43 protein-coding genes are annotated in these 46,296 nt (G+C 70.8%); 23 read left to right on the forward strand and 20 right to left on the reverse strand.

Translation table 11 applies throughout. The annotated features are described in order from the left end of the window. The first annotated feature begins 243 nt into the window (after positions 1 to 243). Complete coding sequence (locus tag KIP79_RS40000; protein WP_214110240.1) at positions 244 to 1,104, forward strand: maleylpyruvate isomerase family mycothiol-dependent enzyme; 861 nt, start codon at positions 244 to 246, stop codon at positions 1,102 to 1,104. A 152-nt stretch (positions 1,105 to 1,256) separates the two neighbouring features. On the opposite strand, the gene KIP79_RS40005 is transcribed toward KIP79_RS40000, so the two are convergent. Then, entirely contained in the window at positions 1,257 to 1,949 is a 693-nt protein-coding gene (locus KIP79_RS40005; RefSeq protein WP_214110241.1) for a response regulator, read from the reverse strand. Positions 1,950 to 2,075: 126 nt separating this feature from the next. On the opposite strand from KIP79_RS40005, the gene KIP79_RS40010 reads away from it, so the two are divergent. Next, positions 2,076 to 2,282 carry an EF-hand domain-containing protein gene (locus KIP79_RS40010; RefSeq protein ID WP_214110242.1) on the forward strand — a complete coding sequence of 69 codons (207 nt, stop codon included), beginning with the start codon at positions 2,076 to 2,078 and terminating at the stop codon, positions 2,280 to 2,282. A 110-nt stretch (positions 2,283 to 2,392) separates the two neighbouring features. On the opposite strand, the gene KIP79_RS40015 is transcribed toward KIP79_RS40010, so the two are convergent. Together KIP79_RS40015 and KIP79_RS40020 are read right to left on the reverse strand one after the other, a co-directional pair. Then, entirely contained in the window at positions 2,393 to 3,628 is a 1,236-nt protein-coding gene (locus KIP79_RS40015; protein ID WP_214110243.1) for a hypothetical protein, read from the reverse strand. A 43-nt stretch (positions 3,629 to 3,671) separates the two neighbouring features. Continuing rightward, on the reverse strand, positions 3,672 to 4,790 hold the full coding sequence (locus KIP79_RS40020; protein ID WP_214110244.1) for an NAD(P)/FAD-dependent oxidoreductase: 1,119 nt from the start codon (positions 4,788 to 4,790) through the stop codon (positions 3,672 to 3,674). Positions 4,791 to 4,822: 32 nt separating this feature from the next. Here KIP79_RS40020 and KIP79_RS40025 point away from each other — a divergent pair, with 32 nt between their 5' ends. The 6 genes from KIP79_RS40025 (at position 4,823) to KIP79_RS40050 (ending at position 10,497) form a co-directional block, all read left to right on the forward strand. Continuing rightward, positions 4,823 to 5,458 carry a helix-turn-helix domain-containing protein gene (locus KIP79_RS40025; RefSeq protein WP_250214621.1) on the forward strand — a complete coding sequence of 212 codons (636 nt, stop codon included), beginning with the start codon at positions 4,823 to 4,825 and terminating at the stop codon, positions 5,456 to 5,458. Positions 5,459 to 5,536: 78 nt separating this feature from the next. After that, on the forward strand, positions 5,537 to 6,694 hold the full coding sequence (locus KIP79_RS40030; protein ID WP_214110280.1) for a homogentisate 1,2-dioxygenase: 1,158 nt from the start codon (positions 5,537 to 5,539) through the stop codon (positions 6,692 to 6,694). Continuing rightward, positions 6,695 to 7,738, forward strand: a complete 1,044-nt coding sequence (locus KIP79_RS40035; protein WP_214110245.1) for a fumarylacetoacetate hydrolase family protein — start codon at positions 6,695 to 6,697, stop codon at positions 7,736 to 7,738. Between the two features lie 36 nt (positions 7,739 to 7,774). Next, entirely contained in the window at positions 7,775 to 8,926 is a 1,152-nt protein-coding gene (locus KIP79_RS40040) for a L,D-transpeptidase (RefSeq protein ID WP_214110246.1), read from the forward strand. Between the two features lie 63 nt (positions 8,927 to 8,989). Next, entirely contained in the window at positions 8,990 to 9,421 is a 432-nt protein-coding gene (locus KIP79_RS40045) for an NfeD family protein (RefSeq protein ID WP_214110247.1), read from the forward strand. A gap of 2 nt (positions 9,422 to 9,423) precedes the next feature. Further along, the gene (locus tag KIP79_RS40050) at positions 9,424 to 10,497 is read left to right on the forward strand and encodes an SPFH domain-containing protein (protein ID WP_214110248.1); all 1,074 of its coding nucleotides are present in this window, start codon (positions 9,424 to 9,426) and stop codon (positions 10,495 to 10,497) included. A gap of 61 nt (positions 10,498 to 10,558) precedes the next feature. Here KIP79_RS40050 and KIP79_RS40055 read toward each other — a convergent pair whose 3' ends face one another. Next, positions 10,559 to 11,326 carry an alpha/beta fold hydrolase gene (locus KIP79_RS40055; protein ID WP_214110249.1) on the reverse strand — a complete coding sequence of 256 codons (768 nt, stop codon included), beginning with the start codon at positions 11,324 to 11,326 and terminating at the stop codon, positions 10,559 to 10,561. 152 nt (positions 11,327 to 11,478) lie between these two features. On the opposite strand from KIP79_RS40055, the gene KIP79_RS40060 reads away from it, so the two are divergent. From KIP79_RS40060 to KIP79_RS40070, 3 genes are all read left to right on the forward strand, one after another. Further along, complete coding sequence (locus KIP79_RS40060) at positions 11,479 to 11,961, forward strand: hypothetical protein (protein ID WP_214110250.1); 483 nt, start codon at positions 11,479 to 11,481, stop codon at positions 11,959 to 11,961. An 82-nt stretch (positions 11,962 to 12,043) separates the two neighbouring features. Then, a complete protein-coding gene (locus tag KIP79_RS40065) occupies positions 12,044 to 13,756 on the forward strand; it encodes a GTPase family protein (RefSeq protein ID WP_214110251.1) in 1,713 nt (570 codons plus the stop codon). After that, on the forward strand, positions 13,753 to 15,354 hold the full coding sequence (locus KIP79_RS40070; protein WP_214110252.1) for a GTPase family protein: 1,602 nt from the start codon (positions 13,753 to 13,755) through the stop codon (positions 15,352 to 15,354). Before KIP79_RS40065 ends, KIP79_RS40070 begins: the two co-directional genes overlap by 4 nt. 41 nt (positions 15,355 to 15,395) lie before the next feature. Here the strand turns inward: KIP79_RS40070 and KIP79_RS40075 are convergent, their stop codons facing one another. Beyond that, on the reverse strand, positions 15,396 to 16,328 hold the full coding sequence (locus tag KIP79_RS40075; protein WP_214110253.1) for an SDR family oxidoreductase: 933 nt from the start codon (positions 16,326 to 16,328) through the stop codon (positions 15,396 to 15,398). A gap of 144 nt (positions 16,329 to 16,472) precedes the next feature. Between KIP79_RS40075 and KIP79_RS40080 the strand changes: the two genes are divergently transcribed. Continuing rightward, positions 16,473 to 17,069 (forward strand): TetR/AcrR family transcriptional regulator, encoded by a 597-nt coding sequence (locus KIP79_RS40080; RefSeq protein WP_214110254.1) that lies wholly within the window; start codon positions 16,473 to 16,475, stop codon positions 17,067 to 17,069. A gap of 43 nt (positions 17,070 to 17,112) precedes the next feature. Here KIP79_RS40080 and KIP79_RS40085 read toward each other — a convergent pair whose 3' ends face one another. After that, positions 17,113 to 18,735: an efflux RND transporter periplasmic adaptor subunit gene (locus KIP79_RS40085; RefSeq protein WP_214110255.1), complete on the reverse strand. Its 1,623-nt coding sequence runs from the start codon at positions 18,733 to 18,735 to the stop codon at positions 17,113 to 17,115. 120 nt (positions 18,736 to 18,855) lie between these two features. Between KIP79_RS40085 and KIP79_RS40090 the strand changes: the two genes are divergently transcribed. The 6 genes from KIP79_RS40090 to KIP79_RS40115 are packed head-to-tail and all read left to right on the forward strand — an operon-like array spanning position 18,856 to position 24,804. Next, the gene (locus tag KIP79_RS40090) at positions 18,856 to 20,010 is read left to right on the forward strand and encodes an efflux RND transporter periplasmic adaptor subunit (protein ID WP_214110256.1); all 1,155 of its coding nucleotides are present in this window, start codon (positions 18,856 to 18,858) and stop codon (positions 20,008 to 20,010) included. After that, positions 20,007 to 20,738 carry an ABC transporter ATP-binding protein gene (locus KIP79_RS40095; protein WP_214110257.1) on the forward strand — a complete coding sequence of 244 codons (732 nt, stop codon included), beginning with the start codon at positions 20,007 to 20,009 and terminating at the stop codon, positions 20,736 to 20,738. Before KIP79_RS40090 ends, KIP79_RS40095 begins: the two co-directional genes overlap by 4 nt. Continuing rightward, entirely contained in the window at positions 20,735 to 22,009 is a 1,275-nt protein-coding gene (locus KIP79_RS40100) for an ABC transporter permease (RefSeq protein WP_214110258.1), read from the forward strand. Before KIP79_RS40095 ends, KIP79_RS40100 begins: the two co-directional genes overlap by 4 nt. A 44-nt stretch (positions 22,010 to 22,053) precedes the next feature. Beyond that, positions 22,054 to 22,608: a hypothetical protein gene (locus tag KIP79_RS40105; protein WP_214110259.1), complete on the forward strand. Its 555-nt coding sequence runs from the start codon at positions 22,054 to 22,056 to the stop codon at positions 22,606 to 22,608. Beyond that, positions 22,605 to 23,303 carry a response regulator transcription factor gene (locus tag KIP79_RS40110; RefSeq protein WP_214110260.1) on the forward strand — a complete coding sequence of 233 codons (699 nt, stop codon included), beginning with the start codon at positions 22,605 to 22,607 and terminating at the stop codon, positions 23,301 to 23,303. The genes KIP79_RS40105 and KIP79_RS40110 overlap by 4 nt, the downstream gene beginning before the upstream one ends. Positions 23,304 to 23,316: 13 nt before the next feature. Next, positions 23,317 to 24,804: a sensor histidine kinase gene (locus KIP79_RS40115; protein ID WP_214110261.1), complete on the forward strand. Its 1,488-nt coding sequence runs from the start codon at positions 23,317 to 23,319 to the stop codon at positions 24,802 to 24,804. Here the strand turns inward: KIP79_RS40115 and KIP79_RS40120 are convergent, their stop codons facing one another. Together KIP79_RS40120 and lhgD are read right to left on the reverse strand one after the other, a co-directional pair. Further along, entirely contained in the window at positions 24,805 to 25,518 is a 714-nt protein-coding gene (locus KIP79_RS40120; protein ID WP_250214622.1) for a response regulator transcription factor, read from the reverse strand. 65 nt (positions 25,519 to 25,583) lie between these two features. Next, positions 25,584 to 26,744, reverse strand: coding sequence for an L-2-hydroxyglutarate dehydrogenase (gene lhgD / locus KIP79_RS40125; RefSeq protein ID WP_214110263.1), 1,161 nt, complete (start codon positions 26,742 to 26,744; stop codon positions 25,584 to 25,586). Positions 26,745 to 26,878: 134 nt separating this feature from the next. Here lhgD and KIP79_RS40130 point away from each other — a divergent pair, with 134 nt between their 5' ends. Next, on the forward strand, positions 26,879 to 27,241 hold the full coding sequence (locus tag KIP79_RS40130) for a hypothetical protein (protein ID WP_214110264.1): 363 nt from the start codon (positions 26,879 to 26,881) through the stop codon (positions 27,239 to 27,241). A gap of 1 nt (position 27,242) precedes the next feature. On the opposite strand, the gene KIP79_RS40135 is transcribed toward KIP79_RS40130, so the two are convergent. The 3 genes from KIP79_RS40135 to KIP79_RS40145 form a co-directional block, all read right to left on the reverse strand. Further along, complete coding sequence (locus KIP79_RS40135; protein WP_214110265.1) at positions 27,243 to 29,852, reverse strand: SCO7613 C-terminal domain-containing membrane protein; 2,610 nt, start codon at positions 29,850 to 29,852, stop codon at positions 27,243 to 27,245. Between the two features lie 141 nt (positions 29,853 to 29,993). Then, positions 29,994 to 30,284, reverse strand: coding sequence for a Fe-S cluster assembly protein HesB (locus KIP79_RS40140; RefSeq protein ID WP_214110266.1), 291 nt, complete (start codon positions 30,282 to 30,284; stop codon positions 29,994 to 29,996). 83 nt (positions 30,285 to 30,367) lie between these two features. Further along, entirely contained in the window at positions 30,368 to 31,378 is a 1,011-nt protein-coding gene (locus tag KIP79_RS40145) for a hypothetical protein (RefSeq protein WP_250214623.1), read from the reverse strand. Positions 31,379 to 31,474: 96 nt separating this feature from the next. On the opposite strand from KIP79_RS40145, the gene KIP79_RS40150 reads away from it, so the two are divergent. Continuing rightward, the gene (locus tag KIP79_RS40150) at positions 31,475 to 32,446 is read left to right on the forward strand and encodes an aldo/keto reductase (protein ID WP_214110267.1); all 972 of its coding nucleotides are present in this window, start codon (positions 31,475 to 31,477) and stop codon (positions 32,444 to 32,446) included. Positions 32,447 to 32,545: 99 nt separating this feature from the next. Here the strand turns inward: KIP79_RS40150 and thpR are convergent, their stop codons facing one another. The 5 genes from thpR to KIP79_RS40175 form a co-directional block, all read right to left on the reverse strand. Further along, positions 32,546 to 33,079, reverse strand: a complete 534-nt coding sequence (gene thpR / locus KIP79_RS40155) for an RNA 2',3'-cyclic phosphodiesterase (RefSeq protein WP_214110268.1) — start codon at positions 33,077 to 33,079, stop codon at positions 32,546 to 32,548. Next, a complete protein-coding gene (locus KIP79_RS40160; protein ID WP_214110282.1) occupies positions 33,076 to 34,389 on the reverse strand; it encodes an MFS transporter in 1,314 nt (437 codons plus the stop codon). The genes thpR and KIP79_RS40160 overlap by 4 nt, the downstream gene beginning before the upstream one ends. A 47-nt stretch (positions 34,390 to 34,436) precedes the next feature. After that, positions 34,437 to 34,877, reverse strand: a complete 441-nt coding sequence (locus tag KIP79_RS40165) for a MarR family winged helix-turn-helix transcriptional regulator (RefSeq protein WP_250214624.1) — start codon at positions 34,875 to 34,877, stop codon at positions 34,437 to 34,439. Between the two features lie 181 nt (positions 34,878 to 35,058). After that, positions 35,059 to 36,705 carry an endo-1,4-beta-xylanase gene (locus KIP79_RS40170; RefSeq protein WP_214110270.1) on the reverse strand — a complete coding sequence of 549 codons (1,647 nt, stop codon included), beginning with the start codon at positions 36,703 to 36,705 and terminating at the stop codon, positions 35,059 to 35,061. A gap of 228 nt (positions 36,706 to 36,933) precedes the next feature. Next, complete coding sequence (locus tag KIP79_RS40175) at positions 36,934 to 38,523, reverse strand: NCS2 family permease (protein ID WP_214110271.1); 1,590 nt, start codon at positions 38,521 to 38,523, stop codon at positions 36,934 to 36,936. A gap of 102 nt (positions 38,524 to 38,625) precedes the next feature. Here KIP79_RS40175 and KIP79_RS47865 point away from each other — a divergent pair, with 102 nt between their 5' ends. Next, complete coding sequence (locus KIP79_RS47865; protein ID WP_308170143.1) at positions 38,626 to 38,841, forward strand: DUF2530 domain-containing protein; 216 nt, start codon at positions 38,626 to 38,628, stop codon at positions 38,839 to 38,841. On the opposite strand, the gene KIP79_RS40185 is transcribed toward KIP79_RS47865, so the two are convergent. Together KIP79_RS40185 and KIP79_RS40190 are read right to left on the reverse strand one after the other, a co-directional pair. Then, on the reverse strand, positions 38,838 to 41,981 hold the full coding sequence (locus KIP79_RS40185; protein WP_214110273.1) for a sacsin N-terminal ATP-binding-like domain-containing protein: 3,144 nt from the start codon (positions 41,979 to 41,981) through the stop codon (positions 38,838 to 38,840). The genes KIP79_RS47865 and KIP79_RS40185 overlap by 4 nt on opposite strands. A gap of 67 nt (positions 41,982 to 42,048) precedes the next feature. Beyond that, positions 42,049 to 42,825, reverse strand: coding sequence for a DUF3027 domain-containing protein (locus KIP79_RS40190; RefSeq protein WP_214110274.1), 777 nt, complete (start codon positions 42,823 to 42,825; stop codon positions 42,049 to 42,051). Positions 42,826 to 42,912: 87 nt separating this feature from the next. On the opposite strand from KIP79_RS40190, the gene KIP79_RS40195 reads away from it, so the two are divergent. Next, positions 42,913 to 44,304, forward strand: a complete 1,392-nt coding sequence (locus tag KIP79_RS40195; RefSeq protein ID WP_214110275.1) for an MFS transporter — start codon at positions 42,913 to 42,915, stop codon at positions 44,302 to 44,304. A gap of 14 nt (positions 44,305 to 44,318) precedes the next feature. On the opposite strand, the gene KIP79_RS40200 is transcribed toward KIP79_RS40195, so the two are convergent. Continuing rightward, complete coding sequence (locus KIP79_RS40200) at positions 44,319 to 44,717, reverse strand: cold-shock protein (RefSeq protein ID WP_214110276.1); 399 nt, start codon at positions 44,715 to 44,717, stop codon at positions 44,319 to 44,321. Positions 44,718 to 45,051: 334 nt separating this feature from the next. On the opposite strand from KIP79_RS40200, the gene KIP79_RS40205 reads away from it, so the two are divergent. Beyond that, positions 45,052 to 45,669, forward strand: a complete 618-nt coding sequence (locus KIP79_RS40205; RefSeq protein WP_214110277.1) for a TetR/AcrR family transcriptional regulator — start codon at positions 45,052 to 45,054, stop codon at positions 45,667 to 45,669. Here KIP79_RS40205 and KIP79_RS40210 read toward each other — a convergent pair. Beyond that, positions 45,666 to 46,091 (reverse strand): hypothetical protein, encoded by a 426-nt coding sequence (locus tag KIP79_RS40210; protein ID WP_214110278.1) that lies wholly within the window; start codon positions 46,089 to 46,091, stop codon positions 45,666 to 45,668. The two genes, KIP79_RS40205 and KIP79_RS40210, sit on opposite strands and share 4 nt — an antisense overlap. Positions 46,092 to 46,296: the final 205 nt, after the last annotated feature.

Consider the following 46,296-nt stretch of genomic DNA (forward strand, 5'->3'; position numbering starts at 1 on the left):
ACCCACCCACCCTTTTCGACCTTCGGTCGCAGACCCGGCTCCGCCGGGGACGTTGGAACCGCCCTGGGCGGTCGCAGACCCGGCTCCGCCGGGACCGTTGGACACCGCCCTGACGCAATAGAGATTGATTACCGCAGGAGCCCTCGCTGGTAGATCCTGCTGCCGTGGAGAATCGCCTCCCGGCCGGGGGTCGGTGGATTATTCGATTGCTGACCGGCGGAGAATGCTGGGAGGGTTTCGGACATGAGTTCTCGGTTTGAAGACGGCGTTGACTATTCCTGGCTTGGGGATCCGATCAATGCGCGGGAGCTGTTCGGGACGGAGTCGCAGGCGTTGCTTGAGCTGTTGCGTGGTCTGGGGTCTGATGAGTGGGGCAACCTGGCGGTGCCGGGTTGGAGTGTGCATGATCTTGCCGTTCATGTTCTCGGGGACTATTACGGCCGACTCGGTGGCCGTGAACCCCGGGAGGGGCGGCAGGTGCGCGTTTTCAAGGCTGGGGAGACGCTGGAGGAATTCATTCATCGTAGTAATCAGGAATGGGTCGATCTGAACGTTGATGTCAGCTCGGCCACGATTGTCGAGGATCTGGAAGTGGCCGGTGCTCAGGTCGCCCGTCGGTTTCAGGAAGCCGATCTGCAGGCAGCTTCGATAGGAGTCTCCTGGGCGGGGGTTGATCCGGCGCCGATGTGGTTGGACTGTGCGCGGGAATTCACCGAGTTCTGGACCCACCGCCAGCAGATCCGGCATGCGACCGGCCGGGAGACCGACCTTGAGCCACGCGCCTTGTTCACGGTCCTGGACACCTTCATGCGGGCACTGCCTCACACACTGCGTGACACGATCGCTCCGATCGGGACCCAGATGCGGATGGTTGTGGATGGCCCAGGGGGTGGCACGTGGACTGCGACTGCCACCGCGGACCGTTGGTCTCTGGCCCCGGTGCCAGGCGGAAGCCTCGCCGCGACGGTGCGGCTGGACGCGGAGACCGCGTGGCGGCTGTGTACGCGCGGAATCGATCCCGACACCGCTATCGCTCGCGCACGCGTCCACGGTGACCGTCGGCTCGCCGAAGCCGCATGCCAGATCGTGTCCATCGTGTACTGAGGCAGAACTGAGGCAGAACTGAGGAACGGCTGAGGCACGAGCGGCCTTTTGTGCACGCCAGCCAGGGCTCGTGATGTGCTCGCCGCCTTGGCGCGTTCGGGAGAAACAACACCCAGAACGAGGCGGGAGGGAAACGGCGAGTGTCAGGGCGGTCAGGGTTGGAAGCGGTAGCCCATGCCGGGTTCGGTTAGGAGGTGTTTGGGGTGGGCTGGGTCGGGTTCTAGTTTTCTGCGGAGTTGGGCTAGGTACTGGCGGAGGTAGTGGCTTTCTTTTTGGTAGGTGGGGCCCCAGACGTCGGTTAGGAGTTGGCGTTGGCTGACGAGTTTGCCGGGGTTGCGGAGGAGGATTTCCAGGAGGTGCCATTCGGTGGGGGTCAGCCGGATGTTGCCGGAGATGGTTTTGTTGGTGAGGTCGATGGTGTGGGAGCCGAGTTGGATCACGGCGGATTCCGCGGTGGTGGTGGTTCGGCGGGTGACGGCGCGGATTCTGGCGAGGAGTTCGTCGATGCCGAAGGGCTTGGTCAGGTAGTCGTCGGCACCGGCGTCCAGAGCGCCAACTTTGTCGGCACTGCCGCCCCGGCCGGACAGGACGATGATGGGAACGTTGGTCCAGCCGCGTAGTCCGTGGATGACCTCGACGCCGTCCATGTCGGGAAGGCCGAGGTCGAGGACGATCAGGTCGGGGTGCCAGTCGGCGGCGTGCCGGAGAGCGCCGGCGCCGTCGGCGGCCACCGCCACCGCATAGTGGCGAGCCGCCAGATTGATCCGCAACGCCCGCAGCAACTGAGGTTCGTCGTCTACGACCAGGATTCTGGTCGGACGATGCTGCCCGCCCACACTGTCCATGAAGGTGAGGTTACGCTCCGAAGGTGCCGAGCGGGATTCCCGCTCCCCCTGCCCAGGATCGCCATTTGCCCTCGTGTGGCTATTTATCCGACTAAGGTGCTGATCGCGAACCTTGAGGAGGAGTTTATGAGCGAATATGCACCGACCTTCAGCCTGGTCGACAGCGACGGGGATGGCCTGATCTCGGCGGAGGAACTGGTCCGGCTGGCGGACCTGCTCGGGCAGCCGCTGGGCGAGGCCGGCGCCGAGGCGGTCATCGCCAAGGTGGACAGCGACGGCGACGGCCTGATCGACATCGAAGAATTCGGCGCCTGGCTCCAGTCCGCCCGCTGAGCCGGTTCCCTACTCCGAACCCGGTTCCAGTCCGCCCCTGAACCGGTTCCGCGCCAAACCTTGAGAAAACGCCTCCCGTCGTAACTCACCGACGGGAGGCTGTTTCGTTTTCAGGCGGTGATGTACACCTGGCTGAAGACCTTGGCGAGCTTGGTCAGGTCGTCGGTGCCAGGGGTGTAGATCGTGGTCAGGCGGCGCTGCAAGGGAGTGAGCTTCTCCAGCTGGCCCCAGGTGGTGGCGGGGAGGGTGTGGGTCGCCCCCTTGGTGTCCTGCCAGCGGGACCAGACGTTGACGGTGGCGGCGCCGTCCTCCAGGGGAAGCACGACCCGCTGGGCGGTGGCGGATTTGGCCTGGGCCTCGGTGAGGGGGCCGCTGGCGAGGCCGGCGTCTTCGGCGCCCACCTGGGCGAGGGTGTCCCAAGCACGGGCCCTGACCTGGATCCACTGGTTCCGCCGGGCCTCCTGAGCGGTGATCTTCCATTGGGCGTACCCGCCGGACAGACCGCTGTCCAGCGAGAGCTGATCGATCAGACCCGAGGTCAGCAGCGGCTCGATCACCGACGGGGAGAGCAGCGGGTACTGCTTGGCCATGGCCGCCTTGCATCCCGAGTGGCCACCGCAGGCGAACTCGGGCACCACCGTGTGCACGCCGAGCTTCTTCCCGGGCGCGACCGCGCGCAGCGCCGCCGACGCGGCGCCCACGAACTTGGTCAGCTCCGCGGCGTCAGTGAAGGTGTTGTTGTAACCGAGCTGCGAGGTGAACCGGATCCCCGCCACCCCGGGCTGCGCGGCGAGCGCGCCGATGCGCTTCACGGCGGCGGTGAACGCCTGGTCGCCGGCCTTCCAGTCGTCGGCCAGATCGGTGGTGAGCCAGACCCGGAGCCCGGCCTCGGTGGCGGTCTCCACCGCCTGCCCGGCGGGGGTCTGCGCGGCGGCGGCCACCTCGTCCGGCTCGACGGTGCAGGTGGACCCGGGCGGGTCGCATTCCGGCCCGTAGGAGACGTCGTTCTCGTCGAGGTCGGCCGGGCCGGGGTCGTTCTCGTCGTAGGCGTTGTCGTCCCCGCCGGAAGGACACGGCCCGCCGGGGCAGGTGACGTCGACCTGGACCCAGTTGCCGCCGTACGGCTGCGCGTCCTGAAGCGCGGCCGACCCGTCGCCCAGCCAGTGCATGGCGATCTGTAACGCCTCATCGGGTTTGGCCAGCCACCGGCAGACCACGTACGAGGGCGTACCGGCCGGAAGCTGGTCGTTGCAGGATTCCCCCGCGGAGTACGCGGCGGACCCGGGCAACCAGAACGAGATCGCCCCCGCGATCACACCAATGGTCACAATCCGCCGCAAACGCATCTTCACTCCCGAATGTTCGTGATCGCGTCCGAGGGTATCGAGATCATCCCGATCCAGCCAGGCCACTCAGGCCGCTGGTGCGCAATCCTCGCGCCGGATGGCGCTCCCCGAGCCCGAACCGGGGTTCCGGTTCGACCGAGCCGTCGAGCACGTCGGCAAGGTAGGCGGCCAGCGCGGGCCCGTGCTTGAACCCGTGACCGGAATCACCACCGATCACCCATTCGCCGTCCCGCACCTCCGCGATGATCCACTCCGCGTCGGGCGTCACCCCGTACTGGCAGACCTGGCTGAACAGCACGGGCGCGGCGGCCAGGGACGGGAACCGCCGGGCGAGGTAGTCGCGGGAGGCCGACTCACTGCCCGGGAGGACCTGGCGGCTGCCGGTGCGCGGGTCGTACGGATCGCCCTCCACGTCGCTGGTGGCCTTCAGGCCCATGCCGTCGAGGTCGCCGTGCCCGTAGACGGAGCTGCCGTACTCGCAGAAAGCCGGGGCCGAGGCCCACGCGCGCGGCACGTCGAAGTGCAGGGTGTCCTGCCGGGTCACGGTGACCGGCAGGTCGAACATGCCGGGCAGCCAGGCCCCGCAGGCCCACACCACCCGGTCGGCGCGCAGCAGCTCGCCGTCCGCCACCACCCCGCCCTCCGGATGGGGTATGGCTTCCGCCCGGATCAGCGTCACCCCGGCGTCCTGGGCGAGGCGCGCGGTGACCTGGGTGGCCCGGCGGGCGCGCAGCACCCCGGCATGGGGTTCGCGCAGCACGAAGGCCAGCCCGTCCGGCCGGAAGTCGGGGAAGAAGCGCCCGGCATCGGATGGCTCAAGCAGCTCAAAAGGAATGTCCAGATTTTTCAGGACCTGGGCGCTGGCGGTCTCCCAGGCGTGGTCCGTACCCGCGAACCACAGGATGCCGGTTTCCAGGAACAGGTCCTCACCCACCCGCTCCCCCAGCCGCCGCCAGCCGTCCCTGGCCTGCCAGGCCAGCCGCGCGTACCAGTCGTCGGCCCCGTGCGAGCAGCGGAGCAGGCGGGTCTCGCCGCCGCTGGCCTGCCGTACGTGGCCGGGGGCGTACTGCTCGATCAGCGTCACTCGCCACCCGGTCTCGGCCAGGCGCAGGGCCAGCGAGGACCCCCAGATCCCGGCGCCCACCACGATCGTCGATCTCATTGGGCCAGCGTGCCACAAGCCATAATCGAGACATGATGGCGGCCGAGTCGGCGCAGACACTGGAGCGCGGGTTGCGGCTCCTCCGGGTGCTGGCCGACCAGCAGCGCGGGCGCACGCCCACCGAGCTCGCCACCGAACTGGGGCTGAGCCGCCCGGTGGTGTACCGCCTGATCACCACCCTCCAGCAGGAGGGGTTCGCCAGGCGGGACGCGGACGGCAGGGTGCACCTGGGGTTCGGGGTGCTGGTGCTGGCCCAGGCGGTGCAGCCGCTGCTGCGGGCGGCGGCGCTGCCGGCGCTGCGGAAGCTGGCCGAGCGGGCGGGCGCGACCGCGCACCTGACCGTGGCCGAGGGCCCGGAGGGGCTGGCCATCGCGGTGGTGGAGCCGTCCTGGACGGATCTGCACGTGGCCTACCGGGAAGGCGCCCGGCACCCGCTGACCAGGGGCGCGGCCGGACTGGCCATCCTGGCCGCGCGGGAGGGCGGGGCGGCCGTGCAGGTGTCGGAGGGCCAGTTGCAGGAGGGCGCCAGAGGGGTCGCGGCGGCGATCACGCTGCCGTGGCTGGAGGCGTCGGTGGGAGTGGTCACCTTCGGGGCGCTGGATGTCGAGGCCACCGGGGAACTGGTGCTGGCGGCGGCCCGGGAGCTGGCCGACGCGCTGGCCGGCTGATTGACACACACCCGGCAATCAGTCAGTGTCGTACGTATAGAGGACAAAGGCGTCCGATATTCGTACATGGAGGAATCGATGCCGTACTACCAGCGGGTCGGGGAAGTGCCGCGGAAGCGGCACGTACGGTTCCACCGGCCGGACGGCGGGCTGTACGCCGAGGAGCTGATGGGCGAAGAGGGCTTCTCGTCGGATTCGTCGCTGCTCTACCACCGCTACCTGCCCACGGCGATCGTGAAGGCGGAGGCGGTCTCGGGGGGACGGACGGAGCTCGCGCCCAACCTGCCCCTGTCGCCGCGGCACTTCCGCACCCAGGACCTGGGTCCTGCCGGTGACCTGGTGTCGGGGCGGCGGCTGCTGGCGGGCAACAACGACGTCCGCATCGCGTACGCGGCCAGTGACCAGACCAGCGAGCTCTACCGGAACTCGATGGGCGACGAGTGCGTGTACGTCCAGTCCGGGGAGGGCGTGTTCGAGTCGACCTACGGCGCGCTGCGCGTCGGCACGGGCGACTACGTGGTGATCCCGACCGGGACGATCCACCGCTGGGTGCCCACGGGGACGATGACCGCGCTGGTGATCGAGGCCGCCGGGCACATCCGTCCGCCGAAACGGTACCTGTCCCAGTACGGGCAGTTCCTGGAGCACGCGCCGTACTGCGAGCGCGACCTGCGGGTCCCCGACGAGCCGCTGATCACGTCCGGGGAGGACGTGCCCGTGCTGGTCCGCACGCGGGGCGGGCTGACCCGGCTGACCTACCGGAACCACCCGTTCGACGTGGTCGGCTGGGACGGCTGCCTCTACCCGTACGCGTTCAACATCGACGACTTCGAGCCGATCGTGAAACGCACCCACGCCCCGCCGCCGGTGCACCAGACCTTCGAGGGCCCCGGGTTCGTGATCTGCTCGTTCTGTCCCCGGCCACTGGACTTCCATCCGGAGGCGGTGCCGATCCCGTACAACCACCACAACGTGGACTCCGACGAGTTCATGTTCTACGTCGGTGGCGACTACAGCGCGCGGGCCGGGTCGGGCATCGACGTGGGGTCCATCTCGCTGCACCCGGCCGGGTTCACGCACGGGCCACAGCCGGGGGCGGTGGAGGCGGTGATCGCGTCCGGGGCGACGGCCACCAGCGAACTGGCCGTCATGATCGACACGTTCCGGCCGCTGGACCTGGGCACCGCGGCGCTGGCCTGCGAGGACACCGGCTACGCGTGGACCTGGGCCCGGTAGATGTACGGGATCTTCAGCCGGCCCGGGGAGGCCGCCCGCGCCGGGTTCCGGGTCGGCAACGGGGTGATCGACCTGGCGGCGGCGCTCGGGGACGAGGTGTTCCGGTCGGGCAGCCTGAACGCGTTCATGGCGCTCGGGCGGGAGGCCTGGCAGGAGGCGTACCGGCGGATCAGGGCGCTGGACGTGGCGCGGATCCCGCTCGCGGAGGTGCGGACCCATCTGCCGTTCGAGGTGGCCGACTATGTGGACTTCTACGCCTCGCTGGAGCATGCGAGCAATCTGGGACGCATGTTCCGGCCGGAGGAGGAGCCGCTGAAGCCGAACTGGCGTCACCTGCCGGTCGGGTACCACGGGCGGGCGGGCACGGTGGTGGTGTCGGGCACCCCGATCCGCCGGCCGTACGGGCAGCGGCTGGTGGACGGAGTGCCGGAGTACCTGCCGACGGCCAAGCTGGACCTGGAGGCCGAACTGGGCTTCGTGGTCGGCGTGGGCACCGAGCCGGGACAGCCACCGGGGCCGTTCGAGGACCACGTGTTCGGGGTCACCCTGGTCAACGACTGGAGCGCGCGGGACATCCAGGCCTGGGAGTACGTGCCGCTCGGGCCGTTCCTGGGAAAGTCGTTCGCGACCTCGATCTCGGCCTGGATCACGCCGCTGGAGGCGCTGGAGCACCTGCGGGTGCCGGGGCGGGCGCAGGATCCCGAACCGCCCGGCTACCTGCGCAGGCACGCCCACTGGGGGCTTGACCTGCGGCTCCGGGTGGAGGTCAACGGGGAGACGGTGTCCCGTCCGCCGTACGGCGGGATGTACTGGACGCCGGACCAGATGCTCGCCCACATGACCGCGAACGGCGCCACACTCCGCACGGGGGATCTGTTCGCCAGCGGTACGGTCTCCGGGCCGGGCGATCCCGGATCCCTTATCGAGATCACCTGGAACGGCGCCAAACCCCTGCCGAACGGGCAGACCTTCCTCAACGACGGCGACACCGTCACGATCAGCGCGGGCCCCGCCCTCGGGGAGGTCACGGGGACGATCATCTAGGTCACGGTACGCTCACGACCGACTACGCTATGTGTCATGCGCCGCTTGGCCTGCCTGCTGACCGTTCTCCTGCCGGTGGCCGGATGCACCTCGGTGACCGCGAGCACCGAGGCCCGGCCACCGGTCATCACCATCTCCCCCAAACCCGACGAGACCACGGCCAACCCCGACCGCGGCCTGACCGTCCGGGTCCGGAACGGGACTCTGACCAGCGTGAGCGCGTTCGCGGCGCAGCAACCGGTAGTGGGGTCATACAACCCGGCCCACACGATCTGGACCTCCGACTGGACCCTGATCCCCGCGACGGTGTACGTGGTGAACGCCACCGCGACCGGCGCCGGCGGCCTGGTCACCCGGACGGCCGCGCGGTTCCGCACGCTCCGGCCGTCCCATCCGCCCGGCGCGGTCGTGATCAGTCCCCGCCCCAAGGAGACCGTCGGCGTCGGCATGCCGATCATCGTCGACTTCGGCACCCCCATCGTGGACCGGGTCGCGGTGGAACGCGCCCTGGAGGTGCGCACGGACACCCCCGTGGAGGGCGCCTGGCGCTGGTTCAGCCCCACCCAGGTCGTGTACCGGCCGCGCACGTTCTGGGCGCCCCGCCAGCGGGTGGTCTTCACCGCGCACCTGGCCGGCATCCGGCTGGCCCCGGGCACGTACGGCACCGCGGACCGCACGGTGGAGTTCACCATCGGCCGGAAGATGGTCAGCACGGTGGACACGATCACCCACCGCATGGTGGTCCGGCGCCACGGCCGGATCGTGCAGCGTATGGCGATCAGCGCCGGTAAGGCCACGACCAGGGAGTACACCACGACCAGCGGCGTCCACCTGACCATGGACAAGGGCAATCCGGTGCGCATGCTCTCCCCTGGCCGGATGCCGGGCGAGCCGGGCTACTACGACCTACTGATCAACTACGCGGTCCGCATCTCCAACAGCGGGGAGTACGTGCACGCGCTGAACAACCTCTGGGCCCAGGGGCGGCGGAACGTCAGCCACGGCTGCGTCAACGCCCGGCCGGACCAGGCCGCCTGGTTCTACACCAACGCGCTCCGCGGCGACCCCGTGGTGATCACCGGCACCGAGCGTACGCTGGAGCCGGAGAACGGTTGGGGCTACTGGCAGCTGCCTTGGGCGGAATGGCGGAAAGGAAGCGCGTTGTCCGGCGCTGCACCTTATTACTGACATGTAACGTAAAAGTGGAACCCCTAAGAGTTGGGGTCCGTTGAACGCTATGGAGGGCGGGCAATGGACTCGTGGATCATCTGGCTGATACTCGCGGCGGCACTGGGCGTCGCGGAGATCTTCACGCTGACCGCCGCGCTGGGCATCATCTCGGTCGCGGCCCTGCTCACCGCTGGCGTGGCAGCCGTAGGGTTGCCACCCGGCCTGCAACTCCTCGTCTTCGTGCTGGCGTCCGGCGCCGGCCTGGTGGGAATCCGCCCGATCGCGCGGCGGCACCTCCAGCAGCCCCCGTCCCGGCGTTTCGGCGTCTCGGCCCTGGTCGGCAAATCCGCGTACGTGACCCGGGAGGTCACCGGCCGGGACGGCCGGGTTCGCATCGGCGGGGAAGAATGGTCCGCACGGGCGTATGACGAATCACTGGTCATCCCCGTCGGCGCCACCGTAGACGTCTTCGAGATCGAAGGAGCCACCGCGCTCGTCTATCCCCGGGAGTGACCATGGATGCCGCTCTGTTCGTCCTGATCGTCGTTGTGCTGTTCGCGGTCCTCACCGTGTTCCGGACCTTGCGCATCGTCCCGCAGGCGCGGGCCGCCAACGTCGAACGCCTCGGCCGTTACCATCGCACCCTGGAACCGGGGCTGAACTTCGTCATTCCGTACATCGACCGGGTGCGTCCGCTGATCGACCTGCGCGAGCAGGTGGTCTCCTTCAAGCCGCAGCCGGTGATCACCGAGGACAACCTCGTGGTGGACATCGACACGGTGCTCTACTTCCAGGTCACCGATCCTCGGGCGGCCTCCTACGAGATCGCCAACTTCATTCAGGGCGTGGAGCAACTGACCGTGACCACGCTGCGGAACGTGGTCGGTGGTATGGATCTGGAGAAGACGCTCACCTCGCGGGACACCATCAACAGCCAGCTGCGGGGCGTGCTGGATGAGGCGACCGGGAAGTGGGGGATCCGGGTCAACCGCGTGGAGATCAAGGCCATTGACCCGCCGCGCACCATCAAAGAGGCGATGGAGAAGCAGATGCGGGCCGAGCGGGACAAGCGGGCCGCCATCCTCAACGCCGAAGGCACCCGGCAGTCGCAGATCCTCACCGCCGAGGGTGAGAAGCAGAGTGCGATCCTGCGGGCGGAGGGTGAGCGTACCGCTCAGATCCTGCGGGCGGAGGGTCAGTCGCAGGCCATCGACGAGGTGTTCCAGGCCGTTCACCGCAACGACCCCGACCCGAAGCTGCTCGCCTACCAGTACCTTCAGATGCTTCCGCAGCTCGCCCAGGGTCCCGGCAACACCTTCTGGGTGATCCCGAGCGAGGTCACCTCAGCCCTCCAGGGCGTCTCCAAGGCCTTCACCGAGGCCCTCCCGCCGTCGGCCGCCACCCGCCAGAAGGAGACCGACACCGCCGGAATCGAGGCGGTGGCGGAGGCGGAACGCGCAGCCGAAGAGGCCAAGGCCGAAGCCGAAGACCACGGACCCCGCTCAATCGAGGCCGCCAGCCCCCTACCCGACGCCCTGCACAACCTCACCCAGGAACCCCAGCCCCACCCCAACCACCGGGACACCTGACCGGTCCGCCCAGCCTGGCGGGTGGGATAACCACCCGCCAGGCTGGTTCGGACGCCGGAACTCATGAGGATTCCGGACTCTGATTCGCGCGTGCCGCCGCGACGACCTCCCGGATCGCGTCCAGTACCAGGCGCGGCTCCGCGTACTGCACGTAGTGTTCGGGTGAGTTCGCCACCACCAGGCGGCCCCTTGTGGAGAGGGCGGCGAGGTCGCGGTAGTGGCCCAGCGCCCGGTCGGGTTGCCGGGCGGCGGCGATTACGATCACCGGCAGGTTTCCCCATGCTCCTGGGCGTACGGTCGCCCGTACTTCGGCCGCGCTGTCGAGGGACGCCCAGCCTTCGGCGCGGGCGGCTGCCATGGAGCATGAGCCGTACACGATCGGGGCGGCTTTCCTGGCCTGTTCCGGCGCTCCCGAAGGCGTGACCGCGTCGCCGAGCAGCCGGACCAGGCCGAGCCTCGCGGCGACCTGATAGAGCGTGAACTGGGCGGCGAGGAACGGCCTGGCCGCGCCGAGTTCCTCGGTTCCGGTTTCGTCCATGACGTCCACAAGCACCAGCCCGGCAGCCTCTTCCGGCCAGGCCGCCGCGAACAGCCGCACGATCGCTCCACCGTAGGAGTGCCCGACCAGGACGTACGGCCCGGCCTCCCCGGCGGCCGTGAGCAGCGCGCGTAACTCCCGCGCGGCACGCCCCGCGGTCCGCGGCCCCGGGCCGTCCTCGCTCCACGCGTATCCAGCCTCGTCATAGCTGCACACCCGTCCGTGCTGAGCGAGCTGGGACTGCACACCGGCCCAACTCGCACTCGACTCCCCAAGCCCCGCCTCCAGCACGACCGTCGGCCCACCCTGCCCCGAGCACCTTCCCCCTGACTAGACGAAGGTTGACAGGTGACTTTCAGCCGGGATTCATCGGGTTCCTAAGCGCCTGCTCTGAGATGGGTTCCGCCGGAACCCCCCGGCCCTTTCCATCCGGAGTCCGACCCGTGCATGCATATCTTCGGAGTCTCGCCGCTCTGGCCGTCATCCTCGCTGCCACCGCCTGCGGGGGAGAGGCGGCCGGCCCGACCAGCGCACAAGCCACGCCGTCGGGTGACCAGCGCGCGGCGTTCACCGAATGTCTGCGCGAGCAGGGTGTGACCATGCCCAGTGGGCGACCGGAGGCTCGGCCGAGTGGTTCCCCGTTCCCGAGGCCGAGCGGGGGGCAGGGGGGTTTCGGCGCCATGAACCCCGAGATGCAGAAGGCCATGGAGGCGTGCCGGTCGCTCATGCCGTCCGGCGGGCCGCAGCGCGGGGGCGGCTTCGACCAGTCCGCGATGAACGCCTTCCGTACCTGCATGAAGGACAACGGCGTCGAGGACGTTCGCGGCTTCAACGACCTCGACCAGAACGACCCGAAGATCGCCAAGGCCCTGGAGAAGTGCCGCCCGCTGCTTCCGACTCGGCCGTCGGCGGCGCCTTCGGCGTGATCGCATCTGGCCTTGGTGAAGTCCCGGCAAAGTTGCCGGAGGCATCGCGTTGCGCCCGGTCTTCTCAGGGAAGGTCGGGGCTATGGCCGATGGGCTGCTCTCGGCTCTGCGGCAGCTGCGGAGCCGGCTCGATCACGACCTGTTCCCGTTGGCGATCGGGGATGTGGCGGCGGACCGTCGCGCCCTGAAGGAGCTGATCGGCCAGCTGGACGACTACCTGCTGCCGAGGCTCGCGGCGATCGACGCGCCGCTGCTCGCGGTGGTCGGAGGTTCGACGGGGGCGGGTAAGTCGACGCTGGTCAACTCGCTCGTGGGCGCGAACGTCACCAAGACGGGAGTGCTCCGCCCGACGACCCTGGCCCCGACCCTGGTGGCCAACCCGGCCGACGGTCCCTGGTTCACCGCCACCGAAGTGCTCCCCGGCCTGCCCAGGGTCACCGGACGGGGTCCCGGGGAACCGGGCACGTTGAAGATCGTGCAGACTCCGGAGTTGCCCGAGGGGCTGGCCCTGCTGGACGCCCCCGACATCGACTCGGTGGTCACCGCCAACCGCGAGCTCGCCGCCCAGCTGCTGGCCGCCGCCGACCTCTGGCTGTTCGTCACCACCGCCGCCAGGTACGCCGACGAGGTCCCGTGGGGCTTCCTCCGTACGGCCAGGGAGCGCAGCACCGCCCTGGGGATCATCCTCCAGCGCGTGCCGGCGGAGGCCCTCGACCCGGTCACCAAGGACCTGAGCCGCCTGCTCAGGGAGAACGACCTGGCCGATTCGCCGCTGTTCGTCATCCCCGAACTCCAGCTCCCGCAGGAGCACGCCCGCCTCCCGGAACCCAACGTCCGCAAGATCAAGGATTGGCTCACCAGCCTGTCCGCCGACGCCAAGGCCAGAGCCGAGGTGGTCCGCCAGACCCTCTCGGGGGCCCTGGACAGCCTGGCCGTCCGCGTCCCCGCCCTGGCCGAGGCGGCGGACCGGCAGCGCCTGGGCGTCGGCGAGCTGCGCGGCATGGCCGAACGCAGCTACGACGTCGGCATGTCCGGCTTCGACGAGGGCATGCGGGACGGCTCACTGCTCCGCGGCGAGGTGCTGGCCCGCTGGCAGGACTTCATCGGCACCGGCGACCTGATGCGCTCCCTGGAGTCGCGGATCGGCTGGCTGCGAGACCGCCTCACCGCCATCGTCACCGGCAGGCCCGCGCCTGACCGCCGCCTGGAGGTGGCCCTGGAGAGCGGCGTGGAGTCCCTCATCCGGGCCACCGCCGACGGCTCGGCGGAACGTGCCCTCGAATCCTGGCTGGCCACTCCCTCCGGACGCGACCTGCTGGAGAGGGCCGGGGTGGCGACCGCGGGACGGCTCGGCCGCGCCACGCCGGAGCTGCCCGCCCGGGCCATCACCACCGTCCGCGAGTGGCAGGGCTATGTGCTGGACCTGGTGCGCTCCGAGGGCGCCGACAAGCGCAACGTGGCACGTGCCGCCTCGTTCGGGGTCAACAGCCTCGGCCTGCTGGTCATGTTCGGGGTGTTCGCCTCCACCGGCGGGGTGACCGGCGTCGAGCTCGGCATCGCGGGCGGCACCAGCGTGCTCAGCCAGAAGCTGCTGGAGGCGATCTTCGGCGACCAGGCGGTACGCAACCTCACCGACCAGGCCCGGGGTGATCTGCGAGCCCGGGTGCGGGCGCTGCTGGACATCGAGCAGGCCCGGTTCACCGCGCTTCTGGACGATCTGGAGGTCCCGGACTCGGCCGCCCTGCGGGAGGCGGCGCAGGCCGTAGAGGAGCTGAAGCGGGAGCTGCCGGCGTGAGGATACTGCGGCGGGACGGTGAGGTGCCGCTGGAGCAGCGGCTGGCCGCGCTGGAGGCGGCGGCCGGGCTGGCCGAGGGGCGGCTGGCCGAGGGCGCGGTCGAGCAGGCCCGCGGGGTGGTCGCCCAGGCGGGCATCCGGGGAAGCCTGTCGGTGGATCACACCGTGGTCGCGCTGGCCGGTGCGACGGGCAGTGGCAAGTCGTCGCTGTTCAACGCGTTGGCCGGGAGCGGGGTGGCGACCGTGGGGGTGACCAGGCCGACGACCGCCAAGGCACAGGCGGCGCTCTGGAGTCCTGAAGGTTCCGGACCGCTGCTGGACTGGCTGGACGTGCCGAACCGGCACAGCATGGGCAGCGGCGAGAACCCGCTCTCCGGGCTGATCCTGGTGGACCTGCCCGATCACGACTCGATCGAGTACTCGCACCGCCTGGAGGTGGACCGGCTGGTCGCGGTGGTGGATCTGCTGGTCTGGGTGCTGGATCCGCAGAAGTACGCCGACGCCGCCGTACACGAAGGCTACCTGCGGGCACTGGCCCGCCACCGGGACGTCACCGTGGTGGTCCTCAACCAGGTCGACCGGCTGCCCGAGGAGGCGGTACGGCGCTGCCTGGCCGACCTGGACCGTTTGCTGATCGAGGACGGTCTGGACGGGGTGCCCGTGGTGGCCGCCTCGGCCCGGACCGGGCAGGGTCTGACCGAGCTGCGCGGCCAGCTCATCGGGAAGGTGAGCCGCCGTCGCGCCTGGGCCTCCCGGCTCGCCGCCGACGTGGGCACCGCCGCCGACACGCTGCACTCCGCCGCCGGTCTGGGGGAGGCCGGGCCGCACACGGCGCCTCCGGACCGGCTGGCCGGGCCGCTGTCCGCCGCGCTCGCCGAGGCCGCCGGGGTGCCGCTGGTGGTGGGCGCGGTGGCCAAGGCCCACCGGCACCGCGCGGTGGTGGCCACCGGATGGCCGGTCACCCGATGGCTCCGCCGCCTCCGCCCGGACCCACTCCGCCGCCTGCGCGTCTCCAGCGGGAAGGATCTCGGCCGTACGTCGCTGCCCGCGCCCACCGCGATCCAGCGTTCCCGTCTGGACACCGCCATCCGAGAGACCGGTATAGCGGTCGCCACCGGCGTCCCTGAGCCGTGGGCCGCTACGATCCGGCTGGCTGCCCGCGCCCACATGGACGAACTCGCCGACGAACTCGACCGCGCGGTGGCCACCACCTCCTTCGGCGCCGCCCGACGGCCGCGCTGGTGGACGGTCTTCGGGCTGCTCCAGTGGCTGCTGATCGGTGCGATCGCCGTGGGCGCCCTCTGGCTGCTGGCCCTGTTCATCCTCAGCTACCTGCGCCTTCCCGACGGCGAGCCGCCGACCGTCGGGATGATCCCGTGGCCGACGACTCTCCTGATCGGCGGCGGCGTCCTCGGCGTGTTCCTGGCCCTGCTCTCCCGCCTCTTCGCCTGGCTGGGCGGGCACCGCCGCGCCCGAAAAGCGGCCAAAGCCCTGCAAGCAAGCGTGTCAGACGTCGGCCAACGCCTGGTCCTGTCCCCAGCGGGGGCAGAGCTCCACCGCTTCCAGGCTTTCGCTGAAATCCTGGAAAAGGCCCGGTAATTCCGCCGCTTGCCACCGGAAGGTAGCGGCGTTCGGGGTGCTCAGGCGAAGTAGTGGCCCTCCTTGAGGTCATCGGTCAGTGCGGGGTGGGTTGGCTGCCATCGGAGCAGGTCGCGGGTGATCTGCGCGGAGGCGGGGCCGTCGAGTCCCCAGAAGTGGCCGAGCCAGCCGACGTACTCTCCGGCCTGCTCGGGGGTGACGGAGACCGCCGGAACGTTGAGGTGCGTGGCGAAGGCCTCGGCGACCTCACGGATCGGCACGCCCTCGTCGCCGACCGCGTGCAGTACCGATCCGGCCGGCGCTGACTCCAGCGCGAGGCGGAACAGGCGCGCGGCGTCGTCGCGGTGGACCGCCGGCCAGCGGTTGGCGCCGTCGCCGACGTAGGCCGCCGCGCCTTTCTGGCGGGCGAAGCCGATCGCGGCCGGGATGAATCCGTTGTCGCCGTCGCCGTGCGTGGCCGGCGGGAGCCGTACGACTGAGGAGCGGACGCCTCGGCCGGCGAGCGCGAGCGTGTAGCGGGCGTTGTCCAGCCGCCCCTGGGCGCCGGCGAGCGGGACCTCGCGTTCCCCCGTGTCGGCCAGCCCGTCACGCTCGGTGGCGACGGCTCCGGGCGGGAGCCCGAGCACGCCGAGGATGCCGGAGGCGATGACGAGCGGCCTGCCGGTACCGGCGAGGGCTTCGCCGAGAGTCTCGATCGCGGCGCGGTCGGCGTCGGTGGCCGCGGCGTAGTCGCCCGAGAAAGCGATGTCGTGCTTGAACGCGAGGTGGATGACGCCATCGGACGCGGCGGCGGCCTCGTGCAGGGTGCCTAGGTCGTCGAGCGATCCCGGCCGGGCCTCGGCCCCCGCGGACCGCAGAGCCCGGGCCGCCGCATCGGAGCGGGCGAGCCCAGTGACCTTGTGGCCGGCGGCGGTCAGCTCAGGGACGAGCCCGCGGCCGACCCAGCCCGACGCTCCGGTGACGAAAACGCGCAAGGGAACCTCCAGGACAATGGCGGCCGCCGGGCAGGTGCGCGGCGAGCGGCCCTTGAAATCAGCTGCTATTTCTAGCACGATCGTGCTAGAAATTATTGTTAGTACAGTCGTACTGGGAATGTCAACTGGGACCTGGAGGCAGCGATGGCAGGACGACCCGTTGACCATCAGCGACGGGCCGACCTGCTCGACGCGGTGGTCGACTACACGGTCGAGCACGGTTTCTCGGACCTGTCGTGGCGGCCGGTCGCCGCCGCCCTCGGGGTCTCAGCCACCACGCTGGTGCATCACTTCGGCGCCAAGGAGCAGATGCTCGAGGCCATCCTCGGGCGGCTGCGGGAGCGCATCTTCGAAGCCACCGGCGACGCACTGGGCGGGCAGCCCCACCTGGCGACGGCGGCGCGGACAGTCTGGACACAGACCTCCAGCCCGCAACGGGAGCCGGAGTTCCGGCTGTTCTTCGCGGTCTACGGACGCGCTCTCCAGGCACCGCAGCAGTTCACGGACTTCCTGGAGCATGTCGTGGCCGACTGGATGAGAGCCCTGACCGACGCGCAGGGACCAGACACCGACCCGGCGACGGCGGCGCGCACGGCCACCCTGGTGATCGCGACGATCCGCGGGCTGCTGCTGGATCTGCTCGCCACCGGCGACCGGGACCGGGTCCAGGACGCGGCCGAGAGCTTCCTCGCCACCCTCGAACACCCGGCGCGGCCGGCCGGGGACGCGGCGCCACGCTGAGCTGGTGAACTCGGCGGCCCTGCCCTGAGGGAACGTCCTCCGCTCAGAGGCCAGGGAAGCCCTCGTCGGGGAACTCGGTGGCGCTGGTGGCGGGGAGGGTGATCTGGTCGGTGGTGGAGAGGCCCTCGGTTACCTCGATGTAGAGGTCGCTGCGTACGCCGGTTTTGATGGTTTTCTCGCCGGAGGGGGTGGTTACCGTGGTGGCTCCGGTGGGAGAGGTGTGCAGGGCGCGGGCGGGGATGTAGAGGGCGTTCTCGGATTCGGCGGTGGTCACCAGGACGGTGGCCGACTGGCCGAGGAGGAGGCCCTTGGGCTGGTCCCTGAAGGTGATGGTCACGCCGTATCTGACCAGCTGGCCGCTGGTGGTGGCGGTGGGGTCGATGTGGGCGACCGTGCCTTCGTAGTTGTCGGTGGCGTTGAGGGTGATCGTGGCTGTCTGGCCTAGCTTCAGGTAGCCGATGTCGGATTGCGGGAACATGGCCTGGACCTGGAGGTTGTCGAGGTCGCCGAGGGTGATGAAGGTGCCGCCGGTGTAGTTGGTGTCCAGGGTTCCGGCGATGGAGAGCACGGTTCCGTCGGCGGGGGCCTTGATCGTTACTCCGCGCAGGGCTTCCTTGGCGTCGGCCAGGTCGGTGGTGGCCTGGCTGACCGCCGCTTCGGCCTCGGCTTCGGTCATCGCCCGCGATCCCTGGCCGCCGCCGCCCTGCTGGGCCGCGCTGCCCTGCCTTGCCTGTACGCCCTGAGCGCCTTGGGAACCCTGGGAACCCTGCCCGGTCGGTTGCTGGTTGCCCTGGCCGCCCTGATTCGTGCAGGTGGGGGTGGGGCTGGAGCTTGGGCGAGGGGACGGGGTGGCCTTGGGTTCCGGCTCCTTGGAGCCGTTGGGGTCGAGGGTCACGCTGACATCGCGTTCCGAGCCGCCGGTGGACGGCTTGCCGTTGTCCGGTGGCCGGGTCGAGCTCGCGCGGGCCGCCTGCGCACCGCCGCCGTCGAGGGCCGGTTCCACCGGGGAAGAGCCCTCATCGGAGGATCCCTGCGGCGCCTGGCTGGGCTTGCTCGTGGGGGCGGGGCTGGCCGAGGGCTTGCCCGTGCCAGAGGACGGGCAACCGGCACCTGTCCCGGAACCGCCCGTCCCGGAACCACCCGTGCCAGAACCGCCAGTGCCAGAACCGCCAGTGCCAGAACCGCCAGTGCCAGAACCGCCAGTGCCAGAACCACCAGTGGCACCCCCCGACCCGGACCCGGACCCGGAGCCGGAGCCGGAGCCGGATGTGGTGGTTGATGTGGAGCCCACGTTGTCCAGGGATTCTTCGGCGGCGGCGAGGGCCGCCTTGGCAGCGGTGTAGTTCTCGCGGGCGATGGTGTCGTCGATCCGAGCGAGAATCTCCCCCTTGCTGACCTTGTCACCCACCGAGACGTAGATCTTCTCGACCGCCCCCTGCGAGGAGAAGGTCAGGTCGTGCATCCCGTTGTCGACCGTGTTCCCGGCCGCCGACACCGAGGCGGTGACCGTGCCCTGGCTGACCGAGACCAGCTCCACACGGGGCGCGGCGGCGGAGTCGTCTCCGCTGAGGTAGATCGCGCCGGCGCTCACCAGGATGACCGCCCCGAGGGCGAGGGCTCCCCTGCGGACAAGGGAGGACGGGCTGCTCGACATCATGGCGGACATCCTGGCCACCGTGCGTCATGGCCCGCTTAACCCAGCCTGAGAGTTGGCTGTGCGTGTTGTCAGCAAATATTCAGGGACAGCGGAGCTGGGTTCAAGCGGGGCCAGGCAGGGTCAACCCTCGTGAAGCTGTCGACGAAGCGCAGAGCGCTGATCGTGAACCTCTCCCTGGGGGTGCTGCTGCTCGGCGGCGTCGGGGCCGCGTACGCCTCTCTGGGGGGTGGCGGCTCCGGCGACCAGGTGACGCCGCAGACCGTGGCGGTGAGCCGGGGGAACGTGGTCGCCTCGGTGTCGGCCTCGGGCGCGGTGGAGAGCTCGCGGACCCGGGCGCTCACCTTCGCGACCACCGGCACCGTCGAGTCGATCAAGGTGGAGCCGGGCGACCAGGTGAAGAAGGGCCAGGTCCTGGCGCGGCTGGACGACACGGCCGCCCGCGAGTCCCTGGAGGCCGCCAAGGCCAGCCTGGACGCCGCCGAGGACGCCGACACCTCCACCGCCTCCGGATACGCCCAGTATGTCAACGCCCGCAACTCCTACCGCGCCGCCAAGCGCGCGCTCGCCGGAACCGTGATCAAGGCCCCGTACGCGGGCACGATCACCGCCGTCAACGGCACCGTGGGCGCCTCCTCCGCCGGCGGCGGGAGCAGCGGCAACAGCGGGAGCGGCGGGAACACCGGTAGCTCCGGTAGCACCGGCAGCGGTTCGAGCGGCTTCGTGGAGATCGCCGACACCGGCAGACTCCGCATCGTCGGCCAGTTCACCGAATCCGACGCGATCCGCCTCAAGGTCGACCAGTCCGCCACCGTCACCTTCGACGCCCTCACCGGCGTCACCGCCACCGGCAAGGTCACCGTGATCGACCCGCAGGCGCAGACCAGCAACAACGTGGTCCAGTACGCGGCCACGATCACCCTCTCCGACGTCCCCGACACGGTACGGCTCGGCCAGACGGCCAGCGTCCGGGTCGAGGTGGCCACGGCGGAGGACGTGCTCACCGTGCCGAGCACCGTGATCACCACCGCCGGCGGCCAGAGCACGGTGACCCTGTGGGCGAACGGCCAGCAGGTGCGCACCAGGGTCGAGGTCGGCGTGAAGGGCGACACCGCCACCGAGATCGTCTCGGGGGTCAAGGAGGGCGACCAGGTCGTCCGTACCCAGACCGGAACCACCAACGGCGGCGGTCTCCAGATCCCTGGCGGCTTCGGCGGCTTCGGCGGAGGCGGCGGCGCGGTCCGGATCGGCAGCGGCGGCCAGGGCGGCGGAGGTGGTCCGCGATGACCCCGCTCGTACTGGATCTCCAGGACATCCGGAAGGTCTACGGCGAGGGGGAGACGGCGGTGCACGCCCTGCGCGGCGTCTCGCTGGCCGTCGAACCCGGCGACTACGTCGCGATCATGGGCGCCTCCGGCTCCGGCAAGTCCACCCTGATGAACATCATCGGCTGCCTGGACGTGCCCAGCTCGGGCAGCTACCGGCTGGACGGCACCGACGTCGGCGTGCTCGACGACGTCCGGCTGGCGATCGTACGGAACCGCAAGATCGGCTTCGTGTTCCAGTCGTTCAACCTCATCCCGCGGATGTCCGCCCTGATGAACGTGGAGCTCCCGCTGGCGTACGGCGGGATCAAGGCGGCGGAGCGGCGGCGGCGCGCGCTGGCGGCACTGGAACGGGTCGGCCTGGCCGACCGGGTGCACCACCAGCCGAACGAGCTCTCCGGCGGCCAGCAGCAGCGGGTGGCCATCGCCCGTTCGCTGGTGAACGCGCCGACGCTGCTACTCGCCGACGAGCCCACCGGCGCCCTGGACTCCACCTCCACCCGGGACGTGCTGGCCATCTTCGACCAGCTCAGCCTGACCGGCCGGACCATCGTCGTGATCACCCACGAATCTGACGTGGCCGCGCACGCCAAGCGGGTCGTCCGCCTGATGGACGGCCAGATCGTCGAGGACGTCCGGCGCTCCGACGTGGCCGGGCCGCCGCCCCGGCTGGAAGAGGTGGCCGGGTGAACGCCTTCGAGGTGCTCCGATTCGCCGCGCGCGGCCTGGCCGCCAACAAGATGCGCAGCGCGCTCACCACACTCGGCATCCTGATCGGCGTCGCCGCGGTGATTCTGCTGGTCGCGGTGGGCGAAGGCGCCTCCCGGGAGATCCAGTCCAACATCCAGCGGCTGGGCGCCAACTCGCTCACCGTCTCCTCCACCACCGCCGGCGGCGGGGGTGGCGGCGGTGGGTTCGCCCGGCTGCTCGGCGGGGGTGGCGGCGGGCCGCAGCAGGGTTCCGGGCCGCGTACCCAGGCCAAGGACCTGACCGTGGACGACGCCCGCGCACTGGCCGACAAGTCGGCGACGCCCTCCGTGAAGAGCGTCTCCCCGATCGTGAACGCCAACAACCAGACGACCACGTACGAGGGCGCCAGCCACTCCATACAGCAGCTGGTGGGCACCTACCCGAGCTACTTCGAGGCGTCCAACAAACCGGTCGTCAAGGGCACGTACTTCTACAACGACGACGTGCTGGCCGCCCGGAAGGTGATCGTGATCGGGCAGACCGTGGCCGAGAACCTGTTCGGCGACCTCGACCCGATCGGCAAGCAGATCAACGTCTCCGGGGTGCCGTTCACCGTGGTGGGCGTGCTGAAGGAGTCCGGTTCGACCGGGTTCCAGGACGGCGACGACGTGGCCATAGCGCCGCTCCCGGCCGTGCAGCAGAGCCTGACCGGGTTCGGGCCGCTCGGCCAGATCCTGGTCCAGGCCACCGGCGCCGACACCGTGGACGCCGCCCAGTCGGAGATCACCGCCGTGCTCGACCAGCGGCACGGCATCACCGGTACGGCCACCGCCGACTACCGCATCCTCAACCAGGCCACCCTGCAGGAGACGGTGAGCGCCGCCACCGGCGTCTTCACCATGCTGCTGGCCGCGGTGGCCGGGATCAGCCTGCTGGTCGGCGGCATCGGGATCACCAACATCATGCTGGTCACGGTCACCGAGCGGACCAGGGAGATCGGCATCCGCAAGGCCATCGGTGCGCCCAAGGGCGCCATCCTGGGCCAGTTCCTGGCGGAGGCGACCATGCTCAGCCTGGTCGGCGGGCTGCTCGGGGTGCTGGTGGCGGTGATCGGCGCCCAGTTCACCATCGCCGGGGTCTCGCCCGTGGTGGTGCCGAGTTCGGTGGCGCTGGCGCTGGGGGTGTCGGTGGCGATCGGGCTCTTCTTCGGTAGCTATCCGGCCAACCGGGCGGCCAAGTTGCGGCCCATCGAAGCGCTCCGGTTCGAGTGAGGGTGATCCAACGATGAAAGGAGCGTCCAGTGAAAGGAGCGAGGGTGAGCAGGCGTAAGCCGTACCTGGACGAGCCGCTGGAGGTTTCGCCGTACGGCGAGGATCTCGATCGCGAGCTGACCGCGCGGCCCGCGCGGGCGAAACTGCCGAAGCTCACCCTGGCGCTGGGCGCCGGGGTGGTGCTGGTGGCCGGGGTGCTGCTCGGCATCCAGGCCCAGAAGACCTGGGGAGCCCAGAACACCGACCGGCAGGCGCTGATCGGGGCGATGCTCGGCGGTCAGGGCGGGCAGCGCGGTATCCCGTCCGCCGGCCCCGGCGGTGGCGGCGCGGGTCTGCGGCAGGGCGGCTTCGGCAACATGACCGTCGGCACCGTGAAGCTGGTGGACGGCGACAAGATCTACGTCGAGTCCGCCAACGGCGGAACCACGATCGTCACCACCACCGGCGACACCAAGGTGCAGCTGTCCAAGGAGGGCAAGGTCAAGGACCTCAAGCCCGGCAGCACGGTGATCGTTCAGGGCGACCGGGACGAGTCGGGCAACGTGGCCGCCACCGTGGTCAGTGAGGGTGGCGTGCCTGGAATGGGCGTACGGCAGTGAGGTCTGGGCAGGCGGAGGCCCGGCTCCTGGTCGTCGACGACGAACCGAACATCCGGGAGCTGCTCTCGGCCAGCCTGCGCTACGCGGGGTTCGAGGTGATGGTCGCCGTCGACGGCCGCGAAGCGGTCGTCATGGCGGAACGGGTCCGGCCGGACCTCATGGTGCTGGACGTTATGCTGCCCGACATGGACGGTTTCGCGGTGGCCGCCCGGCTGCGCTCGTCCGGGCGGCGGGTCCCCGTCCTGTTCCTGACCGCGCGGGACACCACCGAGGACAAGCTGGAAGGGCTGGCGGTCGGCGACGACTACGTGACCAAGCCGTTCAGCCTGGAGGAGGTACTGGCCCGGATCCGGGCGGTGCTCCGCCGCACCTCGACCGAGCCCGGCCCCCCGGCCCGCCTCCAGGTCGCCGACCTGGAGCTGGACGAGGACGCCCACCAGGTCTGGCGGCACGGCCGCTCGGTACGGCTCTCGCCCACCGAGTTCAAACTCCTGCACTATTTCATGGTCAACCAGGGCCGGGTGCTCTCCAAGGCGCAGATCCTCGACCATGTCTGGCGCTACGACTTCGGGGGTGACCGCAACGTGGTCGAATCCTACGTCTCGTACCTGCGCCGCAAGATCGACAATCATGACCCCAAACTGATCCACACCCTGCGCGGGGTCGGGTACGTGCTGCGCGCCCCACGGACCTGAGAAACGACCGGACATGAAGAAACGGCTGGCCAGGACGCCGCTCTGGCTCCGCCTGGTGGTCGGCACGCTGGCCATGGTCACCCTGGCCATCGCGCTGACCGGAGGGTTCGCGGTGCAACTCCTCCGCGGATACCTGACCGAGCGGATCGACGAGCAGCTGATCATGGCCAGCCGGCCGCTGCGGGACATGGTCGAGATGCCCGAGGGCGGGATCCGGGTCCGGGAGGCCGTGCCGCGGCCGCAGCGCATGTTCGGGCTCTTCCACGTCGCCATCGTGGACGCCGAGGGGAACACGGTCCGGGTCGTCGCCGAGTCCCCCGGGGAGGAGAAACCCGCCATTCCCCGGCTGAACCGGGCCGAGGTGCTGGAGCGGAACGCACAGCCGTTCACGGTGGCCTCCCAGGACGGGGTAGGCCCGTCCTGGCGGGTGGTGGTGGTGCCAGGACGGGACGAGCACAGCCGCCTGGTCGCGGTCAGCATGGGGGACGTCGAACGTACCGTGACCCGGCTCACCGCCATCGTGGCCGGGGTGGGCGGGGCCGTGCTGGTGGCGCTCGGGCTGGCCTGCTACTGGCTGGTACGGCGCAGCCTGCGCCCGCTCGGCGAGGTCGAACGCACGGCGGGGGCCATCGCAGGAGGCGATCTGTCACAACGGGTGCCGATGCGCCACCCACGGACCGAGATGGGCAGGCTGGGACGGGCCGTCAACGGCATGCTCGCCCAGATCGAGGCCGCCTTCCAGGATCGGGAGGCGTCCGAGGCGGCGGCCACCCGGTCCGCCTTCGAGGCGAAACGCTCCGAGGAGCGGATGCGGCGGTTCGTCGCGGACGCCTCGCACGAGTTGCGCACGCCGCTCACGTCCATCCGCGGGTTCGCCGAGCTCTACCGCCAGGAGCACGGGCACCGGCCGGAGGACGAGCTGGCCGGGCTGGTCAGGCGCATCGAGGACGAGGGCGCCCGGATGGGCCTGCTCGTCGACGACCTTCTCCTGCTGGCCCGCCTCGACCAGCAGCGCCCCTTCGAACGCGAACCCGTGGACGTGCTGAGCCTGGCCGCGGGCGCCGTCCTGGACGCCCGCCTGCTCGCCCCCGACCGCGAGATCGAACTCCACCGCCTCGACGACTCCGACGACCCCGTCACCGTCGACGGCGACGAGACCCGCCTCCGCCAGGTACTGGGCAACCTGGTCGGCAACGCGCTCCGCCACACCCCCGAAGGCACCCCCTTCCGGGTCGGCGTCGGCCTCCTCCCCGGCCCCGTCGCCGGCCCCGTCGCCGTCATCGAGGTGGCCGACGAGGGCCCCGGCCTCCCCGCCCCCGACCGCGTCTTCGAACGCTTCTACCGGGGCGACCCCTCCCGCACCCGCAACTCCGGCGGCACCGGCCTCGGCCTGTCCATCGCCGCCGCCCTGGTCCACGCCCACAACGGCACGATCACCGCCGAGAACACCACTCCCGGCGCCCTGTTCCGCATCCGGCTCCCCGCTCGCGAAGAGCCGTGATCAGCTGGTGCGCATGACGTACCCGACGCCGCGCAGGGTGTGGATCAGGCGGGGAGAGGTGCGGTTGTCGAGTTTGCGGCGCAGCACGGAAACGTAGGACTCGACGATGCCGGCGTCGCCGCGGAAGTCGTAGTCCCAGACGTGGTCGAGGATCTGGGCCTTGGACAGCACGCGACCGGCGTTGCTCATGAAGTAGCGGAGGAGCTTGAACTCCGTCGGGGAGAGGGAGACCGCGGTGCCGGCCCGCCAGACCTCGTGGGATTCCTCGTCGAGTTCGATGTCGGCGAAGGAGAGGCGGGGCGGGGCCGCGAGCGGGTCGCCGGAGGTGCGGCGGAGGACGGCGCGGATGCGGGCGACGACCTCCTCCAGGCTGAAGGGCTTGGTGACGTAGTCGTCGCCGCCCAGGGTGAGGCCGCGGATCTTGTCCTCGGTGGCGTCCCTGGCGGTGAGGAAGACCACGGGGGTGTACGTGCCGCCGCCGCGCAGCCGCCGTACCACGTCGAAGCCATCCATGTCGGGCAGCATCACGTCGAGCACGATCAGATCCGGGCGGTGCCGCCGCACGGCGGCCACCGCGGCGCCGCCGCTGGCGGCGGTCCGTACGTCGAAACCGGCGAAACGCAGGCTGGCCCCCAGCAGTTCCAGGATGTTGGGCTCGTCTTCGACGATCAGCAGCCGGGCTTCCGGCGAGCAGGTAGCGGATTCAGACACCATGGCATCTTCTTGAGGCGACATGAACGTTTGCTGGGCACCCTAGGGATTCCGCCTTAAAGGGACCGTCAAAGGATAGAACCGACGATGTGCCTGGCGATCGCCAGACTGGACGTCGCCGCCGGTGAGGGGGCGTTGCGGACCAGGGTGATCGGGCCGTGCCGGTCGATGGCGAAATCGTCCACCAGGGCGCCGTCCCTGGCCACCGCCTGGGCCCGCACCCCGCCCTCGGTCCTGGCCAGGTCCTCCTTGGTCAGGGACGGCACGTACTGGCGGGCGGCGGCCAGGAAGGAGCGTTTGGCCAGCGAGCCGTAGACCTCGCGCAGGCCGGTACGCCAGTGCTGGACGGCCATCCGCCGGGTGCCCGGCCAGGCGGCGATGCCGCGCAGGTCCCGCAGCGAGACCTTGGACCAGGAGTAGCCCTCCAGGGCCAGCGCCATCACCGCGTTCGGCCCGACCAGCACCTCCCCGTCGATGCGCCGGGTCAGGTGCACCCCGAGGAACGGGTAACGCGGGTCGGGCACCGGGTAGATCAGCCCGCGGACCAGGCCCTTGGCCGCGCCGGTGAGGCGCAGGTACTCGCCGCGGAAGGGCACGATGCGCACCTGGCCCGGCTGCCCGGCCATCGCCGCCACCCGGTCGGTCCCGAGGCCCGCGCACGCCACCAGCCGGTCGAAGGCGAACCGGGAGCGCCCGGCCAGCACCTCCACCCCGGAGGCGGTCTCCCTGATCGCCCGGACCGGCCTGCCGAGCCGTACGTCGAGGGAGGCGGCCAGGCTGCGGGCCACGGCGGGGAAGTCGGCGATGGCGGTGTGCGGGGAGTGCACGGCGCCGACGCCGACCGCGTGCGGTTCGATCTCGCGCAGGCCGAGGCCGTCCAGCACGGCGATGCCGGGCACCCCGTTCTCGACCGCGCGCCCGGCGATGCGGTGCATCCCGGCCAGTTCGGCCCGGGTGGAGGCGATGACGAGCTTGCCGACCTCCTCGTACGGGAGGCGGTGCTCGGCGCAGTACTCGCGGAGCAGGGCGACGCCGTCCCGGCACAGGCGGGCCTTCAGCGAGCCCGGCTGGTAGTAGATCCCGGCGTGCACGACCCCGCTGTTGTGGCCGGTCTGGTGCGCGCCGACCCGGTCCTCCTTGTCGAGCACGGTCACCTCGGCGCCCCTGGCCGTCAGCTCCCGCGCGACCGCCAGGCCCAGGATGCCCGCTCCGACAACGCCGATCCTCATGCCAGCCGCCCTATCCCTCGCGCTTCACGGTCTTCGTCGCCTCTTCGGTGTTCTTGCCACCATTGTGACCGTGATCCCGCTGCCACCGCAGTCCGGGCATCGGCCTCGAACTTGTGTTCGTTATAGTGGGAAGCGTGTACGTGCCTCCGGGATGGCCGTCCGAGGTGCGCCCGCCGGGCAGCCCGGACTGGGAGAGCTCAGCCGTGGCGTGGCTGCTGGACGCCGTGCCGCCCGACTACCGCGCCTACGGCGTGCTGCGGCGGCACCCGCTGGCCCTGGCCCGGATGGCCCACCACCACGTGCGCGCCGAGGTGGAGGCCGCCCGGGCCGGTTACCGGGGCGCCGCCGTCGATCTGAAGGACCAGCTGCCGCCGCACGTGGTGGAGGCCGTGCTGGAGGTCTACCGGCGCGAGGGCCCCCGGCTGGTCAGCCTGGCCGAGTCCATCGCGCTGGTGGAGCGGGCGCTGCGCGGCGAGCAGTTCACCGAGCGGATGTGAATCACCGCAGGCCCTTGATCGTTGAGGTGAGGCGGCGGAGGTCGCGGAGCCTGGCCTCGTAGGTGGCGCCGACCACCAGCAGGAGCAGGCCGCCGAAGGCCATCGGCACCCAGCGGGGCACGCTCACCATCAGCTCGGAGACGTAGGGCGCCAGCTCGTGCACGGCCACCGCGGCCAGGGTGAAGCCGCCGAGCAGGGCCGGGGCCTGGAGCCGCCAGCGGGCGCCGGCCAGCAGGATCACCAGCGCGGCCAGGCCGAGGCCGAGCGGCCGGAGCCAGCCAGCGCCGCCCGAGGGGTACACGTTGCCGTAGAGCGCGAACACGCTGGGGATCAGGGAGAACGACAGGCCACTGCCGTAGGCCACCCAGGAGGACCCTTCCCTGGCCCGGAACCAGCCGAATGCCAGCAGCACCGCCGAGACCGGGACCGTGTACGCCTCGACCACGGTCACGTTCTCGGCCGAGAGGCGTACCCAGGAGGCGAGCAGCAGGAGCGCGGTGCCCGCGTAGGCGGCCTTGCGGCGGTCGGTGCGCAGGGCGGTGCCCACGGCGATCACACCCGCCACCGCGAGCGCGACGCTGAGCATGCGCGCGTCGGCGGACAGGCCGATCCCGGTGACCGCCAGGCCGTACCCGGCGATCTCCACCCCGAGCCCGCGCCTGGGCATGCGCCAGGCGAGGGCCGCCGCCACGGCCGCCGTCGCGAGCAGGACGAAAGTGACATATCGCGCATCCAGGTCGGCGGCGAGCCAGGCCGCGACCGCCTCGCCCCCGGCGAGCGCGGTCGCCACCCCGGCCGCCCACACCGGTACTTCAGGCGTGGTGGCCCGCCACGCCACCACGGCGGCGGTGACCGCCAGCACCCCGGTCGCGGCCAGCGTCGCCGGTTCCGAGACCAGCGCCCACGCGGCGACCTCCGCGATCGCCGCCACCGCCAGCAGCCCGAGAACGCGCTCCCGCAGCCCGCCGGCGAAGATCGCTCCGATGCCCAGAGCCACCGGAACCGCCACCAGCACCGCGACACCCGCCCCGAACGGCAGGTTCCAGGTGACCGGCACGACCGCCACCAGCACCGCCGCCACCGCGGCCCCGGCCAGCAGCAGGGGATCCCGCTGCCGCCGCACCCGGTAGGCCAGCCCGGCCAGCGCCAGCGCCACCGCCGCGAGCACCACCAGCACCGGCGGCTTGGGCGAGACCAGCACGCTTCCCAGCAGGTCCCGGAACCCCCTGCCCCCTGCCCCACCCCAGACGACGGCGCCCTGGTCGAAGGGCCCGGTCAGGGCCACCGCGACCGGCACCGCCACCGGCGCGGCCACCAGGAGCCCGAAGATCCCGGCGGTCACGGCCGCCACCTGGCAGATGCGCTCAAGCACCCCCGCGGACGCCCCTTCAACAGCCAGACGCTTGCGCCGCATCTCCAGGGCCACGGCGGCGACCAGGAAGGCCGCGAGGGGAGTCGGAACGATCCACCACTCCTCGGAGATCGCCATGCGGACCGGGTAGGCCACAGCCGCCGCGAGCGTGATCGCGGCTCCGGCCGCCGCCGGGGTCGTCCACCTGGTCCTGATCGCCAGGTAGAGGGCGAGGGCGGTCGCGGCCACGAGCAGCACGCTCAGCGTGAAGGAGTCGGGGAAGCCGAGACTCTGCACGGCGCTGGTGAGCACGCCGAACGCCGCGCCCAGCGTCCAGGTGACGGCGAAGCAGGCGGTCGCGGTGGCGCGCCTGCCCCACGTCCAGATGACGGCGTCGAGGGCGGCGGTGGCGACCAGCGCGGCGGTCACCCAGAGGGCGGTCGTGTCCAGCGCGAGCACCAGCAGCGGGAACTGGGCGAGCACGATCGCCATCGGCACCGGCGACTTCAGGCGGGTGACATGGCCATAAATCGCGAAAATTACGCTTACGACGGCGATCAGGCCGGCGGTGTAGTGCTGCGAGTCGATGCGGTCGAGCCCCGCCAGCCCGAACTCGTACGCCGCGTATCCGTCCAGGAAGAGCAGCGCCAGCCCCAGGATGGCGACGGTCTCCGCGGTGGCGGTCAGCTTCCGCCCCGCCAGGTACGGCGGCACCGCCAGCGTCACCCCGGTGAACCCGAGCAGCACGGCCGCCCGGCCCTCGATGCCCAGCTGCCCCCAGCTGACCACGGTGAACACGATCGCCGCCACGACCAGTAGCAACCCGCCGAGCGACAGCAGCAGATTCTGCACGGCCCTGCCCGACATATCCGGACCGCGCCCGGAACCCCCAGGCACAGAACCCACAGGCCCGGAACCGGTGGGCCCGGAGCCCAAAGGCCCGGGACCCGCCGGAGCCTGCTGCCATGGCCCGGCCGCGACCCCTGCCGGAACCTCCCCCTTGGCCGCCCCCGCAGCCACCCCTGTAGCCGCCCCCTCGGCCGCGCGGTCCCTGGCGGATCGGAGGGTCGTGAGCAGCACGTCGCGGCGGGCGAGCAGGTGCCCTTCCTGGGCCCGCAGGGCGTTCAGCGCGGTGTCGAGCTGCCAGAGTTCGGTCGCGGCCGGGCCGGTCAGGGGCAGGCCGCAGGAGGGGCAGGCTGCCCGAGGACCCGGAAGCGGCGCGCCGCAGTCCGGACAGGGCAGAGGGCCAGCAGAGTTCATGTGTGAACAATGCCGCTCAAACCACCGCAAGCACCATGCGCAGATGTACTCAGTTACTCATGAGTAGTGCTCTTGAGCCCGCGCCGAGAGGGACCCCGGCTTCCCCCAACAAAGGAAGCCGGGGTCCCGGTAGTCGGCGGGTCACATGAAACGCTGCTGTTCGATGCGGAAGGAGACGCCCCCCTGATCGTCCACGGACGCGTCCAGGGACTTGTCGTCGAGTACGTCAGCAGCCTCGGAGTCGAGGAAGACCCGAGCCCCCTCCACGTCGATGACCTGGTCGGTGGCCGCCGGAGCCTCCGCCACGGAGAGCAACAGGGCGCCCGGCTCGTCGGCCTGACCGGCGATCCTTATGCCCGTCTCCCCCGATTCAGTCGCCTGCGCGGTGAGATCTCGGATCACCTGTACGGCGTTGTCCGTCAGTGTGAGCACGATGACTCCTCGTTCTGGTCGGGTGTTTCGTGCCACCTTGCCCCCAAAGGAGCACTTCACACCTCAGCGCGGGTCAACCCTCGTCACCGGACCGCCCACCGCGCGATCAACCCAATGATCACAATCGCCCCCGCCGCGATGCCCAGCCACACCGCGATCATGGTCGTGGTCACGCCGCCGCCGCCCGTCCGTACCGTCTCCGCCGGGGCCGCCTCGGCGGCCGAGGCCGAAGGCGACGGCGTGGCGCGGGCGCCGGTGAGGTCGGCGGGGATCGGGACCTGGTAGACCGGGCTGGAGACGCCCTCGGAACCGGTCAGCAGGTAACGTCCGTCCCGGGTGTAGGCGATCGACTCGGACTGCCGCAGTATGGGCATCGGCACCGTCCCCAGCAACTTGCCGGGAGCCTGGTAAACGGATGCCGAAAAGTAGGTACGGATCACAAAACTCGTCCCGTCCGGGGCGAAGGCCGCGTCGGTGGCCATGGTCGGCGCGTCCCCGACCCGCCGCAGCACGTTCACCCGGTCGGTACGGAGTTCCTTCGGCGCCTGGTAGATCGACCCGTCGAACTCCTTGCTGACGATGTACAGCCGCCCGGTGCGCGGGTGGACCATGATGCCCTCCGCGTTCCGCGCCCCGTCGGCGTACCGGAACCGGTACCGCACGGCGGGCAGGGTGGCGTCCCGCAGCCGGGTCGGCTCGAAGACCTTGTAGACCGAGATGTCCGACCAGGCCCCCTCCAGGTTGTCCCCGATGTCGGCGAACCAGAGCACGCCCCGCCCGGTCTCCGGGTCCACCGTGGCCGCCATGCCCTCCCAGTCCCGCGCCTCCGCCCCACCCAGCGTGAACGTGGCCCTGGTGCGCCCGTCCATGCCCACCGCGTAGAACTGCGGCCCCGCGCCGCTGTCGTTGTGGGTGTACACGACGCCCTCATGGGTGGGCGACACCGCCAGCCCGCTGGACTCGTCGATCCGCTTGTCCTTGAACTCGAAGAGCTTCCGCTCCACGTCGTCCGGGGAGTCTCCGCGGGCCGCCGCCGGTCCGGCCGCCACCAGGCCCGCCAGCAGCCCGGCCATCACCAGCACGACGGCCCTCATGCCGTCACCCCCGCTCCACCCCATGCCGCAATCATTCCCGATGCCCCACGCAAAGCGCTCGCCTGGAGTGCACTCCAGGTTCATAGGCTGAGGTCCATGGACTATGGACAGCTAGGCCGCACCGGACTCAAGGTCAGCAAGCTCTGCCTGGGCACAATGAACTTCGGGCCGCAGACCACCGAGGAGGACTCCTACACGATCATGGACCGCGCCCACGAACTGGGCATCAACTTCTTCGACACGGCCAACGTGTACGGCTGGAAGCTGGGCGAGGGCGTCACCGAGCAGATCGTCGGCCGCTGGTTCGCCCAGGGCGGCGGACGCCGGGAGCGCACGGTCATCGCCACCAAGCTGTACGGCTCGATGGGCGAGTGGCCGAACGAGAACCTGCTCTCGGCCCTGAACATCCGCCGCGCCTGCGACGCCTCGCTGAAGCGCCTGCAGACCGACTACATCGACATCTACCAGGCGCACCACATCGACAGGCTCACTCCGTTCGAGGAGTTCTGGGAGGCCATGGAGGTGCTCAGGGCCCAGGGCAAGATCCTGTACGTCGGCTCCTCCAACTTCGCGGGCTGGCACATCGCCAAGGCCCAGGAGACCGCCCGCCGCCGCAACTTCCTCGGCCTGGTCAGCGAGCAGTCCAAGTACCACCTGCTGGAGCGCTCGGTGGAACTTGAGGTGCTGCCCGCCTGCGAGGACTACGGCCTGGGCGTGATCCCGTGGAGCCCGCTGGCCGGCGGCCTGCTCGGCGGCGTGCTCCGCAAGACCGAGAAGGGCCGGACCGCGCAGCCCGACCGGGTCGCCGAACTGGAGCGGTACCGTCCCCAGCTGGAGCAGTACGAGGCGTTCTGCGACGAGCTCGGCGAACAGCCGGCCGACGTCGCGCTGGCCTGGCTGCTGCACCAGAAGGCGGTCACCGCCCCGATCATCGGGCCCCGCACGGCGGACCAGCTGGACGGGTCGCTCCGGGCGCTGGAGATCAAGCTGGACGAGAAGGCGCTGGCCCGGCTGGACGAGATCTTCCCGGGCCCCGGCGGCACCGCCCCGGAGGCGTACGCCTGGTAGGCAGGTCAGCTCATCCAGGCGCCCAGCACCACGATCAGCACCAGCAGGGCCAGTACGGCCGGAACCAGCCAGCGTCGAGGACGATCCACGCCGACGAGCCTAACCGGGCAGGCCCAGTGGGTAGGCCGAGATCGGCTCATACCGTACCGTCTGGCCCTGGTGGCTTCGGACGAGATGGGCGGTGGCGACCCGCCACGGGGTGCCGTCGAAGTGGCGGAGGGTGCGGAGCGGGAGCCGGCAGGCCTTCCGTGACCGGGCGAGCGTGAGGTGCGGGAGGTAGGGACGGTCCTCCAGTTGGACCCCCTCCTCCCGGGCCCCGGCGACCACCGACGCCGCCAGCTCCGCCAGCCCGCCGTCGGGGGCCCGCACCCCGAGCCACATCACCTTCGACGCGAAATGCCCGGCCCCGTCCAGGGCGAGCGGGAACGGCTCGTGCCAGGCGGCCGCGCGCAACCGGGCGTCCAGACCGGGCACCGCCGCCTCGGGCACCTCGCCGAGGAACGCCAGCGTGATGTGCCAGCGCTCCGGGTCCTCCCAGGTCAGCTCCGGCCGCTCCCGGCGCAGCGGGGCCACGGCACGGTCGACCTCGGCCAGTACGGCGGGCGGCGGCAGCACCGCCACGAACAGTCTCACCCGCCTGATTCTGCGGCATCGCCACCGCGGGGCCGCCACCGCCTGATCGACAGCCCGCCGACGGCCGTCTGCAGGGCGCGCCTGGCTGCCTGGGCCGGGCGCGGCGGGGCCACCCCCTGGCGGATGGCGACCAGGCGGGTGAGCAGCAGGGCCAGGCCCACGCCGACGATGCTGGTCAGACCGATCACCACCAGCGCCACCCGGGGCCCGGCCAGCTCGGACAGCCAGCCCACCAGGGGCGCCCCCACCGGCGTACCGGCGGTGAAGACCAGGATGTAGATGCCCATCACCCGGCCGCGCATCTCCGGCGATGAGCCGTGCTGCACGGTGGCGTTGGCGGTGGTGTTGACGGTGATCAACGCCATCCCGGCCGGGATGAGCAGCAGCAGGAAGAACACGAACCCGGGGGCGAGCCCGGCCAGCACCTGGAAGACGCCGAACAGCACCGCGCCGAGCAGCAGGAACCGGCGGCTCAGCTGGACCCGGCGGGCCGCCAGCAGCGCCCCCGTCACGGCGCCGAGCGCGAGCGCGCTGGAACCGAGCCCGAACGCCGAGGACCCGGCGTCGAAGACCTTGGTGGCCATCAGCGCGACGGCGGTGGCCACGCTCTGCGTGAAGATCGCCGCGAACGCGACGACGAGGATGGGCAGCAGCAGGTCCGGCCGCTTGGCCACGTAGCGCAGGCCCTCGCGGAGCTGGCCCTTGGCCCGGGCGACCCGCTCGGCGGGGTGGAGTTCGGCGGCGCGCATGAGGAAGAGCCCGGTGATCACCGCGCCGAAGGAGACCGCGTTCACGATGAAGATCGGCCCGGTGCCGATCCAGTTGATCGCCAGCCCGGCCAGCGCGGGGCCGACCACCCGGGCCAGGTTGAAGGTGGAGCTGTTCAGCGCGATCGCGTTGGACAGGTCGTCGTGGCCGACCATCTCCACCACGAAGGACTGCCGGGTGGGCACCTCGACGCAGGCGATCACCCCCAGCAGGAACGCCATCAGGTACACGTGCCAGACCTGGACGGTTCCGGTCACCGTGAGGAGGCCGAGAACCAGGGCGAGCAGGCCCATCAGGCTGTCGGCGACCACCAGCAGGCGGCGTTTGGGGTACCGGTCGGCCAGCATGCCGCCCCAGAGGCCGAACAGCACCATCGGCAGGAACTGGAGCGCCACGGTGATGCCGAGCGCGGTGCCGCTGCCCCCGGTCAAGCTGAGCACCAGCCAGTCCTGGGCGGTGCGCTGCATCCAGGAGCCGACGTTGGAGATCACGCCACCGGCGGCGAACAGCCGGTAGTTGTAGTTCCGCAGCGAGCGGAACATGCCGGCCCTGGTGGCGGCGGCCTCCTCGGGGACCACCGCCGCCACGGTCACATCTGGGAGAGCCTCTCCAGGATCGGCGCCGCCAGGCGGAGCGTCGCCCGCTCCTCCGGGGTCAGGTCCTTGAGTCGCTGGGCCAGCCACGCCTCCTTCAGCCGGCGCTCCTCCTTGAGCAGGGCAGCGCCGTCGGGGGTGACGCTGATCGACACCTGCCGGCGGTCCGACGGGTGCGGACTGCGGGCCACCAGCCCCCGCTCCTCCAGGTTGGCGATCACACGCGTCATTGAGGGCGGCTGCACCTTCTCGTGCTCGGCCAGTTCGCCGGGCGTCATCGCGGTGTGCCGCTCGACGGCGGCCAGTGTCGCGAGCTGGGTGGGGGTCAGCGAGTGGCCCGTGCCCTGCTTGCGCAGCCGCCGGTTCAGCCGGGCGAGCGAGACGCGCAGCGCGGACGCCAAACCGGCGTCGCTGCGGAGGTTCGCACCCGACGTCATCCTGGGGTTGTTCGTTAGCATAAGTCATTACCTCTGCTAACTATATACGACATATCACCATTCCTCCATGCAGGGGGTTGGCTACCTACCTTCCCAGCTGAATGGTCGGGTGCACGCATCACCGGGGCGCGGGCGAAACGAAACGGGGTGCGGCGACGTGCCGCACCCCGTGGTGAGTGGTTCAGGCGCAGGTGTATCCGCTTGGCAGTGAGGTGTTGCCGTTGGGGCGGCTGACCTGGAAGCCGAAGGTGGTGCTGGCTCCGGCGCCGAGGTTGCCGTTGTAGGCGGCGTTCCTGGCGGTCACGGTCTGCCCGCTGACGGTCAGGGTGGCGTTCCAGGAGCCGGTGATGGTGTGGCCGGCCGGGAGGGTGAAGGTCACCGTCCAGGAGGTGATCGCCGAACTGCCCGCGGTCACCCGGACCGGCTCGATCACGTAGCCCTCACTCCACTGGGTCTGGGTGGTGGCCGTCGCCGAGCAGCCGCCGCCGGTGCCGCCGCCCGTGGTGGTGAAGGTCGCCAGCGCCGAGTTGGCCGACAGGTTCCCCGCCCCGTCACGCGCCCGGACGAGCACCTGGTACTGCGTGCTCGCGGTCAAACCGGTCAGGTTGACCGAGTTGGTGGTGGACGTGGCGATCTGGGTGTCGGTCGAGCCCACCCGCCGGTAGATGTTGTAGCCCGCCAGGCCGCTGCCACCGGTGTCGGTGGAGGCCGTCCAGGTCAGCGTCGCGCCGGACGAGGTGATGTTGGAGGCCGTCGGCGTGCCCGGTGTGGTCGGCGGAGTGGTGTCGGTGGTGCCGCCGTCCAGCGCGTTGTGGACCGCGGTGTAGGAGGGTTTCTGCTGGTAGTTCTCGTCGTAGATCAGCGCGGCGCCCTCGCTGGGGAAGGTGTCGGGAACCCAGGAGTACTTGTCGGTGAAGCCCCAGATCGTCACGCCGGCGCAGGCGGTGACCGCGTTACAGGCGTTGACCACGTTGGTGTAGTACTGCGCCTGCGTGGTGTCCTTCTGCGCGGTACGCGGCGTCTGAATACGCACGTCGAGCTCGGTGATCCGGACCTGCACGCCCAGGTTGGCGAAGCGCTGCAGGTTCTGCTGCAGGTCGTTGGGGAAGCCGTACTGCGTGGCCAGGTGCGACTGGAAGCCGACACAGTCCACCGGCACGTTCTGCGACCGCAGCGACTGCACCAGGTTGTACATGGCCGTGCTCTTGGCGTTGATGCCTTCGACGTTGTAGTCGTTGATGCACAGGCGGGCGTCGGGGTCGGCGGCCCGGGCGGCGCGGAAGGCGTCGGCGATGTAGCTCTGGCCCAGCGTGTTGTACCAGAAGGACTGGCGGAAGGTGCCGTCCTCGTTGAACGCCTCGTTCACCACGTCCCAGGAGACCACGGTCGGGTTGCCGGCGTACCGGCCGACCACGGTGGCGATGTGGTCGTTGATCGCGATCCGCATGTTGGCGGCGCTCAGCCCCTGCACCCAGCCGGGCGTCTGCTGGTGCCAGATCAGCGTGTGCCCGTGCACCTGCTGCCCGTTCTGGGTGGCGAAGTTGACGATCTGGTCAGCCCCGGCGAAGGTGTACTGGTTGTCGTTGGGCTCGGTCGACTCCCACTTCATCGCGTTCTCGGCCGTGATCTGGTTGAACTCGGTCGCGGCGATATTGCGGTAGGCCGTCTCGTTGGCGAGCGGACTGGTGGCGATCGCCGCGCCGATGAACTTGCCCCGCGCGACCGCGTGGGTCTTCAAGGGCCCGCTCGCCTCGGCGGGGGCGGCGATGACCAAGCTCGCCGCGGCCGACGCCAAGGCGCAGACCACCGCGAGAGACCGCCATTTCATGGAAGGCACTAGAGCTCCCTTTTCCGAAAATTTTCGTTAGCTTCGCGTGCTCCACGGAGGCTAGAATCAGCCGGAAAAAGGGGTCAACGACCTCGTATCGGCGGCCAGGCTGTGCTGCGGTGACGCCGTAAAATATCGGAGTTTACTTGAAAGTTTCAGTAACTCCCTGGCACATGCGATGGGCCGCCATGACGGTAGCCCGCCATGACGGCCCATGTCATCCGTCGCTCAGACGTTGAGCAGGATCTTGATCGGCCCGAGCGCGAAGTAGATCACGAACAGCGCGCCGACCACCCACATCAGCGGGTGGATCTCCGAGGACTTACCCTTGACCAGCTTGATCAGGACATACGCGATGAAGCCCGCCCCGATCCCGTTGGCGATCGAGTACGTGAACGGCATCAGCACGATCGTCAGGAAGGCGGGAATGGCGATCTCGAAGTCGGTGAAGTCGATCTCGCGGATGCTGGTCATCATCAGGAACCCGACCACCACCAGCGCGGGCGCGGCGGCCTCGTACGGCACGACCTCGACCAGCGGCGCCAGGAACATGGTAAGGAGGAAGAGCACGCCGGTGACCACGCTGGCCAGGCCGGTGCGGGCGCCCTCGCCGACCCCGGCGGCCGACTCGATGTAGGTGGTGTTGGAGGAGACGGACCCGGCGCCACCGGCCGCGGCCGCGATCGAGTCGACGATCAGAATCTCCCGGGTCTTGGGCAGCGTGCCGTCCTCGTTGAGCAGGTTGGCCTGCTTGCCGACGCCCACGATGGTGCCCATCGTGTCGAAGAAGTCGGTGATCAGCAGGGTGAAGACCAGCAGCACACCCAGCACCAAGGAGACCTTGGAGAACGCGCCGAACAGGCTGAACTGCCCGATCAGGCCGAGGTCGGGCAGGCCCACGATGTCCCCCAGCGCGGGCAGCGCGGGCACGTTCAGCCCCCAGCCCTGCGGGTTGGGCTGGCCGTCGACGAGGGAGGGACCGGCCTTGGCGATCAGCTCGACGATGATCGCGAAGATGGTGGTGAGCACGATGCCGATCAGGATGGCGCCCTTCGTCCTCCTGGCCACCAGCAGCGCGGTGAGCAGCAGGCCGACCACGAAGACCAGGATCGGCCAGCTGGTGAGCCCGCCGCCGATGCCCAGCTCGATCGGCGGCGCCGGGGCGGCGGTCTTCCGGACGAACCCGGCGTCCACGAACCCGATGAGGGCGATGAACAGGCCGATACCGACCGAGATGGCCGTCTTCAGGCTGGCCGGGATGGCGTGGAAGACCGCGGTCCTGAATCCGGTGAGCACCAGCAGCAGGATGACCAGGCCCTCCAGCACCACCAGGCCCATCGCGTCCTCCCAGGACATCTGGGTGGCGATGCCGTAGGTGACGAACGCGTTCAGCCCCAGGCCGGCCGCCAGGGCGAACGGCACGTTGGCCACCACACCCATGAGGATGGTCAGCAGACCGGCCACGAGCGCGGTGGCCACCGCGACCAGAGGCAGGTTGGGAGCGCTCCCATCGCCGAGGAACTGCCCGTCGGCATCCTTCACGGTGCCGATGATGATCGGGTTCAGCACCACGATGTAGGCCATCGTGAAGAACGTGGCGAAGCCGCCGCGCACCTCACCGCCGACGGTGGAACCACGCTCGCTGATCTTGAAGTAGGTGTCGAGAAAACTAGTGTTTTGGGGGGATTTGATGTCGCTCACGCGCGCAGAGTGACACCCTGCACAACCTGGGAAAAGACCCAGGTTGCCGGTGTGATCCTTTCGTGACGGATTCGTGTACGGCTTGCGCCCATCTGCCCCGCTCGACCCGTTCCTCATTCACGAGAAACCCGTCCCATGGACAGCCGTATAACCGCCGATCATGGACTTCACCGATGCGGCCGCCCAAGATCACGACTTTCTCATGAATATGCTGATCGTGTGAAGCCGCCCCGCAAACCCGACCCGGAGCCCCTGCAGACCAACGACACCACGACCATCCTCGTCGGCACCATCCTGTGGGCGATCGCCCTGGTGGTGCTCCTGATCATCCGTCCCACCGAAACCTGGTGGACCTGGACCTGCGTGGCCGGAATCGGCATGGGGTTCTTCGGTCTGGCCTATGTGCACCGGCGCAACCGGAACCGGGCGCGCTAGGCGTCCAGATCCGACTCGGCCAGCAGCAACGGCACCCGCGCCGGGTCACGCAGCAGCGCCGCGGCGGCCAGCCGCTCCCCCCACTGCCCGGACGCCCAGGCCAGCCCTCTGGCCAGCCCTTCGACCCCGCTGGCGTGCACCTTGCCGTCGAAGAACCGCCACGGCACCGGCCGGCCGTCCACCAGCAGCTCCGCGTGCTCGACGTAGGTCTTGGGCGCGGTCGGGAGCAGGGTGTGGACTTCCGGCGGCACCGGCCTCTCCACCCCGGCGGAGGTCACCTCGCCGGTCACGATCTCCCCCACCAGGGGCAGGTCGAGCACCTCGGAGAGCGCCTCGGCCAGGTCGAAGGGGGCCAGGATGAGCGGCCGGTCGGCGACCAGGGCCAGCAGGTCGGGCGCCTCCACCACGACCGGCTCACCGGCGGCCTGCCCGTCCGCACCAATCACGTGCCCGTCCTCCGCGTCGGCCACCACGATCGCGCCGTTCAGCACCGCGCGCACCGCCGACGGAGGCCGGACCCGGGCGGGGTCCACCGCCGCGACGGCCATCCACAGCGCCCGCAGCTGGGCGCGGTCCACCTCGATGGCAGGGTCGGCCATCAGGTCGAGCAGTTCCTCCGGACCGCCGTGCGAGGCCAGCAGGTCGGCCAGGGTGGACCTGACGCCGATCATGGTCAGCGCGGTCTCGTCCAGGCCCTCGGGGGCGTCGCCGTACAGGCCGAACAGCAGCGGGTCGCCGGAGGGCAGGCGGAGCGAGGTCGGGAGCTTCCCGCCCAGCACCGGATGGTGGGAGAGCCACCAGGCGGTGTAGGAGGGCACCTCCACCGTCTCGCCCGCCACCAGCACCCGGAGCGGGAGCAGCGCGGCGCGCAGCGGGGGCCGGGTGAGCAGGGCCAGCGCGGCCGGCCAGTCGCCCACGTACTCCAGGTCCCGTACGGCGGTGAAGTCGCGGGCCACCGGGGGCACGTCGAACTCGGGCAGCAGGTCGAGCACCGCCTCCAGCCACTCGTCCTCACGGTCCAGGTCGTGGTCGCACTCGTCGGGGTCGAGCAGCACGTCGTTGTCGTTGACCACGGCGAAGCCGTCCAGCACCCCGGCGGCGGCCAGCACCCGGGGGCCGTACTTCTCGACCAGGTCGGGGGCGGCGAACGGGGCCTCCTGGTCGATCAGTTTGGCCAGGTCACCGCCCTCCAGCAGCAGCTCACCCGCGGTGTAGACCTCGCCGTCGGCGCCGCGCAGGGCCAGCTCGGCCAGCCAGGGCGCCTCCCCGGCGGTCACCCCGGCCGCCTCCACCAGGGCCAGTACGGCCTGGGCCACCGGCTCGGGGTCGGCGCTGTGCACCGACTCGCGCACGGCGGCGTGGGTCAGCGGATCCTCCAGCACGGTCCGCGGCGTGGCCTCGCCCGCGCCCAGCCGGAGCAGCAGCGGGTGGGCCGCCTCCGGGTGCACGATCCGGAGCCCCAGCGGCGCCAGCGGGGCCGGGTCGAGCCCGCCCTCGGTCAGCAGCAGGGTGCCGCGCGGCCCGCGCACCAGCCGCCCGTCGGCCAGCGGCACCGGGATCGCCCCGATCGCCTCCGGGTCGTCGGCGGGCAGCACCTCGTACACCGACCGCCACCAGCCCGGCTCGCGGTCCTGCACGGCCTCGCCGGAGAGCATGTCCACCACGTCGGCCAGCTCGACCCGGCGCACCCCCAGGGTGGCCAGCGCCGGATGCCGGACCGGCCATCCGGCGGGCAGCAGCCCCGGCACCAGGTCGGCCACCTTGGCCAGGAACTCGGCGGGCCCGGCCACCGCCCTGGCCTCCCGCCCGGCCACCATCAGCCCCTGGCCGGGCACGGCCAGCTCGGCCATGCCGGTCTCCCCCGGCGGCAGGTCGGCGTCCCAGCGGCGGCTCAGCAGGGACTGGAAGCGCTCCTCCCCGTCCGGGCCTTCGACGGCCTCCGGCGCGGAGAGCGCGGGCAGCAGCGGGGCCTCCGGAAGCAGGGTGAGGATCTCCCGGCGGATGGCGGCGTCCAGCTCGCCCTTGCCGAGCAGACCGGGCACCAGGTCCAGCAGCCTGGGCGTGCGGGGCAGGCCGCGCAGCAGCAACACGTACAGCTCGGCCGCCCGGCGGATGAGGAAGCCGGTCAGCGGGCCGGTCGCCACGTGCCGCCGGTCGGTGGCCAGCGGGAAGGTGGCGATCAGCAGCGCGGGCAGGTCGAGCGGCTCGTCGCTGGGTGTGGGCGCGTGAATGACGGCGGGCACGTCCTTGGGCAGCGGCAGCGGCTCCCCGGCGGCCACCGCGTCCCGCAGACCGGCCTGGGCGGCCCCCTGGCTCACCGGCACGGCCCACCGGACCTGCCAGTACGGCCGGGCCCGCTCCTCGGTCGGCCGGTCGCCGAAGAGCTCGGCGATCTGCTCGGGCGTGAAGGCCCCTGAGGCGGTGACCGTGTGCCAGCCGTCGGCGGTGACCGTGCGCGTCACGCCGTCCAGCTCAATCTCGATCACTTCGAGCGCGGGCATCACCAGCGGCAGCGCGGGGCTGGTCTCGGCCAGCATCTGGCGCACGGCCTCTTCTGCCACCTTGTCGCGGAGCGGGAGCCGGACCACCGTGTCGAAGCCCTCGGGCAGGTCGGCGGTCTCCGCCAGCGGGAACGGCAGGCGGAGCAGCGGCACGTGCCCGGCCCGGTCGGCCAGCTCGGAGGCGAGCGCGGGAGTGGCCGCGACCAGGGCGGCGGTCTCCTCGCGGGACCAGCGCACGCCCCCGGCGCCCCGGGACTGCACGGAGGGCGCGTCGCAGACCGAGACGACGGCGGCGAAGCCGACGCCGAACCGGCCGGCCGCGCCCACCTCGTTCCGCTTGCCGGAGACGCGCAGTGTGGCCAGGCCCTCCACGCCGGTGGCGTCCAGCGGGGCGCCGGTGTTGGCGGCCTCCAGGACGCCGTCCCGCAGCGACAGGCGCAGCCGCCCGGAAACCCCGGCGCGCAGCGCGGCGTCGGCGGCGTTCTGGGCCAGCTCGACGATCAGCCGGTCCCGGTAGCCGCCGAGCGCGAAGTCCTCCTCCGCGTTGGCGTCCTCCCGGAACCGGGCGGGCGAGGCCGCCCAGGCGGCCAGGACCGTCTCACGCAGCCGTGCTGTGCCAAAAATGTCATTGTCAGGCATGTCGGGCTCTCGGGGAGGGGCGGACGGGGCGAACGTAGGTTAGCGCCCTTGCCCCGCATTCATGGCCTCAACCAAGATCTTGAGCATCGTCGGCCGGCATCGGGTCGTAGCCGAGATCGTCCAGGATCGGCGGCGCCTGCTCAGGAGTCATGGACGGCACCGTGGTGGCCTCCGAGTGCGCACCGCAGCCGTGGTCGGCGGCCACCACCCGGCCGTCGTCCGGCGCGTACTCGTTGGCGCAGACCCCGAACCCCAGCCGGAGCGAGCCCGCGAGCGGCCAGTAGAAGCCGCAGGTGGAGCACTGTGCGGGGGCGGCCACGGCGAGCGGGGAGTCGGGCCCGGAGTCGCCGTCGTGCCAGCGCCGCACGGCCAGGTCGCGGCCGATGGGCGAGAGCACCCGGGCGCGGCCCAGACCGTATTCGAAAATCATCTGCTGGTCGGAGTCGTCGTCGGTCTCGGTGAAGCCGGGGGCCAGCCGGTCGTCGTCGGCCTCGGCCGGGAGCAGGTCGCCCACGCCCAGGTCGCCAGGGCGCAGCCGCTGGTTCCACGGCACCCAGGTGGGCGCGAGCAGCGCGCCCGCGCCGGGCAGCAGCACGGTCTCGCTGACCGTCACGTTCCTGGCCCGGGAGGCGCGGGCCACCGTGACCGCCCAGCGCCACCCGCGGTAGGCCCGGTCAAGACACGTGAAAAAGTGGGTGACGACCCGGTCGCCCTCGCTCTCGAACCCGAGATGCTCGCCCACCTCGCCCGGGCGCGCGATCTCCTCGGCGGCCAGCCGGGCGAGCTCGACGGCGGCGGCACAGGCCGAGTCGGCGGCGGAGGTTCTGATTCGGGTACGACTCACACTTTATTTTCACCCACCCCGGGAGCGGACAGCACCGGACCGGGTCAGTAACACTGATATTTCAAGGAGGGGAAGGGAGTGCCGCCTGTGGCAGGTGCCTGGAATCGTGTTCAGCGTGCCGGCCGGGGGACCGCGCGCGCGACCCGTACAGCCGCAGGGGCGACGGTACGGGCCGGGCGGGCGGTGGGACGGGCGACGCGAAGGCTCACCTACGCGCAGGGCGCGGGCCGAACCGGCCTGGGCAGGTTGATCGAGGTGACGGCGGCGCACAGCGCCGGTGACGCGTTGATCACGGTCTCCCTCGCCGGGGCGCTCTTCTTCGGGCTGCCGGTCGGGCAGGCGCGCGGCCAGGTGGCCCTCTACCTGTTGATCACCATGGTCCCCTTCACGGTGGTGGCCCCCTTCGTGGGCCCGGTCCTGGACCGGTTCCGGTCCGGCCGGCGGTACGTGATGGCCGGCACGCTGTTCGCCCGGGGCCTGCTCTGCTGGGGCATGGCCTCCTCGGTCGTGTACGGGGACACGCTCTCGCTCTTTCCGGCCGCGCTGGCGGTGCTGGTGCTGTCCAAGGCGTACAACGTGTCCCGGGCGGCGATCATGCCGAGCGTGCTGCCCGCCGACATCACGCTGGTCACCGGCAACGCGCGGGTCGCCTTGTTCGCCCTGGTCTCGGCCGGAGCGGCGGCGGGCGCCGCGGCCGGTCTTACCGCCTGGATAGGGGCCGAATGGGTGCTGCGCGGCGCGATGGCGGTCTTCCTGGTCTCCGGGGTGATCGCGGTACGGCTGCCGCGGCACGTGGACTCCCCCGATCCGGAGGAGGAAGAGGAGGCCGCGCCCGGTTGGCGCACCTGGTTCCAGATGGGGCCGGTGGTGGCCGAGGCGATGCGCGCCAACGCCGCGATCCGGGTGCAGGCCGGGTTCCTGGTGTTCTTCCTGCTCTTCCTGGTCCAGGACAAGCACCTGCAGGGGCTGGCTCCGGAGATCACCCTCGGGCTGCTGGCCGCGGCGGCCGGGGGCGGCGGTCTGATGGGGGCGGCCGTGGCCTCCTGGGCGCGGTCGCGCTCGCCGCAGCTGATCGTGCTGGCCACGCTGGCGCTGACCACCGTCACCACGATCGTGGCCGCGTTCTTCTTCACGCTCTGGTCGGCCGTGGCGGTGGCGCTGGTGGGGGCCTTCGCGCAGGGCCTGGGGAAGCTGGCGCTGGACGCCATCGTGCAGCGGGAGATCGGCGAGGAGGTGCGTTCGTCCACCTTCGGGGTGGTGGAGGCGCTGCTCCAGATCGCCTGGGTGTTCGGGGGCCTGGTCGGGCTGATGCTCTCGCTGTTCACCGGCGGGCCGATCGGGCTGGCGGTGATGGCGGCCGTGCTGGCGATCTCGCTGGGCTGGCTGGTCGCCGGGCGGCGCAAACGGCTCCGCACCCGCCCGGAGCGGCGTCCCGCGCCGACTCAGGGGGATACGAAGCCGTTGCCCAACCCGTTTTAGTTCTTCTGGGGGTCTCAGCCGTCGATGTCGTCGGCGACGGCGCGGAGCACGGTCGCCACCTTCTTGGCGTGCGCCGCGTCCGGCTGCTTGCCCTTCTGGTACGACGTGGAGATGTCGTCCAGCAGCTTGATCAGATCCTCGACGATGACGACCATCTCGTCAGGTTTCTTCCGCTTGCCCTTGGGACGGGCGGCCTTGGCCAGAGTGGGCGGCTGCTCCAGGACCCGGACCGACAGGGCCTGCTGCCCGCGGCGGCCCTCCGCCACACCGAACTCGACCTTCTGTCCAGGCTTGAGGGCATCCACGCCTTTGGGCAGCGCGGATGAATGCACGAAGACCTCACCGCCGTCGTCGCGGGTGAGGAAACCGAAACCCTTGGTCTCGTCGTACCACTTGACCTTGCCGCTGGGCACAGGAGTGACCTCGTTCAGACTGTCGTGAAAGGAATGGATGTAGGTTATGCCCACTGAGACGGCGGGGGACCGCCGGAACGCCCTGAATTTCCAGGCGAATCGACGCGCCGGACGCCGGTTTCGGGCGGTGGGGTCACCGCCTGGACCCCTGGGGTGACGGCTGGCGTCCCGCTGGGGTCGGATCCGACGTTTCCGGTGGAGTGCACCTCTACAGGATGCCAAAACGCATACGCGTACGGGTAACCGGTTTTCCGGGAAAGCGGGCGCTTATCAATGGGCTCCGCTGGGAAACTCTGACGGTCTACCCTGGACGGCGGAGGTGGCCAGGATTGCCATGAGCGGATCCACGCGTCAGCGGATCATCGATGAGGCCCTGCGGCTCTTCGCCGAACGGGGATACGCGGCCACGTCGGTGGCGGAGATCGAGGCCGCCGCCGGGCTGTCCCCCGGTGCGGGCGGGCTCTACCGGCACTTCAGGTCCAAGTACGAGGTGCTCGCCGCCGCCATGACCGAGCACGCCACCCGGACCGGCGCCCAGATCGCCACCACCCTCACCGCCCTGCACAGCACCGGGCCGACTCCCCTGGAGGATCGGCTGGCCCACCTGTGCCGCGCGGGCCTGGCCAAGGTCCGCGAGGAGAGCGAACTCACCCGCGTCTTCTTCCGCGACCTCAGCCAGTTCCCCGAACTGGTGGAAGTCGTCAGAAGCGGCCTCCTCCAGCCCATGTTCGACTCCATGACCACCTGGTTTCTGGCCCAGCCCGAATACCGCGACGCCAACCTCGACTGGCCCGGCATCGGCGCCGTCCTCGGCGGCGCGGTGGTCCACTACCGCCTCTTCGAGGAAACCGTCGGCGAACCCCCCGCCCGAGCCGACCGCGACCGCTTCGTCACCTCCTGGGTCCGCTTAGCGCTCGGGCTCCTCCCCACCCGCACCGCCGCACCGGTCTAGCGGGTGGCGCGCAGGGTGCGGTGAGTCGGGGGTGGGGGTGGGTCGTAGAGGCGGTAGATGAGCCAGGAGACGCCGGCCGCGGTGCCGAGGATGAACAGGACGCCGCTGGCGCCGTGGAACTCGGCGAGCAGGCGGGTGAGGTCCTGCCCTTGGGCGCGGATCAGGGCCAGGACGCTGCCGCCGATCAAGTAGGTCAGGGCGGGGGTGGCCAGGCCGATCAGGCGGTCGTTGAACGCCCACGTCTCGCAGGAGAGCACCACCAGCGCGCCCGCCGCCCAGAACAGCGCCGGCACCGGGAAGATCGCCACGCTCGGGAAGCGGAACGGCACCAGCAGGGCGGCCACCACCAGCAGGGCCACACCGACCGCCTCGCGGCGTCGCCCGACGAAGATCGACCAGGCGTCTTTGCCGCCGGTCGCCATCGGATTCCCACCCGCCATGAGGATCCGCCGTAGCCAGCCCGCGCGGGAGTCGGGCGACAGGCCGGAGCGGGGGTCGGGCCACAGGCCGGAGCGGGGGTCGGGTTGAAGGGCGGAGCGGGGGTCCGGTTGTAGGTCGAATTGCGGATCGGCTCAAGCTCGCCGGCCTCGTCCGGTCCAGGCGCGAGGGCCGCAGAGTGATCTACCT

Origin of the sequence: Acrocarpospora catenulata (genome assembly GCF_018476525.1) — a bacterium.
In the GTDB taxonomy this organism is placed as follows: Bacteria; Actinomycetota; Actinomycetes; order Streptosporangiales; family Streptosporangiaceae; genus Acrocarpospora; species Acrocarpospora catenulata.

Excerpts from the sequence above, each read along its gene's own strand:
- KIP79_RS40000 (WP_214110240.1), top strand. The coding sequence starts at position 244 with ATGAGTTCTCGGTTTGAAGACGGCGTTGACTATTCCTGGCTTGGGGAT.
- KIP79_RS40005 (WP_214110241.1), bottom strand. The coding sequence starts at position 1,949 with ATGGACAGTGTGGGCGGGCAGCATCGTCCGACCAGAATCCTGGTCGTA.
- KIP79_RS40010 (WP_214110242.1), top strand. The coding sequence starts at position 2,076 with ATGAGCGAATATGCACCGACCTTCAGCCTGGTCGACAGCGACGGGGAT.
- KIP79_RS40015 (WP_214110243.1), bottom strand. The coding sequence starts at position 3,628 with ATGCGTTTGCGGCGGATTGTGACCATTGGTGTGATCGCGGGGGCGATC.
- KIP79_RS40020 (WP_214110244.1), bottom strand. The coding sequence starts at position 4,790 with ATGAGATCGACGATCGTGGTGGGCGCCGGGATCTGGGGGTCCTCGCTG.
- KIP79_RS40025 (WP_250214621.1), top strand. The coding sequence starts at position 4,823 with ATGATGGCGGCCGAGTCGGCGCAGACACTGGAGCGCGGGTTGCGGCTC.
- KIP79_RS40030 (WP_214110280.1), top strand. The coding sequence starts at position 5,537 with ATGCCGTACTACCAGCGGGTCGGGGAAGTGCCGCGGAAGCGGCACGTA.
- KIP79_RS40035 (WP_214110245.1), top strand. The coding sequence starts at position 6,695 with ATGTACGGGATCTTCAGCCGGCCCGGGGAGGCCGCCCGCGCCGGGTTC.
- KIP79_RS40040 (WP_214110246.1), top strand. The coding sequence starts at position 7,775 with ATGCGCCGCTTGGCCTGCCTGCTGACCGTTCTCCTGCCGGTGGCCGGA.
- KIP79_RS40045 (WP_214110247.1), top strand. The coding sequence starts at position 8,990 with ATGGACTCGTGGATCATCTGGCTGATACTCGCGGCGGCACTGGGCGTC.
- KIP79_RS40050 (WP_214110248.1), top strand. The coding sequence starts at position 9,424 with ATGGATGCCGCTCTGTTCGTCCTGATCGTCGTTGTGCTGTTCGCGGTC.
- KIP79_RS40065 (WP_214110251.1), top strand. The coding sequence starts at position 12,044 with ATGGCCGATGGGCTGCTCTCGGCTCTGCGGCAGCTGCGGAGCCGGCTC.
- KIP79_RS40080 (WP_214110254.1), top strand. The coding sequence starts at position 16,473 with ATGGCAGGACGACCCGTTGACCATCAGCGACGGGCCGACCTGCTCGAC.
- KIP79_RS40085 (WP_214110255.1), bottom strand. The coding sequence starts at position 18,735 with ATGTCCGCCATGATGTCGAGCAGCCCGTCCTCCCTTGTCCGCAGGGGA.
- KIP79_RS40095 (WP_214110257.1), top strand. The coding sequence starts at position 20,007 with ATGACCCCGCTCGTACTGGATCTCCAGGACATCCGGAAGGTCTACGGC.
- KIP79_RS40115 (WP_214110261.1), top strand. The coding sequence starts at position 23,317 with ATGAAGAAACGGCTGGCCAGGACGCCGCTCTGGCTCCGCCTGGTGGTC.
- KIP79_RS40120 (WP_250214622.1), bottom strand. The coding sequence starts at position 25,518 with ATGGTGTCTGAATCCGCTACCTGCTCGCCGGAAGCCCGGCTGCTGATC.
- lhgD (WP_214110263.1), bottom strand. The coding sequence starts at position 26,744 with ATGAGGATCGGCGTTGTCGGAGCGGGCATCCTGGGCCTGGCGGTCGCG.
- KIP79_RS40135 (WP_214110265.1), bottom strand. The coding sequence starts at position 29,852 with ATGAACTCTGCTGGCCCTCTGCCCTGTCCGGACTGCGGCGCGCCGCTT.
- KIP79_RS40145 (WP_250214623.1), bottom strand. The coding sequence starts at position 31,378 with ATGAGGGCCGTCGTGCTGGTGATGGCCGGGCTGCTGGCGGGCCTGGTG.
- KIP79_RS40150 (WP_214110267.1), top strand. The coding sequence starts at position 31,475 with ATGGACTATGGACAGCTAGGCCGCACCGGACTCAAGGTCAGCAAGCTC.
- KIP79_RS40160 (WP_214110282.1), bottom strand. The coding sequence starts at position 34,389 with ATGTTCCGCTCGCTGCGGAACTACAACTACCGGCTGTTCGCCGCCGGT.
- KIP79_RS40165 (WP_250214624.1), bottom strand. The coding sequence starts at position 34,877 with ATGACGTCGGGTGCGAACCTCCGCAGCGACGCCGGTTTGGCGTCCGCG.
- KIP79_RS40170 (WP_214110270.1), bottom strand. The coding sequence starts at position 36,705 with ATGAAATGGCGGTCTCTCGCGGTGGTCTGCGCCTTGGCGTCGGCCGCG.
- KIP79_RS40175 (WP_214110271.1), bottom strand. The coding sequence starts at position 38,523 with ATGAGGAACGGGTCGAGCGGGGCAGATGGGCGCAAGCCGTACACGAAT.
- KIP79_RS40185 (WP_214110273.1), bottom strand. The coding sequence starts at position 41,981 with ATGCCTGACAATGACATTTTTGGCACAGCACGGCTGCGTGAGACGGTC.
- KIP79_RS40205 (WP_214110277.1), top strand. The coding sequence starts at position 45,052 with ATGAGCGGATCCACGCGTCAGCGGATCATCGATGAGGCCCTGCGGCTC.
- KIP79_RS40210 (WP_214110278.1), bottom strand. The coding sequence starts at position 46,091 with ATGGCGACCGGCGGCAAAGACGCCTGGTCGATCTTCGTCGGGCGACGC.